60 protein-coding genes and 8 pseudogenes are annotated in these 57,049 nt (G+C 38.1%); 9 read left to right on the top strand and 59 right to left on the bottom strand.

From position 1 onward, the window contains the following. Window positions 1-473: 473 nt before the first annotated feature. The 8 genes from JCM19033_RS17825 to JCM19033_RS17790 all read right to left on the bottom strand — a co-directional run bounded on the left by JCM19033_RS17825 (window position 474) and on the right by JCM19033_RS17790 (window position 7,545). Entirely contained in the window at window positions 474-734 is a 261-nt protein-coding gene (locus JCM19033_RS17825) for a hypothetical protein (protein WP_198153562.1), read from the bottom strand. Between the two features lie 126 nt (window positions 735-860). Beyond that, window positions 861-1,637: a hypothetical protein gene (locus tag JCM19033_RS17820; RefSeq protein ID WP_054637320.1), complete on the bottom strand. Its 777-nt coding sequence runs from the start codon at window positions 1,635-1,637 to the stop codon at window positions 861-863. Continuing rightward, window positions 1,634-3,235 carry a hypothetical protein gene (locus tag JCM19033_RS17815; RefSeq protein WP_054637319.1) on the bottom strand — a complete coding sequence of 534 codons (1,602 nt, stop codon included), beginning with the start codon at window positions 3,233-3,235 and terminating at the stop codon, window positions 1,634-1,636. Before JCM19033_RS17815 ends, JCM19033_RS17820 begins: the two co-directional genes overlap by 4 nt. Beyond that, the gene (locus JCM19033_RS17810; RefSeq protein WP_054637318.1) at window positions 3,235-3,543 is read right to left on the bottom strand and encodes a hypothetical protein; all 309 of its coding nucleotides are present in this window, start codon (window positions 3,541-3,543) and stop codon (window positions 3,235-3,237) included. Before JCM19033_RS17810 ends, JCM19033_RS17815 begins: the two co-directional genes overlap by 1 nt. Window positions 3,544-3,620: 77 nt before the next feature. Continuing rightward, a complete protein-coding gene (locus tag JCM19033_RS23745) occupies window positions 3,621-3,776 on the bottom strand; it encodes a hypothetical protein (protein ID WP_157049958.1) in 156 nt (51 codons plus the stop codon). Window positions 3,777-4,468: 692 nt separating this feature from the next. Beyond that, on the bottom strand, window positions 4,469-4,933 hold the full coding sequence (locus tag JCM19033_RS17800; protein ID WP_054637316.1) for a hypothetical protein: 465 nt from the start codon (window positions 4,931-4,933) through the stop codon (window positions 4,469-4,471). An 852-nt stretch (window positions 4,934-5,785) separates the two neighbouring features. Beyond that, the gene (locus tag JCM19033_RS17795) at window positions 5,786-6,442 is read right to left on the bottom strand and encodes a DUF1643 domain-containing protein (protein ID WP_054637315.1); all 657 of its coding nucleotides are present in this window, start codon (window positions 6,440-6,442) and stop codon (window positions 5,786-5,788) included. A gap of 113 nt (window positions 6,443-6,555) precedes the next feature. Beyond that, window positions 6,556-7,545 (bottom strand): YafY family protein, encoded by a 990-nt coding sequence (locus JCM19033_RS17790; RefSeq protein WP_054637314.1) that lies wholly within the window; start codon window positions 7,543-7,545, stop codon window positions 6,556-6,558. A gap of 176 nt (window positions 7,546-7,721) precedes the next feature. Here JCM19033_RS17790 and JCM19033_RS23740 point away from each other — a divergent pair, with 176 nt between their 5' ends. Next, a complete protein-coding gene (locus tag JCM19033_RS23740; RefSeq protein ID WP_157049957.1) occupies window positions 7,722-7,871 on the top strand; it encodes a hypothetical protein in 150 nt (49 codons plus the stop codon). A 175-nt stretch (window positions 7,872-8,046) separates the two neighbouring features. Here JCM19033_RS23740 and JCM19033_RS17785 read toward each other — a convergent pair whose 3' ends face one another. The 17 genes and pseudogenes from JCM19033_RS17785 to JCM19033_RS17710 all read right to left on the bottom strand — a co-directional run bounded on the left by JCM19033_RS17785 (window position 8,047) and on the right by JCM19033_RS17710 (window position 19,890). Continuing rightward, entirely contained in the window at window positions 8,047-8,379 is a 333-nt protein-coding gene (locus tag JCM19033_RS17785; protein WP_054637313.1) for a helix-turn-helix domain-containing protein, read from the bottom strand. Between the two features lie 950 nt (window positions 8,380-9,329). Continuing rightward, complete coding sequence (locus JCM19033_RS17780) at window positions 9,330-10,007, bottom strand: glutamine amidotransferase (RefSeq protein WP_269758358.1); 678 nt, start codon at window positions 10,005-10,007, stop codon at window positions 9,330-9,332. 12 nt (window positions 10,008-10,019) lie between these two features. Then, window positions 10,020-11,132 carry a M28 family metallopeptidase gene (locus JCM19033_RS17775; protein ID WP_054637312.1) on the bottom strand — a complete coding sequence of 371 codons (1,113 nt, stop codon included), beginning with the start codon at window positions 11,130-11,132 and terminating at the stop codon, window positions 10,020-10,022. After that, window positions 11,132-12,099, bottom strand: a pseudogene (locus tag JCM19033_RS22655) (phosphotriesterase). The gene JCM19033_RS17775 and the pseudogene JCM19033_RS22655 overlap by 1 nt, the downstream one beginning before the upstream one ends. 73 nt (window positions 12,100-12,172) lie before the next feature. Then, window positions 12,173-12,718: an ABC transporter permease gene (locus JCM19033_RS24465; RefSeq protein WP_198153560.1), complete on the bottom strand. Its 546-nt coding sequence runs from the start codon at window positions 12,716-12,718 to the stop codon at window positions 12,173-12,175. A gap of 4 nt (window positions 12,719-12,722) precedes the next feature. Beyond that, window positions 12,723-13,181, bottom strand: a complete 459-nt coding sequence (locus JCM19033_RS24460; RefSeq protein ID WP_198153559.1) for an ABC transporter permease — start codon at window positions 13,179-13,181, stop codon at window positions 12,723-12,725. Next, entirely contained in the window at window positions 13,178-13,930 is a 753-nt protein-coding gene (locus JCM19033_RS17755) for an ATP-binding cassette domain-containing protein (protein WP_054637309.1), read from the bottom strand. The genes JCM19033_RS24460 and JCM19033_RS17755 overlap by 4 nt, the downstream gene beginning before the upstream one ends. 34 nt (window positions 13,931-13,964) lie before the next feature. Beyond that, the gene (locus tag JCM19033_RS17750; protein ID WP_054637308.1) at window positions 13,965-14,774 is read right to left on the bottom strand and encodes a substrate-binding domain-containing protein; all 810 of its coding nucleotides are present in this window, start codon (window positions 14,772-14,774) and stop codon (window positions 13,965-13,967) included. After that, window positions 14,768-14,974, bottom strand: a complete 207-nt coding sequence (locus JCM19033_RS17745; protein WP_054637307.1) for a hypothetical protein — start codon at window positions 14,972-14,974, stop codon at window positions 14,768-14,770. Before JCM19033_RS17745 ends, JCM19033_RS17750 begins: the two co-directional genes overlap by 7 nt. Window positions 14,975-14,985: 11 nt before the next feature. After that, entirely contained in the window at window positions 14,986-15,255 is a 270-nt protein-coding gene (locus tag JCM19033_RS17740; protein WP_304650821.1) for a PfkB family carbohydrate kinase, read from the bottom strand. 50 nt (window positions 15,256-15,305) lie between these two features. Then, window positions 15,306-15,932 carry a PfkB family carbohydrate kinase gene (locus tag JCM19033_RS17735; RefSeq protein ID WP_054637305.1) on the bottom strand — a complete coding sequence of 209 codons (627 nt, stop codon included), beginning with the start codon at window positions 15,930-15,932 and terminating at the stop codon, window positions 15,306-15,308. Beyond that, a complete protein-coding gene (locus JCM19033_RS17730; protein ID WP_054637304.1) occupies window positions 15,925-16,788 on the bottom strand; it encodes a BtpA/SgcQ family protein in 864 nt (287 codons plus the stop codon). Before JCM19033_RS17730 ends, JCM19033_RS17735 begins: the two co-directional genes overlap by 8 nt. A 55-nt stretch (window positions 16,789-16,843) precedes the next feature. Then, entirely contained in the window at window positions 16,844-17,110 is a 267-nt protein-coding gene (locus JCM19033_RS28415) for a M20/M25/M40 family metallo-hydrolase (protein ID WP_157049959.1), read from the bottom strand. Then, complete coding sequence (locus JCM19033_RS17725) at window positions 17,085-17,753, bottom strand: M20/M25/M40 family metallo-hydrolase (RefSeq protein WP_054637303.1); 669 nt, start codon at window positions 17,751-17,753, stop codon at window positions 17,085-17,087. Before JCM19033_RS17725 ends, JCM19033_RS28415 begins: the two co-directional genes overlap by 26 nt. Next, window positions 17,726-17,962 carry a hypothetical protein gene (locus JCM19033_RS17720; RefSeq protein ID WP_054637302.1) on the bottom strand — a complete coding sequence of 79 codons (237 nt, stop codon included), beginning with the start codon at window positions 17,960-17,962 and terminating at the stop codon, window positions 17,726-17,728. Before JCM19033_RS17720 ends, JCM19033_RS17725 begins: the two co-directional genes overlap by 28 nt. Before the next feature lie 42 nt (window positions 17,963-18,004). Further along, window positions 18,005-18,897 (bottom strand): annotated as a pseudogene (rbsK, locus tag JCM19033_RS17715) (ribokinase). Next, a pseudogene (locus tag JCM19033_RS17710) lies at window positions 18,884-19,890 on the bottom strand (LacI family DNA-binding transcriptional regulator). Before JCM19033_RS17710 ends, rbsK begins: the two co-directional pseudogenes overlap by 14 nt. Before the next feature lie 191 nt (window positions 19,891-20,081). Here JCM19033_RS17710 and JCM19033_RS17705 point away from each other — a divergent pair. Further along, on the top strand, window positions 20,082-20,291 hold the full coding sequence (locus tag JCM19033_RS17705) for a hypothetical protein (RefSeq protein ID WP_054637301.1): 210 nt from the start codon (window positions 20,082-20,084) through the stop codon (window positions 20,289-20,291). Between the two features lie 262 nt (window positions 20,292-20,553). Here JCM19033_RS17705 and JCM19033_RS17700 read toward each other — a convergent pair. The 18 genes and pseudogenes from JCM19033_RS17700 to JCM19033_RS17610 form a co-directional block, all read right to left on the bottom strand. Then, window positions 20,554-21,674, bottom strand: a pseudogene (locus JCM19033_RS17700) (cupin domain-containing protein). 11 nt (window positions 21,675-21,685) lie between these two features. Beyond that, window positions 21,686-22,525, bottom strand: coding sequence for a fumarylacetoacetate hydrolase family protein (locus JCM19033_RS17695; protein ID WP_054637300.1), 840 nt, complete (start codon window positions 22,523-22,525; stop codon window positions 21,686-21,688). Between the two features lie 168 nt (window positions 22,526-22,693). Beyond that, on the bottom strand, window positions 22,694-24,139 hold the full coding sequence (locus JCM19033_RS17690) for an aldehyde dehydrogenase family protein (protein WP_054637299.1): 1,446 nt from the start codon (window positions 24,137-24,139) through the stop codon (window positions 22,694-22,696). A gap of 86 nt (window positions 24,140-24,225) precedes the next feature. Beyond that, window positions 24,226-25,017 carry an NAD(P)/FAD-dependent oxidoreductase gene (locus JCM19033_RS17685; protein WP_083465562.1) on the bottom strand — a complete coding sequence of 264 codons (792 nt, stop codon included), beginning with the start codon at window positions 25,015-25,017 and terminating at the stop codon, window positions 24,226-24,228. Window positions 25,018-25,025: 8 nt separating this feature from the next. After that, on the bottom strand, window positions 25,026-25,451 hold the full coding sequence (locus JCM19033_RS17680; protein WP_054637297.1) for an NAD(P)/FAD-dependent oxidoreductase: 426 nt from the start codon (window positions 25,449-25,451) through the stop codon (window positions 25,026-25,028). Window positions 25,452-25,656: 205 nt separating this feature from the next. Continuing rightward, window positions 25,657-26,646 carry a 3,4-dihydroxy-2-butanone-4-phosphate synthase gene (locus JCM19033_RS17675; RefSeq protein ID WP_054637296.1) on the bottom strand — a complete coding sequence of 330 codons (990 nt, stop codon included), beginning with the start codon at window positions 26,644-26,646 and terminating at the stop codon, window positions 25,657-25,659. Between the two features lie 13 nt (window positions 26,647-26,659). Next, the gene (locus JCM19033_RS17670; protein ID WP_054637295.1) at window positions 26,660-27,010 is read right to left on the bottom strand and encodes a hypothetical protein; all 351 of its coding nucleotides are present in this window, start codon (window positions 27,008-27,010) and stop codon (window positions 26,660-26,662) included. Between the two features lie 23 nt (window positions 27,011-27,033). After that, window positions 27,034-27,576, bottom strand: coding sequence for an NADPH-dependent FMN reductase (locus JCM19033_RS17665; RefSeq protein WP_054637294.1), 543 nt, complete (start codon window positions 27,574-27,576; stop codon window positions 27,034-27,036). A gap of 25 nt (window positions 27,577-27,601) precedes the next feature. Beyond that, a complete protein-coding gene (locus JCM19033_RS17660; protein WP_054637293.1) occupies window positions 27,602-28,204 on the bottom strand; it encodes a cysteine hydrolase family protein in 603 nt (200 codons plus the stop codon). 69 nt (window positions 28,205-28,273) lie between these two features. Continuing rightward, complete coding sequence (locus tag JCM19033_RS17655; RefSeq protein WP_054637292.1) at window positions 28,274-29,443, bottom strand: LLM class flavin-dependent oxidoreductase; 1,170 nt, start codon at window positions 29,441-29,443, stop codon at window positions 28,274-28,276. Between the two features lie 17 nt (window positions 29,444-29,460). Beyond that, on the bottom strand, window positions 29,461-30,132 hold the full coding sequence (locus JCM19033_RS17650; RefSeq protein WP_083465560.1) for an alpha/beta fold hydrolase: 672 nt from the start codon (window positions 30,130-30,132) through the stop codon (window positions 29,461-29,463). 321 nt (window positions 30,133-30,453) lie between these two features. Continuing rightward, window positions 30,454-30,984: an SDR family NAD(P)-dependent oxidoreductase gene (locus JCM19033_RS17645; RefSeq protein ID WP_054637290.1), complete on the bottom strand. Its 531-nt coding sequence runs from the start codon at window positions 30,982-30,984 to the stop codon at window positions 30,454-30,456. A gap of 114 nt (window positions 30,985-31,098) precedes the next feature. Further along, a complete protein-coding gene (locus tag JCM19033_RS17640; RefSeq protein WP_054637289.1) occupies window positions 31,099-31,290 on the bottom strand; it encodes an SDR family NAD(P)-dependent oxidoreductase in 192 nt (63 codons plus the stop codon). Between the two features lie 25 nt (window positions 31,291-31,315). Continuing rightward, window positions 31,316-32,344 (bottom strand): zinc-binding dehydrogenase, encoded by a 1,029-nt coding sequence (locus JCM19033_RS17635; RefSeq protein ID WP_054637288.1) that lies wholly within the window; start codon window positions 32,342-32,344, stop codon window positions 31,316-31,318. A 174-nt stretch (window positions 32,345-32,518) separates the two neighbouring features. Continuing rightward, complete coding sequence (locus JCM19033_RS17630; protein WP_054637287.1) at window positions 32,519-33,166, bottom strand: IclR family transcriptional regulator; 648 nt, start codon at window positions 33,164-33,166, stop codon at window positions 32,519-32,521. Window positions 33,167-33,256: 90 nt separating this feature from the next. Beyond that, window positions 33,257-34,836, bottom strand: a pseudogene (locus JCM19033_RS26465) (TRAP transporter permease). A gap of 551 nt (window positions 34,837-35,387) precedes the next feature. Then, window positions 35,388-35,690, bottom strand: coding sequence for a TAXI family TRAP transporter solute-binding subunit (locus tag JCM19033_RS17615; RefSeq protein WP_054637284.1), 303 nt, complete (start codon window positions 35,688-35,690; stop codon window positions 35,388-35,390). A 79-nt stretch (window positions 35,691-35,769) separates the two neighbouring features. Continuing rightward, window positions 35,770-36,495: a TAXI family TRAP transporter solute-binding subunit gene (locus JCM19033_RS17610; protein WP_054637283.1), complete on the bottom strand. Its 726-nt coding sequence runs from the start codon at window positions 36,493-36,495 to the stop codon at window positions 35,770-35,772. A 487-nt stretch (window positions 36,496-36,982) separates the two neighbouring features. Between JCM19033_RS17610 and JCM19033_RS17605 the strand changes: the two genes are divergently transcribed. Beyond that, window positions 36,983-37,522: an IclR family transcriptional regulator gene (locus tag JCM19033_RS17605; RefSeq protein ID WP_054637282.1), complete on the top strand. Its 540-nt coding sequence runs from the start codon at window positions 36,983-36,985 to the stop codon at window positions 37,520-37,522. After that, entirely contained in the window at window positions 37,458-37,772 is a 315-nt protein-coding gene (locus JCM19033_RS22650) for an IclR family transcriptional regulator C-terminal domain-containing protein (RefSeq protein WP_083465554.1), read from the top strand. The genes JCM19033_RS17605 and JCM19033_RS22650 overlap by 65 nt, the downstream gene beginning before the upstream one ends. 314 nt (window positions 37,773-38,086) lie before the next feature. Here the strand turns inward: JCM19033_RS22650 and JCM19033_RS17600 are convergent, their stop codons facing one another. From JCM19033_RS17600 to JCM19033_RS26455, 6 genes and pseudogenes are all read right to left on the bottom strand, one after another. Further along, window positions 38,087-38,953 (bottom strand): oxaloacetate decarboxylase, encoded by an 867-nt coding sequence (locus JCM19033_RS17600; RefSeq protein WP_054637281.1) that lies wholly within the window; start codon window positions 38,951-38,953, stop codon window positions 38,087-38,089. Between the two features lie 62 nt (window positions 38,954-39,015). Further along, window positions 39,016-39,792, bottom strand: coding sequence for a class I SAM-dependent methyltransferase (locus JCM19033_RS17595; protein ID WP_374701264.1), 777 nt, complete (start codon window positions 39,790-39,792; stop codon window positions 39,016-39,018). Window positions 39,793-39,824: 32 nt separating this feature from the next. Continuing rightward, a complete protein-coding gene (locus JCM19033_RS17590; protein ID WP_054637280.1) occupies window positions 39,825-40,265 on the bottom strand; it encodes a tripartite tricarboxylate transporter TctB family protein in 441 nt (146 codons plus the stop codon). A 9-nt stretch (window positions 40,266-40,274) separates the two neighbouring features. Continuing rightward, a pseudogene (locus JCM19033_RS17585) lies at window positions 40,275-41,698 on the bottom strand (tripartite tricarboxylate transporter permease). Between the two features lie 131 nt (window positions 41,699-41,829). Next, window positions 41,830-42,306, bottom strand: a complete 477-nt coding sequence (locus JCM19033_RS26460; RefSeq protein WP_054637279.1) for a hypothetical protein — start codon at window positions 42,304-42,306, stop codon at window positions 41,830-41,832. Continuing rightward, a complete protein-coding gene (locus JCM19033_RS26455; protein WP_269758356.1) occupies window positions 42,267-42,800 on the bottom strand; it encodes a hypothetical protein in 534 nt (177 codons plus the stop codon). Before JCM19033_RS26455 ends, JCM19033_RS26460 begins: the two co-directional genes overlap by 40 nt. A 317-nt stretch (window positions 42,801-43,117) precedes the next feature. Here JCM19033_RS26455 and JCM19033_RS22640 point away from each other — a divergent pair, with 317 nt between their 5' ends. Genes JCM19033_RS22640 through JCM19033_RS17565 form a run of 3 tightly spaced genes read left to right on the top strand, consistent with a single transcriptional unit; the run spans window position 43,118 to window position 45,457 of the window. Then, the gene (locus JCM19033_RS22640) at window positions 43,118-43,714 is read left to right on the top strand and encodes a hypothetical protein (RefSeq protein WP_083465553.1); all 597 of its coding nucleotides are present in this window, start codon (window positions 43,118-43,120) and stop codon (window positions 43,712-43,714) included. Next, window positions 43,680-44,720, top strand: coding sequence for a sensor histidine kinase (locus tag JCM19033_RS17570; RefSeq protein WP_083465552.1), 1,041 nt, complete (start codon window positions 43,680-43,682; stop codon window positions 44,718-44,720). Before JCM19033_RS22640 ends, JCM19033_RS17570 begins: the two co-directional genes overlap by 35 nt. A gap of 35 nt (window positions 44,721-44,755) precedes the next feature. Next, window positions 44,756-45,457, top strand: a complete 702-nt coding sequence (locus JCM19033_RS17565; RefSeq protein WP_269758355.1) for a response regulator — start codon at window positions 44,756-44,758, stop codon at window positions 45,455-45,457. Between the two features lie 710 nt (window positions 45,458-46,167). On the opposite strand, the gene JCM19033_RS17550 is transcribed toward JCM19033_RS17565, so the two are convergent. Continuing rightward, window positions 46,168-46,899: a hypothetical protein gene (locus JCM19033_RS17550; RefSeq protein ID WP_054637275.1), complete on the bottom strand. Its 732-nt coding sequence runs from the start codon at window positions 46,897-46,899 to the stop codon at window positions 46,168-46,170. A 158-nt stretch (window positions 46,900-47,057) separates the two neighbouring features. Between JCM19033_RS17550 and JCM19033_RS17545 the strand changes: the two genes are divergently transcribed. Continuing rightward, entirely contained in the window at window positions 47,058-47,915 is an 858-nt protein-coding gene (locus JCM19033_RS17545) for a manganese catalase family protein (protein WP_054637274.1), read from the top strand. A 201-nt stretch (window positions 47,916-48,116) separates the two neighbouring features. Here JCM19033_RS17545 and JCM19033_RS17540 read toward each other — a convergent pair whose 3' ends face one another. From JCM19033_RS17540 to JCM19033_RS28410, 6 genes and pseudogenes are all read right to left on the bottom strand, one after another. Next, window positions 48,117-49,562, bottom strand: coding sequence for a PTS transporter subunit EIIC (locus JCM19033_RS17540; RefSeq protein ID WP_054637273.1), 1,446 nt, complete (start codon window positions 49,560-49,562; stop codon window positions 48,117-48,119). Continuing rightward, window positions 49,555-50,976 (bottom strand): alpha-amylase family glycosyl hydrolase, encoded by a 1,422-nt coding sequence (locus tag JCM19033_RS17535; protein WP_269758354.1) that lies wholly within the window; start codon window positions 50,974-50,976, stop codon window positions 49,555-49,557. The genes JCM19033_RS17540 and JCM19033_RS17535 overlap by 8 nt, the downstream gene beginning before the upstream one ends. Next, window positions 50,966-51,121, bottom strand: a complete 156-nt coding sequence (locus JCM19033_RS26450) for an alpha-amylase family glycosyl hydrolase (RefSeq protein ID WP_269758353.1) — start codon at window positions 51,119-51,121, stop codon at window positions 50,966-50,968. The genes JCM19033_RS17535 and JCM19033_RS26450 overlap by 11 nt, the downstream gene beginning before the upstream one ends. A gap of 494 nt (window positions 51,122-51,615) precedes the next feature. After that, window positions 51,616-52,607, bottom strand: a pseudogene (locus JCM19033_RS17530) (LacI family DNA-binding transcriptional regulator). A gap of 474 nt (window positions 52,608-53,081) precedes the next feature. After that, window positions 53,082-53,324 (bottom strand): hypothetical protein, encoded by a 243-nt coding sequence (locus tag JCM19033_RS17525; protein WP_157049954.1) that lies wholly within the window; start codon window positions 53,322-53,324, stop codon window positions 53,082-53,084. Window positions 53,325-53,592: 268 nt separating this feature from the next. Further along, a pseudogene (locus JCM19033_RS28410) lies at window positions 53,593-54,504 on the bottom strand (patatin-like phospholipase family protein). A gap of 369 nt (window positions 54,505-54,873) precedes the next feature. On the opposite strand from JCM19033_RS28410, the gene JCM19033_RS17515 reads away from it, so the two are divergent. After that, on the top strand, window positions 54,874-55,074 hold the full coding sequence (locus JCM19033_RS17515) for an aspartyl-phosphate phosphatase Spo0E family protein (protein WP_054637271.1): 201 nt from the start codon (window positions 54,874-54,876) through the stop codon (window positions 55,072-55,074). A gap of 264 nt (window positions 55,075-55,338) precedes the next feature. Here JCM19033_RS17515 and sda read toward each other — a convergent pair whose 3' ends face one another. The 3 genes from sda to JCM19033_RS24455 form a co-directional block, all read right to left on the bottom strand. Continuing rightward, window positions 55,339-55,488, bottom strand: coding sequence for a sporulation histidine kinase inhibitor Sda (sda, locus tag JCM19033_RS22635; protein WP_157049953.1), 150 nt, complete (start codon window positions 55,486-55,488; stop codon window positions 55,339-55,341). Between the two features lie 186 nt (window positions 55,489-55,674). Beyond that, window positions 55,675-56,310, bottom strand: coding sequence for a hypothetical protein (locus JCM19033_RS17510; protein WP_054637270.1), 636 nt, complete (start codon window positions 56,308-56,310; stop codon window positions 55,675-55,677). A gap of 513 nt (window positions 56,311-56,823) precedes the next feature. Further along, window positions 56,824-57,049: hypothetical protein (locus JCM19033_RS24455; protein WP_198153558.1), on the bottom strand; the 226-nt coding region annotated here is incomplete at its 5' end.

Genomic DNA, 57,049 nt, shown 5'->3' with positions numbered 1-57,049 from the left:
TTGACGGTTACAAAAGTTCGCAATTCTTCTCAATATTCTCCTTTTGAAGAGCTTTATAATATTGAGATCTCTCCTTTAAGATATCAAATACACTAGAAATCTTTACATCCTTTTCTTTTAAATATTTTAAATATAAAAGAGAAGTATTATTACTTTCATCTAGAAAGGAGTTTAAATCATTCTTGGTAAAATTCATTATCTTGATATACTGCTCTTGACTACCCTGTTTCCAATAATCAGCTGAATATTTAATGGTAGTTCATTCTGCTGTTTTGTAGTAGTGCTACTAGAACCACGTGGTACCGAACGAATATCAAAATCAAACAAGGGTGTAGTCTGGTGTATATTTTTCAGATAAATATCTAATAATCTCTGGGTTAACTCATTTACTTTGTCACCGTCGTAACTAATGCGGAAAGAAGCTCTTGTTAACTCATTATTTTCGATTTCTTCATCAAAAACATAGTCCTCGATTAAAGAAAAAATGAATAAATCAAACTTTCTGTAAGATTATCATATTCATCTGGTTTCTTTAGACGTTCTGATAACCGAACTAAGCGTCTTAGCGTTTGCTTATCTTCTGATAACTCTTCCTCAAACTCCTCTATAAATTCTTCTAATGGTTCTACGTCCTCGCTTTTAATTGCATCAAGACCAGCCTCAATTTTTTCTTCTTCTTCAATAGTTCTATTATCTGCATCTAAAATAACCTTCACTTTATCTATCAATGACACTTTTAACTTAAAATTGAAGACATTGTTTATTAAACGATATTCATAATTTAATAATTCACGGTCTTTACTATTTAAAAATTAAATGCTTGTTCTCTGAACTTTTCCGGGGTTACTGATTCCCACAATTCATTCATGTAATCGTTTTTTTCTTCTTTGATCTAAAAAATTGTATAACTTTTCCTCTAATTTTGAAACATCATGATCTTGGGTACTACTTTTTTGTAAATTAGCCAAAAAGTAGTTCTCTTTCATTTGAGTAATATTTTTATCTTTAAAAACTAGAGTAGAGTCTCTAAACATATTTAAGGCAGGTAGATGCTGTTGAATGCGATTTAACATTGCTAATTTACTATCATTTAATAAACCTGAGATAAACCTAACTACACTTCTTAGTTGTGGTGTCGTTACTTTTTTATACATCGCTAAAAAGTTATCTATTTCATCGATTTCCTCTTTTGCAAAGTGGTGAACTCTAGATAAATATTCAAATAGAATTCTCAACCCATTATCAGAAAGCAAATAAGATTCATCGATTGAAAACAAATTTTCCAAACTTTGTGCTTCGGGCGTTATATTATTTATAAGTAAAATTAATGCGTCTCCTGGTCTAGTATTGTTCCGTAGCCAGGTAGAAGTTTCATTATCAGTCAATTGATATTTCTCAAAACCTTCAATGGATGTAATTGTTCTAACAATTGGATTATAGTAATCGGAAAGTTGCCCTTTATTTATATCTAACTCAGCCAATACTCCACGTATATCAGGTTCTGTAAAGCCATCCACCTTTAATAAAAGTTTATCTGTATTTAATTTTTTATGTTCACTAAAATATTTATTAAATACTGATACAATCCATTGGGATAGCAGCGATTCTGTTGAAATTGGAACACTTAAATTGCTCATTGTTTCACCCCTTCAGTTTTTACATCTTTGAAAGGATTCTTGATCATAGCTGTTGCGTCTGAATACTCTATTAGTAAACCATTATTTTTTAGTTTCTCCCTAAGTGCACTTTCATTATTTTGGAAGTAACTAATGTTTAAATTAGCCTTATCGTATAATCCACTGTCTCTTGCCTGCTTTTGCCCTATTACAAAACCAAATTTCTTATAAAGAAGTTCTAAAAAATCACTAAACTCCATAGGAGTTTCTGGGGGAACGTGAATGCAAGTTAACATTTGTAAAAAACGGTCTGAGAAGAAATAGCGGTAGCTGGTACCAGAACGGTATCCACCTAAACCCCCATCTCGTGCTAAAATTCGAAGAATATTTAATTGGTGCTGTTGTAATTGACTTATAACTACTTCTTTAACAGACTCAAATAACTTGGTGTGAACTTCCTCATAAGAGTTAACACTTTTTAATGTTTTTAATATGATGTCTTTTCGTCCCTTTAACTTACTTAAGCCTAACAAAGAAAGAAATTCCTTTTGGCCAATTTCGGTCTTCCAGCTTTCTAAACTACTTTCTATGTACTCTTTATTATGAAACCGCTGGATATAGTTTTGTTTTAATTCATACTCAAACCTCTCTCGTACAAATCCTTCATTATTCTTAAATGTCCCTGATGATAATCTAAGAACCTCTTGCGAACGACCGTCTAAACAGTCTACAAAAAACAATGATTTGTCATCTTCATTTATCCTAGCCCTATCATACATATATCTGGTAAGTTGAAAAGATACTAAACTTGTTAACAATTGAAACATCTCATAAATATCCATATTTAAAGACAATAAATTGCTTAACTCTAAGGAAAATTCTTCAAAAAGCGGATGGTCGGTAATAGGCAAATAAGGAAATTCCTTTTCTTTTTGCTGTTTTACTAAAGGGTATTGATTACTAGATTCAGGCTCCACCTCTGAGAGAATACCCTCAATATTAGAAGCAATTTCACTGACTGACTTATTTCTTTTTAACACTTCATTTAAACGTTCTGTAATATTATTCCTTAATTCAGGGTTATTTTCTGTACCATATTTAATCATTAAGAAATATAGTTCTCCCCCTCTTGCATAGAAATTTCTTTCAAAGGAAATACTTTTGTTTTTGCCAGAACCCTTTACCCTTACTTCAAAGAAGAGAAGTGACTCATGTAAGGGATATAAAGATTTTGCATACCAGGAACGATCAGCAGGCTTTCCTTTATTATCATATAAAGGTACTTCTAAATTTTTGAAGAAATCTCTCACAGTCATTATCTTTTCTTTATCTGAAATTACATCGTACAACTTTTCCTTATATTCATCTTCCAACCTTGCAATTTGTTGCTTACTTCCTTCCTTGTCTCCCTCAAAAATAAACTTCCTAAAACCGATAGCCTTTCTTCTTTTGTATGTTTCAGCTTCAAAAGTGTAGTTGGTGCCCAAAAGCACATTAAGAAATTCTAATACATATTCTGGTCCTCTCTGACCACTAGTAAAGCGATGTCCCCATATCTTAGCTCCTATTTTTGAAGAAAAATCCTCAACACCTTCATGTATATTTTGGCTCACTTTCATCACCCCAATATAAAGTCATCTACATCGATTTCATCCTCAATATATAAACCTGAATCACGATCTAAACGCAAAATTACCAATAATTCTTCATTCGGCTCACTTATTTTAATTAAGTCATTTTTAAAGGTGTTAATCATAATTTCTGCTTCTTGATGCAATAAATTATTAGTACTTCCACCGTTACTTCTCATTAAGTATTCAAAAAGCAATAAATTAACAGGCATTTCCACATCATCATCTATTACCACCCATAGTTTCGATGGTACATGGTCGATATCCATCCGTTGCGTTTCACGTACAACTTTCACTTGTCTTTCCGTGAACGATTCATATATCATAAAATTTTCATTAGCAGCGTATAAGTCGGGCTTGTTTGGCTTTTCTACTAGTTTTTTGAAATAGCTCTATTTAACCCATGTATTAACTCACGTTTTGCTTTTTTAGATATAGGGCCCTCATTTTCCAAAACATTTTTATATTCTTCTATATATTTAAACGGCAAAAGGTACTTAATCTCAGGCAGAATTGTTTTTTCTGCCAATTCAAAAAATACCTTTCTACGTAGCCGTAGAATCCATTCATCAATAAACCCACTCTCTCTATAATTCCTATATGATTCTAAGCATCTACTAAAATACCCAAATTGCAAGTCTAAAGAATGGAGTAAAAATGTCTTTATGTAATTGCTCTAATGTCTCGTCACCACTAATATCGCCATTTATGATAAAATCGTCAACTTGGGAATGTGATAAAACGGCCAGGATCAAATGTTTTAAATATTTTTACTGAATTCATCCCTGGTGCATCTTCTCTAGGTATTCCATGTCCATAAAATTTTGATAGTAAACTCTTTTAGTTTGTTCCTCTAAGTCTTTATAATCACTTTCAATAATATCCTTACATGTGTATCCACCTGTTAAATATAACTAGTATGAATTAACATTTCTCTTAAAGTTATATGATTATTAGTATAATCTGCTATTTTATATTGATCTACAATATTATCTCTAACCTGGGAATCCGCTGTCTTCAGATGATTAAAATATATAATACAACTTTCTTTTTTTTCCGCATTCGCCACAACTTGCCCAATTTTCTTCGTCATTCCATTTTCTTAAGAGCCTATCCATATAAATAGAAGGCGTCACATCAAGGAGGTTAATAATCCTAAACTCGTTATCATTTTGTTCATAGGAACTAAAAACGACCAAAGATCATATCTTTTAAGTTTTACTAACTCTTTTTTTGGGTTAAAAATTTTGTGAGCTTCCCTTCATTAGCTGCTATAAGATAATAGTGATTATCCCTATGATTATTTTCTATATTTTCTTGGAGCTTTATTAAATGTTTTAATATTACCTCTTCTCTTAATTCTGACAAGTCTTTAACTATGGTTATTCTTCCATTTAAGAATGTTAAATTTACAATTCCATCTTCTGGCCATGAACTTAAAGGTTCTTCATTATAGTAGTCATAAACATTTCGGCATAATTTTGTTTTTCCATCACCAGCATTACCTGTCAAAATCATACTGTGAGGCTCTTCATTAAACTTTTTTATTAAGAAAGTCTCTACTAATGTATCTATATTAGAGTTAAAAGTCGTGTTTCCATTCTCATTGGTATATTCATCATATATTTTTGAATGATTTGGTGAAAATACATTAAATTGATCTAGAAAGTTAACAAATTGATTCATATCTCTTACTGCACCTCTCTTTGCAAAAGATATTGCGCCAGGTCTATAATAAGGATTTACCCCCTACTTAAGAATGTAAGTCTTAAGTATCGTTTTATCTTTTTTGATTCTAACATTTTCCTTAGTTAAAAATATAGAGGTATAGTTAATTAATTGGAACACATTGGGATTCTTTTAACCTTGAAGTTAGAAAACCCTTAATTTTTGTGGTGGTGCATGATCATCTTCAAAAATAAATATTTAACTTGAAGTCGCAACAGCGGCTCCTACTTTTTTAATGGAGATTCTCTAGTCCTTCCATTCTTATTTTCTTGTAATCCATATATTCGATCCGAGATAACCCCTTTCTAATTTTTTTGCATTTTGGGCATCTTTATGAGAGCCTTATTTTATCTTTTTCTCGCATTTGTTTTAAATTTTCAATTATAAAAAGATAGAAATCCTATAAAGGGAATGTTCAGGGAAAATTTCATTCCTCTATAGCTTCATTCATAAAAATAAAAAAATCACTCTCTTTTTCATTAGATTGCATTTAATCAGTTAATAATTAGTAATGCTCTGTTTGCACGGTCCCCCCTCTTCATATAAGTTATTATTCACCAAGCAAACCATGTAACATCAAACTTAACTGACGTCTGCATTCCACCGGCACTACTAACGATAAAGGGAACTAAACCTTCTATATATACTCCTTCAAGATCATAACAGTAGTCTAGATCAACCCTAAGACATACAAATTCTCGAAACAGCCACCATCTCCACTTATGTTGACATCAAATTGTTGCGGATAAACTTCAAAGTGCTCTTCCCCCACCTTTATATATTGAATAGAAAGGTCACTGCCTTAAATTATTATCTTTCAGCCAGCTGCAGACTTATTTCTTCTAACCAGGCAATTGATTTTTCTTTTAGCTGAGGGCGAGGATGTTTGTAGAAAGGGTGTGTATGATACTTTATTCCGAATAGCGGCCTGTCAATATGAAGCAAGGCGTTAAGAGCAAGCTCCCGGATCAGCTTGTTAGCACCCCACCCGGCAATGATTCTGGGAGTGTCTGATACCATTCGTTCCAGTTCCTCTTTTCTTTCCTTTGAAAAAATAGTGTGAGCTTCAAAATTATTTCTTTGAAATTCCATAAGCTTTTCCTTAAAAAGGTCTATTTTCCCTGCGCAAATATCAGATAAGTTAATCATATACACGCAGTTCCAGTTTTTTCTGTTCATCAGTCTCATGATTTGATATTGGGTAGGATCTGGTTTTGCTTTGACAAATGGGAGGGTTTGAAGATCTTTCATACTAGAAGGAATCTGGAAGGATGAATCTGCAGGAGTGCAGCTTCCAGGGTTAACAAGGATAAAAACAGCATCTTTTGTATAGGGGGCGTTGATACCTTTTCGAAGGATTCTAGCCTGGTTTCTGCATTGGTAGTCTTTGTTTTGTAAGGTAATGTTGTAAAAGCTTCCTTCCACTTCAAAGTCTTTTTTCAACGTATCCGCAGGGGTAAATTCCATTTCACAACCACCTTTCAAATATTTGGTACTTTTATTATATCCTCCCTTTCTGCTTACCCTTTCCCAAATTTGGTAATGGTTCAAGTCCTTCTAATAACTGGACTCACAGGGTACTAATGATAAACGTTATACAATTTCTTTGACTCTTCTTTCATTCTTTGAATAAGTGCTGGCGGAGACAGAACTTTGGCATCACTTCCCCATGTAAGCAGCCAGCGGACAAGACCGTCACTAATAACAGCGGTAACGGAAATACGAAAGGTGTGTGCATTATGCTGACGGATCTGGGTCTTTAAGCCAAAACGGTCAATCACCACATTAATCAGGTGATTGTCAAATTCAATTTCTATATTGCGCTTTTCTCCTGAGTACATATGAAACAACGTATTTGTGTAGGTCGTCATATCAAAGTCAGGGTCAGGAATAAACTTTCTATCCTCGGTTCTTATATTTATCATCCGGTCAATCCGGTAATGTCTCATATCCTTCGGCTCATATTCGCCTATTAAATAGTAATTGTCATGATTCCATATAACGGCATATGGCTTTACACAGTAATAATCTCCGTTTCTATTTAACTGGAACTCTTTTCCCAAATCATACTTTCCATACTGGAATTGAATAACGCTTCGTTCCCAAACTGCTTCATGCAGCCCGTGAATGATCCTTTTTACTCTCTTGTTTTCTGTTTTTGTGCCTTCAGAAAGCAAAATTCTATTTTCCAGCTGCCTTGCAAGATTCACACTCGTTAGCTCCTTTAGCTTCTTGATCAGCTTTTCTGTTTCAGCTACCGTAATAAACCTCGCAGCAGACACAGCATCTATTAGTACTCTCAGCTCATGAATCTCAAACAGCCTGGTTTGATGGCTGTAGGTTTTCTCCATGCCGTTTTTGGGCTGATATTCAATGACGTCAAATAAGCCAGAAGAGGCTAATTCCTTTATGTCATCTCGTACTGCTTTTATGGAAACGTCCTGTTCATACTCCTCCTGAAACAGGTCAACCAGCTCTCGTATCGTTACTTCATGAAACTCGTCTGTATGCTTTTTTAACAGGTTTCTTGTCTTCAGAAGTCTTTCCTTGGTGGAAAGGTTTGTTCTCATACCCTCACTTCCTTTACCCACTTAATGTAATGAAAAGGGTTCTGGAAAACATTAAAAAAACCCTCTGCTTCGAGTGATGAAATTTAAAATTCCCTGTAAATTCCAAAAAACAACAGTATAATTAGGCTATATCGAAATAGGAGTAAGGAGAGAAAACTTTATCCTATGGAGGAGGGATGGTGTGTGACAAAAACTTTTATACGTTTAAAGATGTAGCGGAGCTGTTGATCGGTGGAAAGAGGACCAGGAAAGCCTTTAAGGAAGGTGATTGGAATGTTTTTCGGGAAATTTCGCTTGCGAAGAAAACGGATGTGGAAGAAACCTAAGGCCAAGTTCGATGTAACAGATAAGAAAACATTTTACACGGAGGATGGAAAAAAGGTTCAATTTTTTCGAATGAAACCAAAAAAATAGCCAATACATGCAAAAAAGAGGACCAAAACGCCATGTTCTAGATAGGGCATACGTGCCCCCTCAAAGGCCGAATTGGTCTTTTTTTGTCTACCACTTTCTTTTCTGAACCTTTCGCATCTTCTCATACTCCCTGTAGATAGGATCTTCCTTCTCTGTTGGTGGATTATTTTTCAGGTATTCCTTTAAAGCAGCCATTACCTTGCTATCTCTACTCCGTACGATCTCATTCAAGTCATATTCTCTGCGCTCTTTAAACGTAGGGTCAATGGCATGCATTTTCCCCACAGAATCAAACTGTTCCTTAGGAAAGACGGTCACTGTTTCATCTTTAAGCCTGCCTTCTTTTGCCCATTTTTCAACAGTATCAATGGAGACATCAAAAAGCTCTGCAACGTCTTTTGCGGTGTAATACTCTTTCAATAAATGTACACCTCCAGTAAATAAATACCCTATAATCCCAAAGGCTACGTAACATGTATAGGTCTCATTCCTTTTCCAACCTCCTTCCCTCCTGTAACAGATGGGACATCTACGAACAATAAGAGAAAATCGATAAGAAGTGCGAAAGACACAGTAAATAAAGTGGGAGCCTTCTATAGACACCAAGAAAACCAGTCACCGTTCCTAGGACAAATTTACACCCTCTCAGAACATGTAGTCCTCTTTTTTGGGGATCTAAACAAGTTTATCCACACAGTAGAACTCCTCTATGGTAGTCCCGCAGCAATATCATTCTTTCTGTTTCTTTTTCATAAAAAGAAACGATATCGCCTTTCCTTCTTTGGTTCTGATCACCTTTTCTTCAGTGACTTCGTACTTCTCCCCTTCTTTTTTCATCCGTCTAATCTGAAACCAAGACAACTTTCGTGAAAAAAACATACCCATCACCTTCCTTTAGGGGATAAGAGAGCATTAAGCTAAACTTAGTTGGGCTTATTCTTGTTGACCTTCACCTTTTCTTTTATTATATCATTCATATGTATAATGTTGGAAAAATGATTTGGTTTATCGGGCAGCTATTGTAACTATTACACTGAAGTAAACAGTTACTGCTTGATTGATTTGAGACTTTTCCCATAGGCACTTCCGAAATACCCGTGGTAAAACGCGTTCGGTAACCAACTTTAAAAGGACAAAGGCACACTATCTTGCGTGCCTAATTTTAAAAAAGTATAGGATTGAGTTATAGTACAATTATTTTGAAGCCTACAAAAACACCGCTTTTATTAATTCGGCGGTGTTTTCGTGTTGTAATCTTTCTTAGACAAATTCTATTTATAAAAAGATCTTTTCTAAATTGCTAATCCCTATGACAAAGCCACTCTAAAACTTGCTTCCAAAAAGGATTGTAATACTCCCAATTTACAAATTCAGGTGGACCCAATGGGGAGCAAAATCACTGGTGAAGCTAACGTACGCCCTTTTCCAAATTCCCCTGTTACAAGAAATGGGTGGTTATTTGGTCCAATACTCATAATAAACTCAGCATCATCTTTTACTCTCATACGATTGTAGCCTAAAAACGCTGGCCATTCTGCAGAGATCCCCTTTAGAATTTCATGTTCCTTTTGAAGCAGAGGAATTTGACCTTCTGGAACCTCTTCTCGATCGTCTCCAGTTTCTAGCTGTACAGGAAGTATGTCTTCAATGGGCGTCCCTTTGAACTTTGCTTTTGCATCAATACCTTGGAAAGAAAGATAACCACCAATCATAGCAAAAGCCCCTCCATCAAGCACATAGTCTTTCACTAGCTGCAAACGATTGGGCATTTTTTGGGATTGATTAAAGGTTTGACTAGGTAACAAGAAAGAATTACTTCCTATATCACTAAAGAGAACCACATCGAATTGTTTAAGTGAATCTATTTCGTTTGGAAAGCGTTCATCAATTTCATGTGCCCTAATGTAAGTTAAGTCAATGTTAGATTCCTTCATTGCTCTCCGAAACCAGTGTGCTCCTTCTTCATATTCTGAAGTGGTAAAGGAATCAAACCCTTTAACATGTATAATATGTTTCATCCATGACTCTCCAACGAGTAATACTTTCATAAAAAACCTCCTTTATGTGTAATTTTCTAAAATATATTGAACATATGTTACTACTCTTTTCATATTGTTATAGATCTCTTCACTTGGTTCATCCTTAAAAGTGTGGATGATCTCTTGGTCATTGATTGTTAGCATAATGGAATCATACCCATTTATTACAAAGGGAGAATGGTCTGAACCTGGAGGAGGAGGAACAGTTACTAAGGAATGCGGGAATAATGTCTTTCTCTGCTCTTTTGCATATGCAAGTTTTTGTTCCGCCTCTATGGTCGACCATCTTTCTAGTATTTTCCCTCGTCCTACGCCGTCGATATTCAAAAATAGTGAAAGGGTATTTCTTTCCGTATTACTAATCGACTGAACATAAGCGTTACTTCCAGCAAGTAATAATTCCTCTGAACCAAAAAAGACTATTTTTACGTTAGCCTTTAAATCTAACGACTTTAATCGTCTAATAAGTTCTAGTAGGATGGCTACCCCAGAAGCATTATCATAGGCTCCCCTGGTGTTATACATGCTATCATAATGGGCACCAACAATAATTAAGTTATTTTCCTTCCTCCCGGGTAATGAGATACAAATATTTTCCCCATCTTGTTTTTCAACAGTCTTTGTTTGGAGAGAAAAAGATACATATATGTCTTCACCATTCTCTAGTGCCGCTTCCCACTTGAGAAACGTAGCCCTTCCAGTAATCAGATGAGGATACTTCCATTCTTCCAATAAGGTTTGACTCAATGCTTCACCATCTGGTCTTGAAGTAATATAAGCTATAACTGCCCCTTCAGTATTGAATACACCATACCTTGGCCATAGATACATATCCCATATATTGGTGTATCCAATACGCTCGACATAGCCTTTTATGTCTTGACCAGAGCTACTTCCTACAGCGGGGTAGGCTTTTATTTGTTCCTTAACTGGATGCTCCTGCATTAAGCCGGAAAAATGCATAAGTTCCCAACTTTCATAAGGGAAAAACTGTGAAACATAGGTACACTCTTCATTTAAAACAGCTTTCTTAATCAATTCTCTGACTTTTTGCTCATTCTTACTGCCGGCAGGTCTAGGGCTCACATTTACAATTGATAGCCATTGATCATACATCTTTTCATTATCATTCATTAGCTATCAGCTCTTTTAAAAACATTTTTAGGGTTTTCGATTAATAGATGATCAATCTCTTCCTCTGATAGACCCAATCGCTTTAACCTTGGTACAAAGTTGTTTAAGATGTGGGCAAATCCCCCTCCGCCGTAATGCTTTAATAAACTTTTTAAGAATATATCTTGAGAAAGTAGAATAGATGATTTGTATCCCTTATCTATAAGTGCAGCTATCGCTTCTGCACTTTCTTGGTCTGATGGTGACTGCCCCTCAGGAAACAAAAGTTCAATACCAATCATGTCATATTCTAGGAAGGCTCCCCGATCCGCTAAAGAAGTCTGATATTCTATATCCTTACAACTGGGATTCATGTGATCTAAAATCACTTGTTCCGGGTTTGCTCCTTCTTTTTCAATGATATCTAAAACAGCATGGCCGTAACGCTCCCACCCTGGGAGGTGGATTGTTAATATTTTTCCTGTTTGTTTTTGAGCCTGTGCAGCTCCTTTAAGTACCTTTATTTCTTGATCAGTCATATGAGGACTAACCCCAATTTCACCAATTATTCCTGCTTTTATATTGGTATCATCAATACCTTCGTATAAGTCTTGACAAATATATGCTGCAATTTGTTCAGGTGAGCTTGATTGAATAAAGGAGGGATGGGACTGTTCTAAATAATATCCACATCCCATAATGATATGTGATTGTGTCTTTAATGCTAACTCTTTTAAGGCTTTAGGGTTTCTTCCTATGCCACTGGTGTTACATCTACTATGGATTTGCCTCCAGACTTTTGAAAATGCTCTACTTCTTTTATAGCAAGGTCAGGGTCTACATAAAAATTGTTATCATAATTAGAATAAGGTTCATGTCTCAGCTCATTTAAAATCGACATTGAAACAGGTCTTAAAGCAAAATCCTCTGACACGTGGGGCGGTTTTTCCCACAGATGACGTCGATCTACGTAAAGGTGTTCATGCATTAATGTGATTCCTAAATCTTCAATGTCTACTTTGCCGAGAACCGTTTGAACTGTTTGCATAATGAAAGGCCCCTTACATTCTTTTTCTTCCGAAAATTCTAACATTAATAATTACAGCCATTAACAGTACTAATCCTTCGATAATTTGGATGATATAGGGTGATACTTGCATTAACGTAAGACCATTGTTAATCACGCCGATCATCGTGACACCAATTAAAGATCCTAGGATAGTCCCTGCTCCCCCAAATAATGCCGTCCCGCCTAACACTACTGCTGCAATGATGTCTAACTCAAACATGAGACCAATATTAGACGAGCCTGACCCTAGTCTAGATGCTAGAATGAGCCCAGCTAGCGCAGCTGCTCCCCCACTAAACGTGTAGGTGATTAATTTTACAAATCTCGTGTTTACCCCTGAACGTCTTACAGCCTCTTCGTTAGCACCTATACCGGTAACATATGTCCCATATCTACTGTTTCTTAGAGCAATAACACCTATAACCATAATAACTATCGCTAGTATGGCAGGAACGGGTACACCAAAGAAAGACCCAACTCCTATACTCGTCAACGCGGCGTCACTTGCAATGGAGATGGAATACCCTCCAGTAATCAAAAGGCTAACCCTCGAATGTATAACATCGCTGCCAAGTAACAATCAATGGAGGAATGCTATGATATGCCACAACGTAACCATTAATGGTCCCCATTATAACTCCCGCTACAATAACTAAAAGCAAGACGATAGGGCTTGCGAGTCCTGCCCCTAAAAGAACTGCGGTTAAGGCACTAGCTAACGCTAAAACAGATCCAACAGAAAGGTCAATTCCGCCCGTGGTTATAACAAAGGTCATAGCTACTGCGACAATTAAGTTAGGTGCTAGCTGCATCACCAAATTCATCATGTTGCTCTGGGTTAAAAAAGAATCACTGCTAATCGCAAAGAATGCACAAAGGGCCAGAAGTATCCCAAAAATACTAATGATTTGCTTATGTTCTTGTATCCATTGCTTCCAAGAATAATTTAACTCTAGATTACTTTTTATTTCTGTAGTCACATGTGCCTTCTCTTCACTCATATGGCCTTCACCTCTTGTGGGTTCCCCATAATTGATTGGATGATAGATTCTAAATCATATTGATCAATGGTGCGGTCATCAATGCACTTACCCTCGTGAAGAACCATTAAACGATCACATACTTCAAAAAGGTCTTGTAACCTATGAGTGATCAATATTACACTTACACCTTGTGCCTTGACCGTATTAATTAAATTTAATACCATGTTTACTTCTTTTACTCCTAAGGCCGCGGTAGGTTCATCCATTATCAAAACTTTTGGTTTAAATATCATAGCTCTAGCAATAGCGACAGCTTGCCGTTGTCCACCTGACATGTTTTGAACTCGTAGTTTTGTTGATGCGATATTGATACCTAATTTGTCTAACTCACTTCTAGCTTGCTGATGCATCTTTTTTTGATCTATTAACCTTCCTTTTACAGGCTCCCTGCCTAAAAACATGTTGCTAGCAACACTTAATGTGTCGCATAGGGATAAATCTTGAAAAATGGTTTCTATTTTTAGGTTTTTGGCTTCTCTTGGGCTTTTTATTTTTGTTTCTTCCCCTTCAACAAAAAACTTTCCTTTGTCAGGTATAATAACACCACTTAAAATTTTCATTAAAGTAGATTTTCCAGCTCCATTATCCCCTAATAAACCCAAACACTCTCCTTTATTTAATTTTAAGTCCACTCCCTGAAGAGGCTTAACAGGCCCAAAAGCTTTTTCTATACCACGCATTTCTATTTGATACTCGTGATTATCCACTTAAACAACCCCTTATAAAAAATGAACTATTTATTTACTCAAAGAGATAACGAAAATCATCAACATTTTCTTCTGTTACAATACTAGCCGGAATATCGATTTCCGCTTCTACCTCTTCACCATTAAGAAGTGCGTGAGCTGATTCTATAGCACTGGCTCCGTATTCATCAGGGTGTTGCTGTAAAACGGCTTCTACGTACCCCTCATCTATGCCCTCAATGACTTGTTCACTTAGATCCCAACCAAACAGTTTAAGATCGTCTTGCCTTTGTTGAGAACGGACTCCAGATGTCATTCCAATAAAAGCTGGTTCCCCAGTTGCAAACGCTGCTTGTAAATCTGGATTTGCCGTTAATAGATCTTCAGAAGCTGATAGGGCTCGCTCTTGAACGTTTTCTCCATCAACTGTATTAACAAGCTCTATATTTTCATTTTCTAGAATGGTATCCATAAAACCATCCTGCCGATTGATTTGAATTGGGGAATTTAACGCAGAAACTGCTCCTATCTTTATGTCTTCATCTCCCCATGTTTCTTCTGCGTATTCATTAAAATAATGACCTAATTCTACACTCGAATCATAGTTGTCCACCCCAATTTGAACATCTACTGCGTCATGTTCGATAATCGAATCTATAGATATGACAGGGATTCCCTCTTCTTCAGCTCTCTCTACAATTGGCTTCATTGCTTCTACATCTATCGCATTGATAACTAAGGCATCAACACCTGAACTGATATAATCTTCAGCCCCATTATATTGAGCTACTGAATCGTTATTAGCATTAAAAACGGTTAAGTTAACATCCAATTCTTCAGCTGCGTTCTCTGCCCCTTTTACCATCTCTGTAAAAACCAAGCTTCTTGATTGATCACAGTAAATCCAATAGTAGGCGCATCTTCACCAGCTTCTACTGCTGCATCAACTTCGCCTTCCTCCGTTTCCATTTCTCCTCCGCCAGTTTCTTCTACCTCTCCACAAGCTGACATTATAAGTAATGTAGAACCGAACAATCCTAGTGAGTATTTCCATTTTCGCTTCATAACATTTCCCCCTAATTTTTAGTAATAATTGTTTTGCTCTGATGTCTTCCTTGTGAAACATCTATTTCTTCTTCGAAAGGCAGAGAATCTTTAGCTCCATACCTAGTCACAGATAACGAAGCCGCATGAATCGCAGTCTGAACTGCCTTTAATATATCTTTATGCTTTAACCAGTGTGTGACTAATACTCCGCAAAAGCAATCTCCAGCTGCTGTAGAATCGAGTGCTTTCACTTGAGGAGCTCTGTAATAATAAAACTCATTTTTATGGTAGACTAGCACTCCTTTTGCACCCAAAGTAACAATGATTTTCTGGTTGATATGCTTTTTAATCAGAAAAGCGGATTGTTCAGCCGTTTTTTATCGTGGACATGAATACCTGACAATTGAGAAGCTTCTACCTCATTAAGGATAAGTACGTCAATTAAACTCTGTGTTTCTAATGAAATAGGTATTACGGGAGCTAGGTTCACAAATATAGGAATTTGTCTCTTTTTCAAGGTGGCGATGATTGTTGAAATCATTTCTGAACTCATTTCTAATTGCAGGAGAGCAGCCTCTACATTTTCCAACGCTAAAAGTGAATGCTCTACTTCGTTAATAGATAAGTCTGTGTTTGCTTGTAAATTGGTGATGATCATATTTTCACCATCTTCATTTACAACGATTAAGGAAGTCCCAGTAGATTTTTTGTCGGATTGCATTAAATATTCTACATTGATACCCTCCTCTATTAACTGTTTGTATGCCTCTCTGCCAAAGGAATCACCTCCTACTTTTCCTATAAAGGAAACTTCAGCCCCTGAGCGTTTTGCAGCAATTGCCTGATTAGCGGCCTTCCCTCCTAAACTTTCTACATAATAGTTGGAAGCAATCGTTTCACCAGGTCTGGGAAACCCAGGAACTTTGGCTACAAGATCCATGTTAATGGTTCCTATAACTAACAAGTGATTAGTCATCTACAATTTCCTCTCCCTGTCTAGCTTTTTCCACCTCTTCCATAAATAGCTTTACTCTATCCGAAGATACTGGATTCCACCACTTGCTTTCTTCTTTTAACGAACTTCCTACTATACAACCGTCTGAAATAGCCAATATAGAATGTGCATTTCCTTGGTCCATTCCACTTCCTACGATGACTGGGAGTTCTGTATTATTTTTAATTCCTAAAATTTCTTCAGCTTTCGTTGCATTCCCCGTTCTTGTTCCTGTGGCAATCAGTACATCGCTGTCAAAAAATATAGCGTCATGCGTTTGATCAGCTAAGGTTCTATCGGCTATGATAGAATGGCTCCCATGTTTGACATGAACATCCGTAAATAGTTTAATGGATTCACCTTTAATGAAAGACCTGTAACGTAATGCTTTGGCGGCAGCGCCTTCGACAAATCCTTCGTTTGCTACATAGGCATTTACCCATTGGTTCACACGAACAAAAGGAAGATCTACTGCCTTTGCAACTGCTAGTCCTTGGATTGCTCCATTAGCCAAACAATTTATACCAATAGGCAGATGTGTATGCTCTTTTAACTTTTCTGCTATCAATGTCATAGAGGACACTGTTTCAAACCCGATATCATCTGGTTTAGAAAAAGGTAAGTCCCATGCATTTTCAATAATAAATCCATCAACGCCACCTGATTGTAACGTCTCTGCATCTTTTACCGCCCACTCATAAACTTCACTTAATCCATGGCCCTTGTAATGGGGTGAGCCAGGTAAAGGCCTCAAATGTATCATCCCAATAACCGGCTTTACTTGTTTGAAAATTCGGAAAATATAATCTGGTTTTTCAGGAAAAATTTTGTCACTCAACGATTACCCTCCTTTTAGGAAAACTGATAAACTTCTTTTAAACTTGGTGTGTTCATTAATAGCTTGTTCGTAATGTATGACGTATAATTTTCTTATAGTGTTCGATAGCATCTAAGTAAGATTTGATATACACAAACTCATTTGGTTGGTGGGCCATTTCCGCTAATCCTGGGCCTAATAAAATCATTGGGATGGTGGATTCTTTGTTAAATATGGATCCATCGGTAAAGTAGGGTACCGTTCTAAACTGAGAAATGCCTGTACAACTTTCTACTTCTTTTACAAAAACACTGTCCTTAGAAGTAAAAAACCGAAGGTCTATCCAATAGGAGTTCTATTTGAATATCACTGCTTTTTTCTATTTGATTTTTTAATCTATGAATTATCTCTTCATGGTTTTGGGGTGGCACAGTTCTAATATCAATAATTGCCTCACAGTAGTCAGGTACCACATTGGGTTGGTTTCCCCCAATAATTTGATTAAGTGAATAGGTACTTGATCCCAAACTTTCGTGGCTGCATTTATGCTCCTCCAACCATTTATAAACATGAGGCAAAGTTTTGTTCATAAGGTCTATTGCATTAACACCTGATTCAGCTATGGCACCATGGGCCGCTTTGCCAAAAGTTTTGACCTTTGCCCATAACGCCCCTTTATGTCCAATTCCAATTTGGTTATCCGTAGGCTCTCCGATGACAATGCTTTTGACACCCGACCAATCTATGCTTTTAAGAAGTTGCTTTGCCCCTATACAATCCACTTCTTCACCAGAAGTTAATGCAAGCACAATTTTCTTGTTAGTATGTTCTATCTCATCTGACATTTGTAATAAAGCTAAGAACATTGCGACTAAGCCGCTTTTCATATCAGAAGCCCCTCTACCGTATACTTTCTTTTGGCTCACTTTCCCGACAAACGGATCGACATCCCACCTTTCTAAAGAGCCTGTTTGAACGGTATCCATATGGCTGAGAACAATAAATCTATGCCTTCTCCTTCCCCCCACTCTACGAGTAGATTCGATCTATTCTCCTGGATTGAAGTTCTGTTTAAGAAGAGATTACTATTCTTTGCCTTCTGTTCTATAAAATCACAAACCAAATTTTCATTTCCCGGAGGATTCGTTGTATTTAATTCAATTATTTCTTTTAACATTTTTACCTCCTCATTCATTGTCTCACCTCCTTACCCTGTAGTTGGAACGCTCAGTTCCTATTATTTTTTACTGTGATTTGATATGAAATCCAGCACTTCATCCCTATCAGGCATTCCTGACTGAGCGCCTAATTTTTGAATAGAAAGAGCAGCTGCTGCATTAGCAATGGAAACTGCTTCGTTTATTGGTTTGGCCTCAGAAATAGCAACCGCTAAAGCTCCGTTAAAAGTATCACCAGCACCAGTGGTATCCACGACCGGCACCTCAAAGCCATTTACCTTTTTCTTCATATGATTTTCTGTATACACGGCTCCTTCCTTTCCCATGGTGATAATACATTGTTCGTTCTTTACTTTGTTTCTTTGGGTTGAAGAGATAAGTTGTTTAAATTCTTGTTGATTTGGAGTTACGAGGTCTGTATTTTCTAGAAGCAATTCTGGTAGGTATTGAATAGGGGCTGGATTTAGTATGACTTTTGTATTGTACTGTTTCGCAATTTCAGCAGCCTTTACTACGCTTTGAAGAGGAATTTCTAGCTGTAATAATAATACATCAGAAAGGGCAATTTCCTTTTTATAAGTTTCAACAACTTCTGGAGTTACGGCTTTATTGGCCCCTGGCACAACTATAATTCGATTATCTTGATCAGAAAGTAAGACATTTGCTACTCCTGTAGGATAATGTGTAACCGGTTCCAGATGGTCCACGGAAACCCTTTGTCTTTTCATATGTTCGATTAATTTATTTCCAAAAAATCATCACCCACCCTTCCAATAAATGTAACGTCCCCACCCAACTTAGCTGCAGCTACTGCTTGATTAGCCCCTTTTCCTCCAGGTGTCATTTTAAATCCATTGCCTAGGATTGTCTCTCCTTGAATGGGAATTTGAGTAGTTTCTGTAATTAAATCCATGTTGATACTTCCTATAACTGTGACCTTAGGTACCATCATGCTCTCTCCTTCTAACATTCAATGTTGAAGATCGAATTTTTAAAGATCCCTTAAAGGGTTTGGGATACTCTAGTGGTAAGGTCCCCTCTATTATTGTAAGTAAGAGTTCTGAAGATTTTCTCCCCATTTCTTCTATTGGCTGACTTATTGTTGTAAGTGAAGGAGTTAGCATTTCACTTAAGCAGATGCCATCAAAACCAACTACCTGAAGGTTATGCGGAATCTTTCTCCCTACTTTCTCAGCTGCTTTCATCACACCAAAAGCCATCACATCATTCCCCGCGAAAATACCATCTATATATGGATGTTTTTGAGTAATGCGGTAGTCACTTTCTCTGAGGTTTCCCATTGGTATTCCCCTGACACAACCAATTCTTCTCGAAAGGCCCCGTGCTTTTGTATTTCTTGTTTATAACCTTCGTATCGTTGCTGAGCATTAGTAATAGTCTTTGGTCCTCGAATATGTGCAATATGTTGACAATCAAGCTCTTGTAAATGAGAAACAGCCAATTTGGCACCATGAAAATTATCTGTATACACAGAAGGGATATGTCCTTCTAGAGGGCGATCTAGCCCGACAAGCGGTAAATCCCATGATTCTATATGCTTTTGTTTCAAAGTATTCGTTACCATAATGGCTCCATCAATATACTTACTTTTTAGCACATCGAGATAATGAGCTTCCTTTTCAGGGTTTGCATCACTATTACAAAGAATGACTGTATATCCATGTTGGTGCATCACATCTTCTACCACGCGGGCTAGTTCTGGAAAAAAGGGATTCATAATGTCGGGAATGATTAAACCAATTGTTTTTGATTGTTTTTTAAATAAACTTCTAGCAACAGAGTTTGGTTTATAATTCAATGCATCGATAGCCTTCAATACTTTTTTTCTCGTATCTTCGTTAACATAGCCATTGTTATTTAAAACACGAGAAACGGTGGCTACAGAAACATCTGCCTGTTTGGCTACATCTTTAATCGTTGTCATTCATAAACCTCTTCCTCGTTCTTATAAAAACCAATGTGTAACCCGTTACACCCTGGTTTCATTTTATAATATCTGTGAAAGAAAATAATGTCAACATAAATGTCAGAAAATTTAGCAAAGTCTTTACGTAACTCTTAATTCCTTAAGAGTGATAATTACAATTCAGCCAGTAACACATAATCAATGGCAGGATGGGTGCCCAGGTTAATGTTGCCGTTCCGCTGAAAGGAGAGATGGGGTTTGATGAGACGATCAAGAACCTTCCCACTACAACAAAAGTGATTAACTTGTTGAAAAAGGAAAAGGCGAGAAGAAAAAGTGAAAACGAGAAACTTCTAAGTATTGTCCAGATTGTTATTCTAAATATATTTGCTCGCAGGCCTAATCGCCTACCTCTTTAATATGACGAAACAAATTTTGATATCTAGAACTTACTTTGGCATACGCAAAAATCATCTTCCTCCCCCACTATTCGTTTGAACATGTTAATATCCTGATTATGGTGAATTCCACATTGTTCATCCAGCGTGTACATTGAGTGAACATATATATATAATCACCTCCAAGAAAATCTCATTCTTTACAGCTTGGTGTGATCCATATTCCGTGAAAGAAAATAAGACGACAGAAGCTTTGAGTAGCTTTTGTCGTCTTAATAACACCTTATAATTTTACACCAGTTTTGATAGGTTCAAATATCTTTTCCACTTTTTGATGCCCGTCATTTTCCTCGTACTCTTCTACTCTTTCAAAGTTAAACGCTTCCATGATTGGTAAATCATTCGTAGAGAAAAGGTAAGCCTCTTTTGTATCTGAGGTATTTACATGTTCATGCCAGCACCAGGTAGGAACCACCAAAAAGTCTCCCTTAGACCAATCAAATCGTTCTCCTTCTACGATTGAGTAACCTTCACCTTCAAAAACATGGTAAATTGTGCTATGGACATGTCTATGAGCTTTCCCTTTAAATTTCGGATCTAGCCTTTGCATGCGTGCTCCAATTCGATCTACTGCATCTCCACCGGTAGTTGGGTTTATATATTCCACTGCATACCCGTCATAAGGATCTGCCTCTAATTTAGAAAGACCTTCGATCCCTGCTTTTGTTTTTTCCCATGTATAACGTCCTAGTGGAGCTATTTTTTCTTTACGGTCACTGATTGGACGAGTCATCCCACCGTTATACCTCTTTATACTATAATCATCTTCTACAAGCAGGTCTTGTTGTTTTTTTTCATGAAATTCGGTAAAACACGTAGATAGAAACTTGGTAAAGGGAACATCAAGCAGTCCATCCATAGTACCTCTTCATCATCAATGTTTGTATGATCATGCCAGGTCCAGGTTGGTGTAATTAAGAAGTCTCCCGGTTCAAAATTGATTCTCTCACCATTTACTCGTCCTTGGCCTCCATGTCCGTCAATAATAAAGCGCAACGCAGTGGTTGTATGCCGGTGAGCTGGAGCTATTTCTCCTGGCTTGACTGCTTGAACTGCAGCATATAATGTTTGAGTGGCACCGCCCCAACCAACAGGTTCTAAATCTTTCATCCCAGGGTTAATTAAAAAGACTGCTCGGCGGTCTGCCCCATCACCCACCGTTAAAAGTTCTTCAGCTTCTTTTAGCCGTTTTTTTATAAGGTCGCTTTTCCAAAGGTAGGGAATGGGTTTGGATTTAGGTTCAATGGTATTTAACTCGTGTATGGATGACCAAAGTGGACCTAGATTCTCTTCTTCTAATTTCTCATGTAGCTTCTCAAGCTCTTGATTAGAACCAGAATTCATCTTTACCCCTCCTATTTATAATCAACAGAGACCTTAAACTCTCCAACTCTTTCAATTTGCAGGGTTACTTTATCTCCAGCTGTAATGGGACCAACTCCTTGAGGGGTGCCGGTTGTCAAGATATCCCCCGGTTCTAGTGTCATAACAGCGGAGGCTGCTTCTAAAAATTTATAACAATCATAGATTAAGTCTCTCGTATTTGCTTCTTGACGCTTTTCTTCATTTACCCACAGATTCAAGTCTACTTCATTGGGAGTATCTAGTTCATCCGCTGTGACAATCCACGGACCGATCGGAGTAAAGGTGTCAAACGATTTTCTCCAAGGACGATCTTCTTTTCCCCGTACGGTTATGTCTAGTAATCCAAAGTAACCAAATATATATTTATGGGCCTCGGAGGCGGGAACATCTTTCGCTTGTTTATCTACGATGAAAGCCAGCTCTGCTTCATGGTCTGTTCTACGATCTTTGAAAGGAAGTTTTATCGTATCCTCCGGACCAATGATTGAAGAAGGCGCTTTCAAGAAGAACCCTAATTTTTCAATCGTATACTCGGCATTGTTAAACTGTTCATTCATTTCATCTTGGTGCAGATAATAGTTTACCGGGGCCGCTACAATTTTCCCAGGATTTGGAACTGGTGCATTTAGTTTTACCTCGGAAAGATTTTGGGCCAAGTTTTCCGTAAGCTTTTCCTCGATTAATTCCTTGTTGGTTTTGTAGCTTTTCATAAAAGTAAGTAACGAATCTTGTGGGTGATCTGCATCCCAAGAAACTATATCTGTCACATCATAAATTTTGTCGTCCTTTACAACTCCAACCTTTGTTTCGTTATATAAAGCAATTTTCATGTGTGAAACACCCCTTAACTCATTATGTGAGATTGCCAACTCATTTACTAACTTAAGCATAGCAAAAGAGAACTTAAATAGTCAAGAATATTTAGTTTATTTTTACTTGTCTGTCATCTATATTTTGCTTTTGCTTTTCCGTAAGATCATTTCATGCGGTTCGGCTCTTTACTTCCGCTCTTTATGAAAGTGAATGGCGTGGTGGTCTATATACTCCTCAAATACAAGCTCAGAGTTTTCCCTTCCCATACCGCTCTGTTTGACTCCACCAAAAGGCATGTGCTTATATCCTAGCCGGGACTGTGCGATACCATTGATAAAAGTAAAACCAGCTTGTAATTGTTTAGCGACACCTTTCCCAAGCTCTTCGTTATTGGTCCAAACGGAAGAACCCAGACCAAATTCTGTACTGTTAGCCATTTCAATAGCTTCTTCAAGGTCGTTGTAAGGAACAATAGGTAAAATGGGTCCAAATTGTTCTTCTTTTACCAGCCTATGATCAAAAGAAATGTCCTTTACGGCTGTCGGTAACAGGTAATATCCATGTTCCCACAACTCAGGCTGAAGCTTCTTTCCTTCCGTAATGACTTCTGCTCCTTGTGCCTTGGCTTCTTGTATGAGGGTCTTAACATGTTCGAATTGTTGTTTGTTGTTCATGGGCCCAAAGGTTGCACTTTCATTCAATTGATGGCCAACCTCAACCTCTTTTAAGTGGTTAACGATTTCATGAAAGAAAGAATCATAAATGGAATGTGGAACGTATACTCTTTTGGTAGCAAAGCAATACTGCCCTGCTTTTCTAAAACTGCTTTGAATGACGGCAGCGGCCGTTTCTTGGATATCAGCATCTTCCAAAAGGATAGCTGCATCATTGCCCCCAAGCTCGAAGTGAAGATCCTTAAGAGAATCAGCCGCTCCCCGCATAATGTGTTTGGCAGTTTCTCCTCCACCGGTAAAGGAAACCATCCGAACATGAGGATGAGAAGTTAAGGCTGAGCCTACCTTACCGTCACCATGAATAATGTTTATTACTCCCGGAGGCAGAGGGGCTGCCATTCGTTTAATAACTTCGTACGTACCCAGAGAAGCAAAAGGCGAAGGCTTAAATACGATGGTATTTCCGCTTAAAACAGCTGGTACAAGCTTTTGCATCGTCAATACAATAGGAGCATTCCAAGGAACGATTCCTGCAATAACCCCCTTCGGATCTTTTTCAACTTTCACCCAGCTTTCTTCATCTTCAATTAATGGAGTAGTAAAGTAGTCCCTGGCCAATTCTATGAGATTCTGAATACCATTTAAAGCTAGTAATAGTTCTGCTTTTGTTGTAGAGATTTGCATACCGTTTTCCGAAGAAACAAGTTCTGCAAGTTCATCTAGATCCTTCGTTAAAGAAGAAGCCCCTTTTTGTAAAAAAGAAATTCTTTGATCCAACGAGACGCCTTTCCATGTCTTAAACGCATCATGAGCTGATTCCACACAATCTTCTACATCAGATACTTCTCCTACCGCTACTTGTCCCACAGTTCTGCGAAAATCTCCCGGATCCGTGACTGACTGATAATTATCCTTTTTTCGTTCTTCATTATTAATCCAGATATGTGCTTGTTTCATGTAACTATCTCCTTTTCTTTAAAATGACAGCTAGAAGAAACAGCAAGAGTCATCTACACTCTTGCTGTTTCTTCTTTACTATTTATTCACTTTGTGGGATTAACTTCAGGAGGTTTCCCAATGCCTTGATCTTGGACACTGGCAATTAACGAAGAATTAATCAACCACTCCCTAGCTTTTTCAGGGTCGTTAGCCACTTCACTCAGTTCTTTTTGCAGGCGTTTTCTTTCCTGTTCATCTTGTTCTTTCATTAACTTGGTATTCTTTTCGCTTATAGCTTTTACGTAATTTTTCGCCACACGTTGACGGACTTCACTGTACTTTCTTAATTCGGCTTCTCGATTAGATCCTTCTTTAAAGATACGTACTAACCTGCGGCTGAGATCTACCGCATCGTGTATGCCACTATTAAGACCCAGACCGCCCATTGGGCTATTTAAATGAGCAGCATCCCCTACTAAAACGACTCTTCCGTTATAAAACTTATCAGCTACTCTTTGATGTATCCGATAAATGGTATTTTCTACAATTGGGAAATGGTCAGTCGTATTAAGGGCTTTTTGAATTGTCTTTTGAATATTGTGTGGATCCAGGGCTTCCTTTTCAGGTGTATCCGGTTTCACAGGGTATAGAAACCTCCACGCTTCTGGCACTCGTAAAATAAACAAAAATTCGTTAGGATCTGATATATAGTTAACATAGGCTAAATCAGGAATATAATCATGAAAATCGGTAGGAGTGCCGACCAATAACCATCGTTCTTCATGAGTATAGCCATCAAACTGCACACCTGTTAATTTCCGGACCTTGCTTCTTCCCCCGTCCGCTCCAAGCAAATAAGGAGTTTTGAGGACTCTTTCTCCTTCCGGCGTCCCTATCGTAACACTTACTTCATCTTCATTCTGGTATAATCAACAACCTCAGAATTAAAAATAACTTCGACATTTGAACGGTCCTTTAACCGTTCAAAGACTAGTTGAACATAAGTAGCCTGAGAGCACTGTAAGCGAAACGGATAATTGGTTATGTCAGAAATTTGGCTAAAATCAAACTCTGCATATAGCCCATCATTTCGATCTCTGTAGTGGACTTTGTATGCTTTAAAACCTTTCTCCAACATACGATCAACTACACCTGTTTCTTGTTCTAATAATTCCATGGTTCCAGCGTGAAAAGTTGATGCCCGCCACTCTTTATTTGGTTCAGCTTCTTTTTCCACAAGCAACACAGGAATATCATTTAAACTAAGTATTTCAGCAAGCGTTACACCAACGGGTCCTGCACCAGCAATAACAACGGGTTGATTAGACATAATCATGCCTCCAAATATTTAAGTCTTCTTGTTAATACTTTGATTTCTAAAATAGAATTACACTCCCTTTGTGTAACTCACTAAATGAGTTGGCAATCTCATTTTATAAGTAGACTTTATCAATTTTTTAGACAATTGTCAATATTTTGTGCTTTAATCACTCAACTAAAAAATAAAAAAACCCTCACTATTGGACAGTGAGAGGTTATACATATACCTTAGAATGAGCTGGGGAAACTATTCTTTCTTTTATAAGACGTTCAATCTCCCTCATAACTGCTTGCTGGACGCACCCCTGCTTTGTTTTAGAAACGTTCCTTTCTGGTGTAAATCCAAAAACAATCGTGCGTATCAAACCATTCTCTAATTGCTCATAATAGTCTTTAAAATGCAACAAACATGAACAGGCAGTTGAGTTTAATAAATCACCAATATGGCATGGTTGATAATAAATCGTCTCCATTTTCATATTGCCTAAAGAGTTAAAATAAACCTTGTATCTTTCATCTAGATAGTCATTTTTCAATTCTAAAACACTAACACCTTTGGCAGGATCGATGACTTCTTCATTTTCAACTTTTAGCCAAGTCGTTTCAAGTGCTTGTATTTTAAGAAGCGAACTAAAATTAAAAATCTCCATGTTATGATATGTCGCCAATTGTTTAACCTCTTCGAATGATGCAATATCCCCTTGTTTATTTAATATCTCACAAACGGTTGCGATCTTCCCTAACCCCTTCTCTTTCACTGCCACCAAAGCAGCTTCCGCAATTCCCTCCCGTTCAAGAAGCTTGTTAGGTTTACTGATTAAAGGGAAAACATGTCCAGGTCGTTGAAAATCTTTTGGTTCAGTCATTTTGTTATCAAACGAAGCTATTGTTTGATAACGTTCAAAAGCAGAAATTCCTGTTGTACTATCTATATGATCTACTGAAACGGTGAACTCTTTGTAATGATCTTCTCCTTCTTTCTTCAAGCTATTTAGGTTGAAGCGTTTTGCCATGTCCTTTTCAATACAGACGTATACTAGTCCCTTCCCTTCTGTAATCATAAAGTTGACCATCTGTTCATTTAAATGCTTATCTCCACCTAAAAGATAAGCTACTTTTGAATGTAAATCATCATACAGTACGATAGGTTTGGGGAATTGGCTTTTATGAGGATAGTTTTTTTCGTTTTCATTTCTTGTAGACATGACCTGCTCCTCCTCAGCTTTGAGCTATTTCTCCTTGATTGGAGAGTGTATGAGCTCGAGATAAAAAGACATTGATTCTAGTAACTAAACCATGACTTCCAAATTTCACTCTTCCGTTTGACTTGATTCCTTTTTCTTTATCCAAATAAAGGAGAAACTCTATGATTAGTTTTCGCCGATCAAGAATCTGAGTCGCTCCTTTTTGATAAAAGATATTCTCTATAGTGTTATACATCCCTCGGTTGATAAAAAACTCTTTTTCACAATACTTGACAAACAATAAATCGGGGAGGTGAAGAAGTTCTTTCTGCTTTTTAGAAGAGGTCGTAAATGCTGCTTTTGGTTTCTTTTTATACTTGCTCATAAGATTCTCCCTTTCCCTCCCCTTCATTGTTTCGTGTGCATTGCACCAAAGAAGCTAACAGAGTCATTTATAAATCTATGCAGCCTTTCCACCATTTCCTTATCAACCACCTCGTTATGTTCATCGAAGTGATCTCGGTGAATATAAACATAGGATGGCAAGGTGTATGCTTTAAAGTATGATAGGATAGGTTTTAACTGGTTCTCCATTACAAGGTAATGATTATATGAGCCACTAGTGGCAAGAACAGAGACACCCTTATTTTTCATTGCCTCCACGGGAAGTAAATCAAATAAGTTTTTTAACGTTCCAGGTATGGAAGCTTGAAAGATGGGTGTTGCTATAATGTAACAATCAGCATTAGTAATTTTGTCGATGATTTTTCGGGTATCACCTGTGTAAGCTGAGGGATCACGACCATCACAAAATTCAACGTCAAAATCTTTTAAATTAATAGTCTCCACCTCTACCTCCGAGTACTGCTCTTTAATTTTGGAGGCTACGCTGTTTAACACTGCTCCTGTTTTACTTCCTACGATTGTTCCTGATATGGCAAGTAGCTTCACATCTCTCTCCTTTCCGGGAAAACTTTTAATTATTACCTGATAAAAGTTCCCTTTCCTTAAAATAATTGTTGATGGTCCTTACCTTGCCGAAGTATTGTTTTAAATTAAAGAGAGCATTTTCATGTTCATTCTGTGAATAGGCTGCTGTAGCATCTTCAAGTGTGATGGTTTCATAGTTAAGCATAAACCCATGCCGAACCGTGCTTTCTACGCAGACATTGGTTGTGCACCCGGCAAACAGCACCCTATTTACACCTTGGGACCTTAAAATAAGATCTAGATTTGTTCCTAAAAAAGCATCATATCTATTTTTTTCTATAACCAAATCATTTTTCTCTGGTCTTATGCCATAAAAATCCTTCCCCCATAGCGTACTACATAGTTGTCGAACGCCTTCACTTCGACTCTCCCAGACCGGTGCATTTGAAAGTGAATGGTGATGTGTTTGAATGTAAATAATCAAACATTCATTTCTTTTTGCATGCTCCACAGCTCTTTGAACATTAGGCACAATCGATTGAACTGACGAGACATCGATCCCTCTCTTGGCCATCATTCCATCGGAAGAACAAAAATCATTTTGCATATCAATGATCACTAATGCTTCCTTAACTGGATTTTTTGCCAACCTCCCTGCTCCTTTCTCTCTTTTATTACTGACAAGGGAGGAAAGTGTTCCTCTCCTCCCCCCTTTTGGCTATCCTTGTACTGTTTTAGGCTGGTCTTCAAGTTCATGAAGCATAGGGATCACATGTTTTCCAAGTAGTCTAATATTATTCATCGTTCTCTCGTGCGTCATATTTCCAAATTGTATATTCATGTTAACTACACCAAACCCAAGCTCAGAATGATACTCTTTAAGCTTTTGTTTAATTGTTTCTGGGGATCCTACAAGAATATATCCATTGTTTACTAGATCTTCAAACTTTAATGCACCGGGTGTACCTAACCCGGCCTTGGTTTTCAAAATTTGTTGCATTGCTTCTGGTGGGATATAACCAGGTGGAAAGAAAAAGTCTCTTGGCATGACCATTAGTTTGTCAAAAAAGTACCTTGCATGTTCTTCTGCTTCGCGATAAGCTTGTTCGTCTGTTTCAGCACAGTAGATAAGCACGGACCATCCTAACTGGCTTGCTTGTGCTGTGTACCCTTCTTCTTCTGCTGCTTCCCGGTATGCATCAAAAGATTTCTTTACACTTTTAATAGAGCTAAACGTCTGCAAATAGGTATAACGCTTCTGGGCAGCAAACTTAATTGTATCCTTACTCCCCTGTGAAGGACACCAAATTGGCGGATGAGGTTTTTGGTAAGTCTTCGGCCAGGAGTTAATATTAAACGCATCATAGTGTTCACCATGGTAGGAAGTTGGTCCATCTTCAGTCCAGGCTTTTAAAATAATATCGTGTGCTTCAAAAAATCGGTCTTTTGATTTCGTAGGATCTAAACGGAAAGAATAAGATTCTGCTCCGATTCCTCTCACAAAACCAGAAATGATTCTACCTTTCGTGATGACATCCAGCATGGCAACTTCCTCTGCTACACGCTGTGGATGCTCATGAAGGGAAATAGCATTTCCCAAGATTGCAATCTTTGCGCGGCTTGTTCGTCTTGCTAACGTACCAGCCATTACATTAGGAGAGGGCATTAATCCATAAGCAGTTTGATGATGCTCATTGACTCCAATCCCGTCAAAACCCACTTCTTCGCAATATTCCAACTCATCTAGGTAAGAATTATAAAGCTCATTTGCTAATTCATGATCAAAATGAGAATTGGAGAAGTTTACCCATGCGCTCTCATACTTATCATTAAAATCCTCAGGCATATTTTTGTAAGGCATTAAATGGAATCCAAACGCTTGAACCATTATGATCCACTCCTTCTTTATATAAATTTTGAAATTTCTTTTAGTAGTTCTTCTCGCTTTTCGATGTAAGGTAAGTGTCCAGTTTCCTCAAATACAACAAGTTTTGAATTTGGCAATGCAGCATCTAGCTTTTCTCCGTTTTCGACTGGGATAAGTTCATCATTTTCTCCCCATATAATCAAGGTTGGGACGTGAAGACCTTCCGCTCTGGATAATAATTTAGGATCATATCCCTTCTCCCACATGAGTCTTGCATGCATGGATCTATTTTTTAACATTTCGATTGGCATGCTATCTAGAGGCGGCATTTGAGGAGCTTTAGATTTATCATAAAAAAGGCGTTGAGAAAGGTCATGAATAGTCATGCTAAACGGATCAATGGATTCCACGCCAGGAATGTTTATACCTGCTACATTCGAAACCACCAGTTTTTTGACTCTGTGTTGGTGAGTCAGTGCAAATTGAAGTCCAATCCATGCACCGAGGGAACTCGCACAAATGGAAACGCTTTCTATTTCCAGCAAATCGAGAAAATCACGATAATGGAAAGCCATGTCTTCGACGCTGTCCATGTGTTTGCAAACATCTGAGTCGTTGAAACCAGGGTGATCGGGCGCTATTACTTCAAAATGCTGGATAACTCCTCTAAGAAAGGATTCCATCCGCCACCATTTGCTCCGTGGAGCCAAAGTACCTGTTCTCCTTCTCCTTTCCGTAAGACTCTTACATTACACCCCTTCACATTAAGGGTTTCTTCTTTATAACTAACTACTGTGCTCATCATAACTCCCCTTTCGTTTCACTAGATGAGATGACCATCTCATTTTTGTTATAATAAAAGTAGCACGAGTTTTATGCTACTGTCAATGAATTATAAAAAATATTCAGATATTTATAAAAACCGTTTACTCTTTCTGTATGTTGGAATATAAAAACCCTTACACAGCACAAAATGCCATAAGGGTTTGTTTACAGGTTTCACATCCTTATCAAAAGGTTCCCCTAATCAATCAACTAAAGTACATGCCACCGTTCACGTTAACTGTTTGTCCTGTTACATACTGAAACTGGGTGGTGCAAAGACCGAGTACAACACTAGCTACCTCTTCAGGGTCACCAAACCTTCCTTTAGGTATTGATTGCAACAGTGCTTCTTTATGCTCTTCCGGTAAGCTCTCTAATGCTTGTCCACGCGCTGATTTCACAAAACCTGGAGAAACAGCATTTACATTGATTCCATACTCTGCTGTTTCTAGTGCAAGTTGACGTGTCATGCCTATGATGGCTGCTTTGGCTACGGCATACGGGCCTGAGGTGAAAGATTCAATTTTGTTTACACCTCGCTGGCCAGCTATGGAAGCAAAATTAACAATGCGGCCATACTCCTGCTTTTTCATATAAGGAAGAACTGCTTGAGAGCAAAAAAAGGCACTATTTAAGTTAACATTAATAATTTTTTCCCATTGTTCGACGGTAGCATTTGAAATACCAAGGAGAGGCGTACTGCTTGATGTAGCAGTAGAGTCAGAGCCACCAGCCACACTTTCTCTATCTGTCTTGCTGGTGCCCCTACATTGTTTACTAATATATCAACCCGTCCTTCTTTTTTAATCACAGTGTCTACCGTTTTTTAATTTCTTCTAGATTACTAACATCTACATCGTAACTAGAAGCAGATATGCCTTCGCCTCTAAATCGTGTACAGCGCTTTCCAAGTATGTCTGATCAATGTCACCTATCACAATCTTGGCACCGTGGCTGCCCAGATGATTCGCAATGGATCGTCCAATACCTAGAGGGTGTGCTGCTCCTGTTATCAAAGCGACTTGTCCTTTTAAACTATACATACTAGATACCTCCCCTTATACATTGTTAGAATCTAAAAACAGGCTTAACAACTTTTTTGCAAATAGCATCTTCAAATGCTTTTTCCGCCTCATGTATGGAATAGAGTGTGATAAGATCACTTAACTCTAGTTTTTTAGTTGCTAATAAATTAATCGCTTGTCGAAAGTTATTCCATTTATAAGCGCAACTTGAACGAATACTTATCTCACTTCTCACTAGGTGGGTTAAGTCTATTTGGGCAGGGCGCGAATAGAGGCCTACAAGGGTGACCACACCACCTTTTTGTAACACCTGTAAACTCGACTGAAGCGCAAGGGGAGATCCTGAGCATTCAATTACCACCCCTACTTTATCTGTTTTAAAGTGATGTTGAAGATAAGTAGTCATTTGTTCCTTTTCTACATTCACTGCGTGGAAGCCATTCTTTCGCAACAACGGGGACCTCGCTTTTTCATCATCTGACAGTCCAGTTATAACCGGGATCGCTCCCATTGACCGAACGACGTGGGCTGTAAGTATACCAACGGGGCCAGGTCCTGAAATTAGAACCAGCTCGCCGGGGGTTACGTCACAATTGTCTACAACCGCATGAATTGCTACTGCTAAAGGCTCAACCAGGCAAGCTTGTTCAAAAGACAACTCTGAAGGAACTTTGTGTAGGTATTTTGGTTTCGTCACGATTTGCTCCGTAAAAACACCATCCATCTTCATTCCTCTTACCTCAAACTCGTTGCATAAATGAGTGTTTCCTTGCATGCAAGAAGAACACTTTCCACAATACAAAATGGCCTCCACTACAACAGGATCACCTGGAACAAAATCTTCTACGTTTGATCCAACCTCTATAACCTCTCCTGCACATTCATGCCCCATCGTAATCGGGGTGTTTATATAGTGATGAGTTGGCGAAAAGGTGTATGCGTGAATATCAGACCCGCACACAGACGCTGTTTTGATTCGTACGGTCACCTCATTTTCAGTACAGGTAGGCAGTGGAACTTCCTCTACCCCGATGCTTCCATATTTTCTCTCTTGCTTTCTTATCGCTTTCACTAGGACCTATCCTCCCTGCTTAAAAGTAAAGAATCTTTCTTCTCTTTGAAATACTTACCTTTGTAACCCATACGGACGGATATCTCTTGTGTTGCTTTCAAAAGGAGATTTTCGGCCTTTGCAAGTTCTGGTCCTTTTAGCTGAACAGAGGGACCTACAATCCCGACGGCTGCTTCAGGTTGCCCTTTTGATTAAAATCGGCGCTCCCACTCCTGTAACCCCTATTGTGGTTTCATCCTTTTCTGTAAACAGACCTTTTGAACGAATATCTTCAAGCCTACGCATTACTTTCTCTTTCTCTGTTACTGTATATTTCGTTCGTTTAGGAATATCTTTATCCAAGATCCGCTCTACCTTATCTGTTTCTTCAAAGGCGAGTAAGGTATATCCCAAGACCCCATATACGTAAGGACGGCGTTGGCCAACGACTGATGAAAACTTTAACCCTTCACTGTTTTCTTTAATAAAAACATATATGATGTCCTCTTCATCCCCTAGCGCCATTACAATCGATTGTTTCGTATCTGCCTGCAGGCGTAGGAGAATATCTTCCGCTTCTTGATACACATCAAGGGAATAGGAGAGAAACACTCCCATTTCAATCAGCTTAAGCCCTGGTTTATAGTTTTGTTCTTTTTCATCGAACTCTACCATTCTTCGACTCTCAAGCGTACATAAAATCCTATAAACCGTAGACCTGGGGATTCCTGTGTATTCAACGACCTCTTCTAAAGTGAGCTTTTCATTAACCGTAGTAAATGCTTGTAAGACATCTATGCTTCGTTCGATCGATCGTATGGGATTAAATTTAATTTCTCTCACGTTTACCATTCCTCTAATCATTTTTCCAGGTAACGAAAAACGCGGCTTCTAAAAAACTCAGGAAGAAACCGCGTCTTTTTTACATTACGTTTAATCATTTTGAAGTTTATAATTCTCTTTGGTAGTTAAAGGTTGAAAATCTTTTTTTTTCAATTTCCATTCATTTAAAATGAAAAGAATACCGAGAACAAGACCTGAATAGTTTAAAATCCAGCTATACTCCCACATGGTATAAGGCATAAACAGAAATGCGGCTATAACTGTGACTATGATTCTTTTTCCGTAATGTAAACGATCAAAGAGATATCCCTCTACTCCCATGGCCAAGAGGTAACACGCAAAGACAGCTGTAGCTAAAGAAATCCCAGTTGCTACCCATGCTTGACTACCATCAAGGTTTATTAATAGTTCCGGTGCATAAACGAATAAAAATGGGACAATGTATGCAACAATGCCTAGTTGCATGGCCCGGAAACCTATTTTATGTGGACTGCCCTGAGCAATAGGTGCAGCAGCAAAGCACGCAACAGCAATTGGCGGAGTAAAATTAGAGACGATGGCAAAATAAAAGACAAATAAGTGGGCAGCTAATGGTTCAACTCCCAATTGTATAAGAGTGGGAGCAACGAGTACGGCAACAACCGCGTACGCTGCTACAGAAGGCATACCCATGCCTAGAACAATACAGACCAGGGCACTTACGATCAAAAGTGTCAGCAATCCATAATCCGCAATCCCTTGTAAAAGCATACCAATATTAAAACCTAAGCCTGTAATTCCAGTTACACCCATGACGATACCCGCGGCTGCAAGTACTATCGTGATTTCTAGCATGAGTTTTCCCGTGCCAAAAAGAAGATCATACAACTTTGTAAATAGTTTTTTTCGAACCGATTTTTGCAGCAATCCTAACGTTAAAAAGGCGATAATAGAAGCATACATCCCTGATAAAGAGGGAGTATATCCAACAACAAATAAGAAATATACCAAAGATCCAAAGGCTGGGATGATTAACCAACCTGTCTTTACAACTGCTTTAAAAGAAGGCAGCATATGTGATTTTAATCCAGTAGCACCTTGTCTAGCTGAAATAAAGTCCACTTGTAAAAATAAACATAAGTAATAAAGAAAGGCTGGATGATAGCTGCTACTGCAACTTCCACATACGGCACTCCTAATGTCTCAGCAATAATAAAGGCCGCAATACCCATAACCGGTGGGATAATCTGTCCTCCCGTTGAAGCTACTGACTCAACAGCTCCTGCTTGAGTAGAGTTAAAACCATTTCTCTTCATCAGGGGGATTGTCACATTTCCAGTGAGCAAGACATTGGAAACTGGGTTCCCAGTAACTGACCCAATGAATGTTGACCCCAGTATGGACCCTTTAGCTGGTCCGCCTCGAAACCGACCGAATGAAAATAAGGCGATATCATTTAAAATATCTCCACCACGCATAAAAATTAATATCTGTCCAAACAGGATAAACACTAAACCAATGGTAGCAGCTAGATTTAACATGCTCATCATTGCGCTTGGATCCAGATATAAGTAATTAAAGAGTTGATCAGGGGCGGTAGCGCTTCCGCTTAGTACGCCTGGCATATACGGAGCCAAGAAACCATAAGAAATAAAACTGACCACAATGAGCAATAAAACGAGTCCAAGCATACGGCGTATGGCTTCTAACACTAATAAAACAGCAAGAGCACTAATAATAAATCGTTCGGTTGTTACTTGTCCGATCATTAACATAATACTTGGGTAAAAAAACAAGAGATACCCACCCACAGTTAAGCCAGTAACGGCAAGAATCCAATCATACCAAGGAACTTTGTTTTTAGGCGAGTTCTTCGTAGCCGGGATAACAAGAAAAACCCCAAATAGAATAAGCGCAAAAAACAAACCAAAATACTGTTCATTAAAAAGAGTAAGACCCATTTGTTGGTGGACATTTAAAACAAACAAAATCCCAACTACAGGAATCATTATTAAAGAAGCACTGACTAATAAATTCATAAATTTATTCTCAAATTTACGGTATCTTTGCTGCTGGGCTTCTTTCGGAGGTCTTTGATTGGTTGTTTGCACTTTTTTATCTGACATAGTACTTTCCTCCTGCATAAACTTTATTGAGAAAGATAAGGAGAAGAAAGACAATACATCATTAAGGGATCCTTATCGTTGTATTGTCTTAAGAAAAGCTCCTATTTCAAATAGATTTAATCTCCAGTTAGTTCATCTTGGGCTTCCTGTGCTTCTTCAGTCCAAATCCCCTGGTCTTCAAAAAATTCGATTGCTCCTTCGTGGTATGGGATCTCAGGGTTTTCATCAAACATTTGCTCTGGCTCCCATGTACTTAGCCAAGGATGAATATCATGTAATTGCTCGTGATTTTCCCACAGTGTTTCCAGGACTTCATAAACCGTGTCATTATCCATGTGTGTAGAAGAAATAAAGTAGTTTGGATATTGAATCCCTGTTGTCTCCTCTGCTAGATATCCTTCCGGGTCCACGGTCGTCATTTCAACTCCAGGAACCCTTTTTCTATTTCTTCAAAGACCTCATCTGAAACGCTTTCAATTTCATCTGGTCCATAATCATCTAAAAATCAAAGCCAGCAAGCCCGGTCGCATTATGAGCTTCCTGCATTAGAGGCGTTGATGGCACAAGCGCAAAAGTAGCATCCACTTGGTTGTTTTGAAGGGCTTCTACTCCCCTGTCAATGGAGGGAACAGGTACATTATTTACATCATCCCAGGTCAATCCATTAGCATATAATGTTGCTTCCGAGATAAGCCTTGCTATAGTGGCTCCAGAAAAATCTGACGCTACACGCTTGCCCTCCAGGTCTGCCACACTCTCGATACCAGAGTCTTCTCTGACTGCCAGTCCAGTTGCTTTGATAAAATTACCTCGTACTAGTAGTCTCAGTTCATCCATCGACTCCTCGTACCCTACTTCCTCGTTTCCTTGATAAGCAAAAACCATGTCTGGTGCACTATCTACACCAAATCCTATGTTTCCATCATTTAATTGAGATAGCCATGCGTTAATCCCTGCATAAGGTTGAATGGAAGTTGACACATCGGAGTTTTGATTGATCATACTAGCTAAGCCATTTCCTACAGCGTTAACGGATGTCCCCTGAGGAGAAGTAGCAAAACTATAGGATCCACCATTTCCATTTTCAGCTTGTTCCACTTCTGGTTGTCCCTCATCCGTTCCCGTTTGCTCGGAGCCAGCAGATGAGTCGTTTCCCTCACCACATGCAGTTAAGAGCAAAACGGTTCCCCCTGTAATTAACATACCTTTGTAAAATTTTCTCATATCTTCACCCTCTTAAATAAGATTATTGTTTCAACATCAAGAGAACTGATTTCCAAAATAAACCAAAAAGATAACGCTTTCAAAATTACCTAAAGGAACTAATATCTAGTAAAATAGTATTACAGTCTACAAGGGACCTCCTCACTTAGCATATTCATCTTTACTCACTATGTGAGTTCATTAACTCATTATTTGATAAAAGTATAGCAAGTATTGTGAGACTAGTCAATGTTATTTAAATTTTTATAATTGTTTGAATTTAATTTTCTTTTGAGTATTATTAAGTCGTCACAGTAAGAGTGGAAGATAGAGTTTAAGACTATGTGAAAAAAGGTTATTGTACTTTATATTAGGTGTTTGGTCCTTTCCTATTTATTTAGATTGGTTAATATTTCTCTTCTTTTAGAATTTTGATATACTTACCATACAAAAATGAAATCTTTTTCTCGAGGTATGAGTTAAGATGTTCCTATTAGGGGGGAGCCTATTGCGTAATGTTAAAATGAATCCAATACGTTCTGTCGACCGCGCAATCGATATATTATTAGCTTTTTCCGCAGATACACCTGAACTAAGTATTGAGGAACTAGCAAAGAAAACAGAAATACCTAATTCCACTGTTTATCGTCTCTTGTGCACGTTAGAAAAAAGGAGTCTCGTTCATTTCAATGAAAAAACAATGAAATACAAACCAGGTGTTCAACTCTTTGCCCTAGGATCTCTTACTCCCTATGTTCTAGACGTTCGGGAAGAAGCACAGCCGATCTTAGAAAATATCTTTGAGAAAACAGGACAAACCATTATTATGTCAGTGCCTGATGGGGATGAGATCATTTATGTATTTAAAAAAGAAAAAAATCATGGGCTAAAATTCTCTTCTTCTATTGGACAGAGAAGACCTTATATTTATGGGGTACTCGGCCCAAGCATATTAGCTTTTTTCCGGAAAAGAAAGGGATCGAATTTTAAAAATTCCAAGACCAACGTACACTACAAAGACGATAACCGATCAAACTGTTATAAATGAACGCCTAGAGAACATAAGACAAACAAAATTATATACAGAAACTGACGAAACTACACTAGGGGTAACCGGGGTTGGAGCCCCTATTTTTAACATGAACGGAGATGTCATTGCAGCTATAGGGGCTGTTGGACCAACGGTTTATATAGAAGATCAATTGGATTTGGTTCAAGAACTTATTCGAGAAGGGGCCATAGAAATTTCTAAAAAAATGGGGTACACAGAAGATAGTATGGGAATCAAAGCTCCGTAAGACTACTGAGAAACAAAACTACCACTAACCTATCTAAAAACATCCCCTCTTTAGTATGTAAGAAGGGGTTTTAAAGTATTAATAAATCTTGGACGGTTAAAGTTTTTGCGGAAGGAGTAAATGACTCGAGGGTTTAATCTTATAGGGGGAAGTATACAGCCAGTTTTCATTAGGTGTTTACTATTAGATACAACAAACCATTCTCTCTTTTTCATACTTTTAATGTAAAAAAGCCTTCATTATTTTCAAGACCCCATTTATCAAAATGGGGTCTTGAAAAAACAGCTTTCATACATTATATCTGTTTCATTAATTTATAAGTATTTATCCTCTAAATGTTTGATTTTTGTTAAGTGTGTTAGTCGGTTTCTTTCTTTCATCGAAATAATCTCGTCGAGCATGTGTTGAGTAGTTTGATCTTCCCTAAGGGAAAGTAAGGCATCCTGCATTGCTTTTATCGCTCTTCTATTAAGAAAGTTGGCATAAAGGACAATCTTATATCCGAGCGTTTCTAGTTCTTCATTTGTCTTTAAAGGGGTTAACCCATGTTCAACCATGTTGGCAATTTGTGGAGCATGAGGCAGTGATTTTGTGATTGTCTTCATTTCATCCTCTGTTTGAGGTGCTTCAACAAATAAAATGTCTGCACCGGCTTCGCTATACCTCTGAGCTCTTTCAATTGCTGAATCAATCCCCTCAGTTGCTCGGGCATCCGTTCTTGCTATAATTTTAAAGTTAGGATCTTTTCTTGTGTCTACTGCTGCTTTTATTTTGTTTGTCATCTCTTCAACGGAAACTATTTGTTTTCCGTCAAAGTGTCCGCATTTTTTTGGAGTACTTTGGTCTTCCAGTTGAATTGCTGAAACACCGGCATGTTCAAATTCAGTCACGGTCCTTACCAAATTAATCGCATTCCCAAACCCGGTATCACCGTCAGCAATAACTGGTATGTTTACGGCATCACAAATGTACTTCACTTGATCCAACACTTCTTTAAAAGAAAGCAGCCCAACATCTGCCATTCCTAACATGTTATTTGATAAGCCGGCTCCAGTAACGTATACAGCAGGAAACCCTGCTTCTTCAATCAGCCGAGCTGTTAAGGCATTTGCAGCTCCTGGAGCGACAATGATACCCTCTTCCTTTGTTAGTAGATTGTGAAACTTTACATTTTTATCCATACCAATCTCCTTTGAAGAAAGCTAGTCCCCAAACCGTAATTAAGGATTTACATATCACAAATCTATGATGATTTAGTAGCTTTTAACACGATGGCCTCTCCATTAAAACTGACCACTCTGTCTTCTTCAGCTTTTATTTTAAATTTTGCCTTTATCTCCTCATCTGCGTTATTGATGAAAGAGCTTAAGTCTTGTTTTTCGGTTTCTGTCATTTTCATTCGATCACACCAATCATCAAAGTGAAAGGTTTTTTCATAACGATGGCATACACTGAGTTCCAACCCATGCTCCTCAAGCATAGCCAGCCACTCAGACTTTTTCCATGCTCTTACATGGCTGTGGTCCCGCTCTTTTTCAATTGTGTTATAGAACGTATCAAAACTGTCTAGTTCCGGGGCAGTATTGTCTATAAGTAGAAATTCTCCACCAACCTTTAAGACTCGCTGTACTTCCTTCATAAACTTATGCAGGTCTGGAAAGTGGTGGGCAGCAATCCGGCAGGTAACTATGTCAAAGGAATCATCCTGGAAAGGCATTTCTTCTGCATCACCATGAACAAATGAGACATTTTCGTGTTGATTTTTCTGAATCAAGGAACGAGCTTCTGTTAACATTTCTTTTGTAAGGTCAAAGGCAACCGCTTCAGCTACATAGGGAGCAAAGGCATTGACTGTATGCCCGGCCCCTGTAGCTACATCCAATAACTGTTCGCTGCCTTTTTTCTCTGATAGTTCTACTAACAATGAAAGATCCTTTCCTTTCGCATGAAGCTCGCTTACTGTGTATCCGTAGGCATTCTTGCCAAACTGCTGCATCACATCTTCTTTTTGGTTAGTCAACCAAACCACCTCATTCTATTAGTTATTCCACCTTACATGTAAAAGAGTATTCCTCCTGGCCACTTTAACTCTACAAACTCTCCTAGTACAAAGAGGAAAGCTAATGTTCCCCCTACACTAACTGCAATTTGGAGTAATTTCATACGAGTGACAAAGTATAAAAACGCAATTAAATAAATTACCGTAGAAGGAATGAAACCTATAATATTTATTAACAGGATATAACCGATTAACCATCCAGCATACTTTAGTACTTCTCCAAATTGCTGATGAAAGAGCGTTTCTTCCTTTGTTTTCACATGATGTATTAAGGTTTGTATAAAGACAATCAAGGAAATGATTGCCCCTATTGATGCTACAGTCATGGGGAAATATCTAGCTGTATCTTGAAAAGAAAAAGATTCAATGATGAACCAAATACATCCTATAAAGATAAAACCAATAAATATAAGAGACACGGTTGTTTTCCGCATGATTAATACTCACCCTTTATTTTTAGCCCCTCTTAGAGCACTTAATTTAATTATCCAATAACTGCTGGCAAATATTAAAATGATGATACCTGCTATAATTAAAACTCCCGGTCGGTACACCCATTCCCAATCAAAACGGGAGACGGAAATCCAAAGGTATCTTTCGGCTGCCAAAGCCAATACAAATCCTATTAATATTGGGGCCCTTGGCCAGTCAAGCTGAACCATAATCCAACCAATAATACCCAACAACACAAACAACAATAGATCTCCCCAGTGCTGACTTGTTTGATAGGCTCCTATAATTAAAATGATGGCAAGGAATGGAACTAGCTTCGCAGGTTCAATTAAACTAAAGCGTGAAATGGGTTTGGTTAGGAACAGACAAGCCGCAGCCCTATAATATTTGCTATTACAAGTGTCCATATGATTGACATCGTCAAGGAGAGTTCATCAGTTACCATTCTAGGCCCCGCTTCTACACCCATTAAAAGCAGTCCACCAAGGAGGATGGCAGTGGTTCCGCTTCCAGGTATTCCAAACATTAACGTTGGAATTAAAGAGCCTCCTTCTTTTGCATTGTTAGAGCTTTCAGGTGCAATAACACCCCGAATGTCACCCTTTCCAAAGGATTCATTGTTTTTACTCGTTTGTTTAGCCGTGCCATAGCTTAACCAATCCACAACACTTCCACCTAATCCAGGGATAAAGCCAGCTACTGCCCCCAAAATAGAACTTCGTAAGACTAACCAACGGTTCTTTACTGCATCTTTAACTCCCTCAAACCAACTTCCAGAAAGAGACGAGCTTTCTGATATACTGCGTCTGCCAACTAGTAAGTCAATCAGCACAGGAAAAGCAAAAAGGCCAAGTGCCACTAGTGGCAGCGGAATGCCATTATACAAGTACAACCAGTCAAAGGTATAGCGGTATTCAGGTACAGATGGAGCACTCCCTATTACTCCAAGCATCATTCCAAATAAACCTGCTAAAATTCCAATAAAAGGGTTTTTTCCAGCGAGAATACCTACCATACTTAACCCTAATAGAGCGAGCATAAAGAGTTCTGGCGATCCAAAGGTGAGTATTACCGGCCGAACAATTGGAATAATAGAAAAGAGGATAATCCCGCCTATCACACCTCCAACCATAGAGGAAAAAAATGCAGCTCCTAATGCCCGTGCAGCCTGCCCTTTTTTAGCTAGTGGATAGCCGTCCATTATCGTTGCCTGAGACCCAGAAGATCCCGGTATCCCCAAGAGCACAGAAGGGAACGTGTCTCCTGTATGGACAACCGCTACCATCCCTATTAATAGAGCCATACCTGCATATGGATCCATCCCATAAACAAAGGGAAGAAGGATTGACATACCTACCGTACCGCTTAACCCAGGCAGCAAGCCAATCGTTAACCCGATAAATATACCTAGCATCATGTATAGTAACCGCGACCCATCTAAAACGATCGTTAATGTCTCAACAAGAGTCTCCAGCATCTTTGTGTTCTCCTCCTTTCCTTTGCTTTGCTTTAAATTTTGAACTTACTTGCATGTACCAAAGAAATTTATTGGTCCAGTCCATAGGTTTCATCTAAAAATCCTTTCACCCATTCCTCTGTACCTTCAGGAAGATCAAGAAGTCTTGGCATCATTTCCTGTATTTCGTCTCCTACAAACGGTTCATAGCCCATTACTTCCTCTCCTTCAACTTGATATTGCTCGTCTTCGACCATCCCTTCGGCCCCTTCTACTAATTCATTAAATGCTTCTTCAGGGACATCATCATGCACCCAAAGAACCTTTTGGACAGTAAACACAGCACCTACAAAGGCCTTGTAAGACTCCCACGCCTCTCCGGATGGCTCTTCACCGTAAATATCTATGTAGACTTCTTCTACTGTCGGTAAATCAGGAAACTGTGGATCTCTGACAAGGTTTCCATCCTCATCAAGCTGTCCTATTGAGTACATTGGTACAGCTTGTCCATCTTCTACCATAGGTTCTACGTTTGATAAATAACTAGAAGTAGTCTGAAAATCCATGTTCGTTTCACCTTGTTCAAAAGCAACTCTAGCTGGTCCACTGCTTCATAGCCAAAAATCCCATCTACATCTAACCCCAAAACCTCAAAGGATAGAAGAATGGTTAGTGGTAGTCCTGTGACACTGGTGCCCCCATAAACCAACTCCTCCTCGGCTTCTAAAATTTCATTTGGTTCGCTAATTCCAGTAGAATCAGAAACATAAACTACCCCTCCATCAGGATATCCAATGACTGGCTTGAAATTTTCGTAGTCATATTCTACTCCCTGTTCATCTAGTAAGTAAGCCGTGGTTGTAGATATACTAGCCCACAAAGAACTTTCACCGTCTGGCTCTCTCATTAGGGCAAATTCATTGGAACCTGTAATTGTTCCCCCGCCAGCTATGTTTACAACTTGTACATCAGGAGAACCCGGTATATGTTCACTTAAGTATGGTGCCATAAATCTTGCCTGTATGTCTGAGCCACCCCCCGGACTAGTAGGTACAATCATTTCTAAATCATTGTTTTCGTAAAAAGTTTCTCCGTTCTCTGAGCTTGCCTCCTGAGCGGAATCCCCCCACAAGCTGTAAGCGCTAATAGTGATAGACAGCCAACCCCTAAAATTTCATTTCTTCTTTTCATTTTCCTAACAACTCCTTTAAACACTTGTTATAATTAAATAGTTAAATTCGCAACGCCTTGAAAGCGTTAACAATTTCGTAGCGTAAGTGTAACAGTGCAATTGAGAAATTATAATATTTTTAAAATTTACATTATTTAATTCATTGATAAAATTAATTTCATAATTTTCAAATTGGAAATTATTGGATGATGGGAGTTGTAGTTGTGAAGTTCTCTTTGTTACAAAAAATGATGGCCTTAATTATTGTGGTGGTTTTTCTTAGTCTTGGAACGGCTGTTCTTTTACTATCATTTAGCTTTAATGGTATAATGCACAATCACTTTGGGGAGCGTGCCATGGATGTAGCTAAGATGACTGCTAATAACGAACGTATCATAGCAGGTTTTCAAGATGAAAATCCTTCCACAATTATTAACCCCCTGGCAGAAGAAATTCGTTTACAAACAGGGGCAAGCTATGTAGTGGTGGGAAATTTGGAAGATATAAGATACTCCCATCACGATCCTGCACAAATTGGAGAACCAATGGGCTCTTCTAATACCCCGGTGTTTGAAAATGAGGAGTCGATTGTTTACATAGACAAAGGCGTATCCGGAAAAGCAGCCAAAGCCAAAACCCCTATATATAATCAAGATGGAGAATTAATTGGCGTATCTTCCGTTGGGTTTTTAAGAACGGATATCAATGAAACGATTATTCAACACCTCATCAGTATTTCTACGTGGTTTTTAATTCCCTTATTGCTTGATGGTGGGAGCATTTGCAGTTTCAAAAAACGTTAAAAAATCTATATTTAATCTCGAACCAGAAGAAATATCGTACGCTTTTAAGGAAAAAGAAGCAATTCTGGAGTCCATTCATGATGCAACGCTAGCAGTAGGTACAAAAGGTGAGGTCGTCTCAATAAATAAAAAAGCAAGAGAAATTCCTTACTTAAAAAATCAAATAATAGGAGAGAAAATACAGCATGAACAGTTGCTCCTCGTGTTAACTTCTATGGTAAATGAGAGATTGTCGCACAAAAGCTTCAGAGTCTTACTAAGTGAAAAAGTTTACCTTGTTAATGCATCGGCTATTATGGACCAGGAAGTAAAGGGTATTGTGTTCACTTTTCGTTCCTTAAAAGAAGTAGAATCCTATGCTAAAGAATTTTCAAAAATAAAAGAACATAAAGAAAATATGCGTGTTACCAACCATGAGTATCTAAACAAATTAAATACAATCTATGGATTATTAAAATTAAATAAGGTAGAGGAAGCTACACTCCTTATTTCACAAGAAGTGGAAAAGCAACAAGACCTCATCTCATTTTTAATGGAATCTGTGTCTTCTCCACTCATTGCTGCGTGCTTGCTTGGAAAGACAAACCGTGCATCGGAACTAAAAGTTTCATTAACTATTGATAAAGATAGTTGCTTATCTTCTCTTCCTTCACATATATCAGATGAGAAAATAGTAACTATAGTGGGCAACATCATTGATAATGCAGTCGAGTCGGTTAGAGCTAAACCAAATAAAGACGGAAAGGTTCTCGTTTCATTTACCGATATAGGGAATGATATTGTATTTGACATTGAAGATAACGGATCGGGGATCCCTAGGGACATGATTGATAGAATTTTTATGGAAGGGGTTACAAGTAAAAGCGGAGATGACCACGGGCTTGGACTTGCGATTGTCACCAGGAATTTAAAGCACCTTAATGGTGAAGTCATAGTGGAAACCAGTCAATGGGATGGAGCACGATTTACAGTGATTATTCCAAAATCTCTAAGTAGGACAGCCTAAGATGATTTATATCTACTTTTTAGGGAGTGAGTATTGTGAAAACAATCGAAGTAGTAATTATAGAAGATGACGAAACAGCGGCTGCTATATATGCTGAGTTTATTAGTAAGTCCCAGGGGTTTACGGTATCTTTTATAGCAAACTCTGCTGAACAAGCCTTAGAAATGTTAAAAATAAAAAAGCCAGATCTTATATTATTAGATGTATTTTTGCCCGATATGAATGGAATAGAATGCATGTGGGAAATAAGAAAAAATTATAGTGGAATTGATTTCATTTTAATTACTGCCTCCAATGAAACAGAAACGGTGAAAGAAGCTATACGCGGAGGTGCCTTTAGTTATATTATAAAACCGGTAATGATGAACCGTTTTTTACAAACTCTGGAACAGTATAGACGTACTTTTTCCCGTCTTTCAAAAGAGATTGAAATAGAGCAAAATGATATTGACAATATGTTTAAATATGAAGCAAAACAAACAGAATCACAATCTTCTAACACAAAAAAAGCTTCTTTACCAAAAGGAGTTGACAGTTTAACACTGGACCGAATATTAAAAGCCACACAAGAGTTTGATGATAGTTTCAATGCTGATCAATTAGCTAAATCTGCAGGAGTTAGTCACTCCACAGCGAGACGTTATCTTGAATACTTAATTTCATCGAAAAAAGTAGAGGTTTTTATGCATTACGGACAAGTTGGCCGTCCCGAAAGGAAGTACAAAAAAACGAGATAAATGATTCTTTTTACTCTCTTTTCTGTTTTTGTGCCTTCAAAATGATTTAAATCAAATACCTCGCAAAAAAGGGCGAGGTGATGCCTGCTTTAAAAGAATATCTAAAAAGCAATCCACCAACAGAGACGGATCCAATCTACGAACAATATGAGAAAATCGGAAAGATGGTGCGAAAGGCACAGAAAAGAAAGTGGCAGCCTTCTATAGTCACCAAGAGGACCAGTCACCGTTCCTGGGCCAAATGTATGCCCTATCTAGAACAATGGCGATTGGTCCTCATTTTTTGGTCTAAACATGTTTACCACACAGTTGTGTCCCCTCTATGGTAGTCCTGCAGCAATATCATTCTTTCTGTTTCTTTTTCATAAAAAGAAAGGATATCTCCTTTCCTTCTTTTGTTCTGATCACCTTGTCTTCACTGGACAAAAACTGAGCCCTAAAAGAACTCTGTATACAGGTCTTCACGATCAAACAACTCAGGGTATTGCTCTTCGTTATAGAACCTACTAGAAACTGTAACAAATTTAACTAATCTCCTGATTCCAGTGGTTCAAAACGGATAATGAAAAAGGTGAAAATTGATATGTAAAGATAGTATAGTAAAATTCCCCTCTATTGTCTTTAAAGGAACTTATTTTCTCTCTACTTAAGCTGTTTGTTAGACTTCTGGATTGCATCATACATGTTTTCCATGTTTTGAACCCCTCTTCTCAAATGATCATACGCTTCTTCGTACTCTTCTTGTCCATTTTCCAGGACCGGTGAAAGTGTGCCCTTGTCTCTTCAATCCAGGAAAGGAGGGGTTCGTATCCCTCAAGTTTTTCAATATAAGGTTCAAGTTCTGATAAATATTTGTCTCCGCTTGTGGCATATGCTTTCATAGCCAGCCACCCTTTTCCACGTGCTGGCTCCCCTGCTTCCATTATTAAAAGTTCTTCTTTATCTTCAATTTGCAATATGTCATGATCTTCTTTGGTCAGCTCTTCAAGCGACGTCACCATTTCACCTTGCGGGTTTGAATAGCTGTAAGCGAGCTTATCAACCACTGCCATGAAAAGACCCAAGGATTGTGTTCCGTACGGCTCGGAGCGTTCACCGGAACCTATATCATCATATTGGTGCCAGTAAATCCTTTTTGATTGTTTGTTTTCGTCAAAGATAAACCAATTTTCATATGCCACATCTGTTTCCTTTATTTCAATACCTCCTGGGAAATGATCAAGCGCTTCTTTGTGGGATAATCGTCCTTCTTCAGGAAGTTCAAAGTTTGAAAGTATATCAGAATACAGTTCATATTGACTGGATAAGTGAATGGAATCCTCATCACTTACCGGAATTGTCTGTTCGTTTTTTTCTTCAGCTTCTGTTAATTCTTCTCCATCCTCGCATGCTGTAAGTAAAATTGCTAAGAATAGTGTTGGACCAATGATGTACTTTTTCATTTTACTCCCCTTCTTTTTCTCTCTTTTGGAAATGCTTGCTAATTGTAACAAGGATATGAATGACCTGTAAACTGGACTGTTATTACCCTCCTTCATGGAATATTTATCATATCTTTTTGGCAATCTATATGAGAATTCAATTGAAAGGTGGGGGTATTATGTATTTTTATAGAGAAGATTTAATTAATATGATTGTGCCTGATAAACCAGATCCTCATGCTGCAAAAGTTCTCCAAGAGGCACTTGGGGGTCAATTTGGCGAAATGAGAACTTTGATGCAATTCTCATTTCAAAGTGCAAATTTCAGGGGGAAAGCGAAACAATATCGTGATCTAATAAGAGGGGTCTTTCTTGAAGAGCTTAGTCACGTGGAACTCGTTCAAACAACGATTAACCAACTGTTAAACGAATCTGGCGGAGAAATGCCAGGAAATCAGGCATCTGATGGTGCTCCATTAGATGATGTTATACAAGCCGGCGCAAACCCTCACCATTATATTATGGGTGCTAAATCTTCCCTTCCGGTTGACGCAGGCGGCAATCCATGGAACGGTTCATGGGTATATGACCATGGAAACCTTGTAGCAAACCTTCTTAATAATATTGTCCTTGAATCCACGGGTGTTCTACAGAAGTCAAGAATTTACGAGATGAGCAACAATAAAACGCTGCGGGAAACAATCGCTTTCTTAATTGTTCGGGATAATGCCCATCAAAATGCATTTGCCAAAGCCTTAGAAACCCTGGATGTTGATTGGGGGAAACTTTATCCGATTCCAAATTATGATTTAAACAAATATCCAGAATGCCGTAAATATGTCGAGATGGGCTTCCATAATGCACAATTTAATTTTCGTCTGGACGATACCCGAATCGCTGAAATTTTTCAGGGTACAACCCCAAGCAGAAATGGCGGGGAGTTATCAGTGGTTGATCCACCAAAAGGATATCCCGTTCCTGAAATGCCTGAAATGCCAAATGAGCACGCCCCAGGCCTCTCTGATCTCAATAATTAATTGAAAATCCTTTCATTTTATCACTGCGCCCTTACCTGTAAGGGCGTTATTAGTTTTCAAACGTTTCTTACTGTAATACACTCACACTGAATTGGCGCTTAGAGGTCTTTCAATAAAGAAAAAAACATACATAATAAGTTTCTTGTAAAAAAGAAAAGTGAGTCGCATTGGCAACTCACTTTTTCAAATGTTTTCTAATAGTTAACCCACGTTCCTGGCTTTTCCTTTTTCATCTTCGATCATAACTTCTTTTGGTACTGCAAAAAGATAAGTAATGAGCAGCCCAGCAATAAAAGTGATCACGGATACCACCAGGTATGCAAGAAGCTGATTGAAATCGTAGATGTACATTAAAGGAGAAAGTACAACTGCTAACCCATATGAATTTGCTTGCACATTCAATAAAGAAAGAACCGCACCCCCGGCAGCTGAACAAGCAATCATCACATAAAGCGGTTTCGTACTGTACCTCATTACGACCCCAAACAAGGCAGGTTCACTTACACCAAGTAATTGGGTAGCTGTGGCACTCGCTCCGGTAACCTTTACTGTACTTTTTTTCGCTTTCATTGTAATCCCTAGACAAACACCAGCATTTGCAAACCCGTACATTGCACATAAGGTAATTAACGGATTAAAACCCGTGCTAGCCAGCAGCGTTGTTTCAATCATAATAAATAAATGATGCATTCCGGTCATCACCGCTAACGGGTAAATAAAGCCAATCAATAGTCCCCCAATACCAAGTGGAATGTCCATAAGTTGCGTGACTACTGTTACTAATCCGGATTCTACAAAGTGCAATAGGGGACCTAAAATGAGCAAACCGGTTATCATCATAGATAGTAAAACAAAAAACGGGGTAAAGATTAAATCTAACGCATTAGGCATGACAGCCCGTAACTTTTTCTCTAATTTTGCCCCAAGAAACCCAACAACAAGGGCGGTTAGAACACTGCCTTGATACCCAACAACCGGGATGAAGCCAAAAGCAATAATAGGCTGGACATCACTATTAACGTCGGCTACTTCATATGCATTGGGTAGCGCTGGAGACACAAGCATTAACCCGAGTACAAAACCAATAATCGGCATCCCGCCAAATTTCCTAAATGCTGACCAACAGATTAATGCTGGTAAAAAGGCGAACGCTGTATCTGTTAAAACGGATGTTAGAGTTAAAAGGTATTCAGGAATATCATCAATACTCATGCCTATTAAACCTAAGAAGGCATCACTAGTTAGAACGCCCCTCAACCCGAGGAATAAACCGGTTGCTGCTATAATGGGGATAATCGGAATAAAAATATCAGCTAACGTTCGTACCGCCCTCTTGATTCCCTTCTCCTTACGATGAGAGGAGGAATCCTTTTTTTCTTGGTCCTCCTCCTCATCATCTCGACTTCCTCTTAGAGCAGAATAAACTTTATTGACCGTACCCGTACCTAAAATAACTTGATATTGTCCCGCGTTATAAAATACTCCTTTTACCTCATCAATTTTTTCAACAGCCTCATCATCAATCTTGCTTCGATCTTTCACAGAAAATCGCAGTCTTGTGGCACAATGAACGTACGATTCTATATTATCTTCACCGATGACTTCAATAATTTCTTTCCCTATACGTTCGTATGTATTGTTACTCATTATAACCCACTTCTTTCTTGAAGAGTATAAGTGCTTGATATGGTTTTAATGTACATACTAGTTGAGAACATGTATCTTTCTTTTCATTATAATTGTCCAATAGAATCTCATACCCGTCATACTCCAGATCCACTTTTTCGATAGTGTCTGAAAAATTAAAGCAGCAAACAGTTTCTTCTCTTCCTAGCTTTCGTTTATAGGCAACGATCGTTGGATGCTCTTCCAATATAGGTTCAATTTCCCCATAAATTAAGCATTCACTTGCGACGCTCGACTGCCTTACCTGTATCATCTTTCTATAAAAATTCAGGATAGAATCAGGATTATGCTCTTGTTGTTCTACGTTAATCGTTTTAAAATTGTCATTCATTCCTAACCAAGGCTCCACCTTTGAAAACCCGCCAAATTCCTTACTACTCCAGTGAAATGGAGTTCTGGAATTGTCACGGCTTCGTAAATTGATGAAATGGAGGGATTCTTCTTCACTAAAGCCTTCTTCTATAGCACGATAATATTGGTCAATGCTAGAAATATCATCAAATTCTTCAATACTTGTACGTTCAAAGTTCGTCATGCCAATTTCTTGACCTTGGTAAATAAATGGTGTGCCGCGTAAATAGAAGAATAAGGCCCCTAGCATGGATGCTGAAAAGAAGTTTCTATTTTCTTTCTCTTTTATATACTTGCTTATCGACCTGTTTTGATCATGGTTCTCTAAAAAGTTAGCTCCCCAACCCGCTTTTTGGATCTCTTTTTGGCTAGTAAAAATTAGCTTTTTTAATTCTAGTACATCCCAATGAGTTCTTCTAAACCACTCGCTACCAGAAGCTACGTCAAGATCAGCATACCTAAAATCAAAAATCATTGAAAAGTAGCCATTTTCCCCGATGAAGTCTCCGTATTGCTCATAAGGAACTCCAGGGGCTTCACCAATCGTTACACAATTATATTTGGAGAATGTTTCTTCATTTAGTTCATGCAAAAAATCTTCTATGCCTGGCTGGTTACGGGCCTTCTTTGTACATTTTCCTAGGCCATCGACTCCATCAGCAGGAAGATTTTCATAGTTTTGATCTTTTTTAATAAACGTTATTGCATCTACTCTAAATCCAGCAATACCTTTATCAAGCCAGTAATTCACCATTTTATACAGCTCGTTTCTGACTTCTTTGTTTTCCCAATTTAAATCAGGTTGCTTCACACCAAATGAGTGAAAATAATATTCGTCTGTATTTTGCAAAGGCTCCCATACACTCCCACCAAAAACAGAACGCCAATTTGTCGGAGGTTGACCATTTTCTCCTTGCTTTAATATATAGTACTCTCTATACTTACTTGTTTTTGGATTTTTCAATAAATCCTGGAACCATGGGTGTTCATCAGAGGTATGATTAATAACAAGGTCAAGGACCACTTTTATTTCCTTTTTCTTTTGCTTTGTTGATCAATTCATCTAAATCTCTCATGTCTCCAAATTCTGGATTTAATTGATAATAATCAGAGATATCATATCCATTATCAGCCATAGGTGATTTGTAAATAGGACAAATCCACACCATTGTTATTCCTAAAGACTGTAAATAATTGAGTTTTGAGTTAATGCTTAATGTCTCCTATTCCATCACCATTTGAGTCATAGAAACTTTTTTGGATAAATTTGATAGATTACTTCTTTCTGCCACCACTTTTTTTCCATGTTGTTTCCTCCTGTGAACATTAAATATGGTATCGGTTTCACGTTAATATAAAAAAATAGGACAATTTATAACTATTATGTAAAGGTCCGATAAATACATGAATATGGTATCGGTTTCATGTTGATGTAAAAAATACGCTTACTTCTAGTAAACTACAAAACTTAACTCTTTCATTTGTTTTTGTGGAACCGTTACCAAGTGTTTTCATTATACTTTTAGTTTTTAATTTATGTCAACGCTTTCAACTAAAATTAATTTAAATGCAATTTTACCATCATTCCTGACTGCACTAAAAAATACAAAATGAAACTATAGGTCATTTTCATTTTGTATTTTTGTTGTTCATTATATGCGCCTTATGTGGATTGCCTTACAATTAATTCTATCGGCAGCTCATCATTCATGATATCCACTTCTGCATTCTCCAGCATTTTAATCATTACTTCTATTGACTTCTCTCCCATTAGATCAACAGGTTGGCGAATTGTCGTTAATTTTGGATCTAGTGTTTTCGCAACCGGTTGATCATCAAATCCAATAACAGCAAGATCGTCAGGAATGGTTAAACCCCGCTCTTTTGCTTCAAGGATTATTCCACCTGCTACTTCATCGCTCCCAGTAAATATAGCAGTTGGGCGGTCTTTCATCTCTAAAATTTGCCTAAGAACTTGTTTACCATCATCCAATGTATGTTGGTCAATGAAAATCCATTTTGGTTGATCTTAATTCCAGCCTCATTTAATGCTTTTTGAAACCCTTGATTACGGTCTTTCCCTTTTCCCTGCTCATCAAACAGGCCACCTGTACAGTACGCAATTTTATGGTGTCCACGTTCTATTAAATGCTTCACACCAATATACGCACCCTTTGACTGATCTAATCGTATCATAGGAGAAGTCCCTTGATTAACATAATCATTACATAACATAATTGGCCCATATTCATTATACGGTTCAATTATTTTCCAATCATTTTCCGTCGAAGTCATAATAATTCCGTCAACTTGCTTAGTTTTTAATAAATTTAAAAACGCTAATTCTTTTTCTTTATCTTCATAACTTTGGCCAATTAACACTTGATATCCCTTTGTATATGCAGCTTGTTCAATGGAGTTTACTAAATGAGCAAAAAATGGGTTGACGATTCTTGGTACGATGACCCCTATAGTTGTGGTTAATTGCCCCCTTAACCTCCTTGCAGAAGGATTTGGTATGTAACCAAGCTCCTTCATTGCCTTTAATACCTTCTCTCTCTTTTCGTCTGAAACGTATGGATGATTATTTATCACACGAGAAACCGTGGTTTTTGACAATCCTGATAATTTTGCAACATCTAATATAGTAGCCACTTGTTAATCACTCCGCTGTTAAGAACATGAAATCATTTTCATATAATTATTCTACTTTAGTATTGAGAGATATTGCAATATATATATGCTCTAAGGTGTTCGTAAAAGAGCACCTGTGGAAATAACACTTGATCTTTTCCATTATGGTACAAAGCATAACAAAGCCAACTAAAGCTGATTCTATATAGACGCTCCGGGAGATAGCAAACATCATGCCAAAATAACCCCGCATGAGTAGTTAGTATCAGGTCCACCTTGATCCCGCTTTTCAAACAATAAATACTTTTTTATGCTCATGTTCTTTGTTTTTAATAGTCTGTTTACGCCACTAAGTATTTTACTCAAGAATAAGACGACGGGAGAACCCATCCCTATTTATATCCACAAAAATAGCATACGGATTGTTTGACGAATTCGTATGCTAAGCAACTTATTTTTCATATTTTAAATACTTACAAAGACGTGGAAGTCTTTTTACGACTTATTTTCTCGCAAGCGAAGAAACTGAGGAAGATCTTTCAGGAAAAAAACGAGAAAAATGCCTGATAAAAACAAGCCGATTCCTATGTAAAACAAGGTGGTTTCGCTTGATAATCCGATGAGCGCTGCCCCGAGAGAAGCAAAAGGATACCCAACCATCCCGACGGTTTCTTTTTTGTAAAATGAATAAATGGAAATGAGCGCATACGCTCCTGCGATAAACAGAAAAACTCCCATAAGTCTCCTCCTTGAATCAATTACTTTGTTGATTGTACCAAAGTTTACGATTTTTTTCAGTAACTGATCTGGGTTGGACCCAAAAGCAGGTGATGCCATCACCTGCTAATTACGTCTGAAATGGTCTCTCCTAAAAAGGATCTCTCGTTACTGAGGAATCCGATTCCTCCTGTAAGGATGCCCCACAGGATGAAGGGCACGTTACAGCAAGAGATGTCTTTCTTCTGATTCCTACTCCCAGCACAGGAGATATTTTTTTACGCTTATCCTATTTAAAAGTGTGGGATCTACCTGCCTTATGAACCGCAAAATCCCATGTATCTAAGAATGATCTAGATGAAGAGTACCCAGAATGTAACAGGTAGTCGATTTCTTTATCTGTTAAATCAAAGTCTGTCGCTGTTATATCACCCGTTGGAATAAGAATGGTTCGGTCTTTGATTTCCTCGCTTATATAGCGTAAATCATGTGCTTGAAGCATGGTTCTAAAAATGTTTTTAAAAAGGTGGAGAGGTGTAGGAATGACAGATTGCACGTTCACTTCCTCTTTTACAAACCGGAACCAAATGTGGGGAAACGAGGATTAGGGACATCAAAAATCCAGACAGGGAAGTTACTTAATAACCAGCCATCTAAGATATAAGCTTTTTTTTGGTTTTTCGTTTTCCATATGACAGGACGGAAGAAAAACGGGATGGTAGCACTCATCGTTACGGCCGTTGAAACTTTTAGATCACCAGCTTCCATGTTATACTTTTGTAAATCATCAGGTAAAATGAGCATCCGGCCATTAGATATATCAGAGGCAATGATTTTTAGGCGCCCCTCTGGTAAATCCGCGAAAGTTACGATCCCTTTTGCAGCAAGAAGAGTATCCAGCCAAAATTCTAGAAAATCGTTTTTATATATCCCCAAATGGATTAGGAGTTGGATCCAGTTCCCTATAAAGGAACCCGATTAAGTAGTGACCTTCCTTGAAGCTGTGTATAATCCAGCTCTGCCATTTGTTCTTTCATTTCCCAGCTTTTATATCCACTTGCCAAGAGAGCTGCAATGACCGCTCCAGCGGATGTACCTGCTAGACGCTGCCACTTTATACCCTCTTCTTCCATCGCTTCCACTGCACCAACCATGCAATAGCCCGAACTCCCCCACCTTCAAAGACGGCATCCGCTTTCATATGACTTTCCTCCTCTCCTGCATTGCCTGAATCCTTTTCATTTCCGTTTCCCTTTCTCCATGTAAATTATCCTACAGAAAACTTCTATACGAAGGATGGGGTAAGAAAGCTATTCTATTACTGATCATCCATACTTGTTGTCGTATAGATAAAATAGAAGTTGCATTATTGTACTTATAGAAACCACAGGAACAAAACCGTTTTTTTATTAGACTGCTAGCAACATAATAAGTAATAAACCGAAATAAAACTTGGACATCAAAACAAAATTCAACACACTTCATCTACCACCATCTGGTAAGATAAGGGTCATGATTTTTACTAATTTTGGAATAAAAGAATACTGATAAAAGGGAGGAACGCATTATAATGGAAGGGTTTCATGATAAAAATTTAGCACACCAAATACAAAATAAAAGAAAAGAAATGTATACAAATGCCAATCAATTTGGTATTAGTGATGCAAGGACTCTCTTAGTTAGCCAGGAATTAGATGTTCTTCTTAATGAGTATCAGTATTCTCAACAAAGTCAGAATATATCTGTGAGATACCAGGGACAAGATATTTAACAAAGAACATAAAAACCCATAAGTGCACGAAACTATGTAGGTCTCATAACTTGAAAAGAGGTTATTATTTCGAACCCTCACTTCTTCCTTGTTCCTCTCACTTATTTATAGAATTTACCCACTTAAAATACCCACATTTTACCCACTCATTGAACTGTATTCCCATAAAAGGTACAGTCTATATTTATTAGTTCCCTAGTTGATAAATCGGTAGAGAAATAAGTCAAAAAAAAGAGAATGCATTTTATGCACTCTCTTCGAGGGTTAATTGCCAGCTAGAGAGCCTGGAACTGGGAGATTCCTTTTCCTTATTTCTTTCCTTAACAATTCTACAAATTGTTCTTCCAGATTTTCTTCTTGCGCCAAGCGATAAGCTTCAAGCAGCTTTTTGTCTGATAATTCTTCTAACGACACTACCTCTCCCCCAGTGATGCTCCCTATTTATTGTATCCATTACCGTGTAGGAAAGGTTTCTAAAACACTTTTTGATTTCTTGATGTCCAAGCCTTTTGGTAATCAAGAGAGAAATCGGCCTAAGGGGTGGATTAGAGGCAAACCAACTGTTTATCGCGGCATGTAAAACACTGGTATCTGAAGAACTTATTCACCAACTCTTTCTGCTTTTTCAACTAACGTCTGTACTCGGTTATATCTTTCCCCTGATTGCACGCCTGCATATATCGTTGCACCGTATTGCTCTTCATCGTACCCATTATAGGCAACATCGAGATCATGAATGATTCGATGAGAATAGACTAGAGCATCCTGGTTGTTTTCTTCAACTGCCAAGCGTGTAATCTTGATAAAGTTTTCTAAATCACCTTTGATATCTGAACTGGCTAGACCAATCAAATCTTCAATTAAGTCAGCTTTATGTAAAAGAGAGCCTTCCACGTTGTCAAACGCTTCATCACTTTGGAAGTCCTCAATTCCTCCGTGTCCCGTGAATTGATTTAATAGTTTATGAGATTCGTCTATGGCATCAGCAAGTTCCCATTCATGTTCAGCATGTTCATCACCTACTATGGGCTTGGCTTCTTCTTCGAATTCATGGTCCTGTTCCTCCGCAGATTTTTCGGTCTCTATTATTTGATCTTCCTCTGCTGCAGCTTCAATTTCTTCAGTTTCTTTCGTTTCCACAGTTTCATCTGTCATGGTACCAGTAACATAAATTATGCCAAGGACAGACACCGTAATACCTGTAAGTATAGAAGCAATTCTGGTTGTTTTCTTCATTTAAATACCAATCCTTTTCTATGTTGTATCTCATTGAAGTATAGGTTTTATTTTGTTCTTTTCCCGGTAAGAGTTCATTTTAACCTGCCCTTCCTTTTTTTCAGAACAAGGAACAAGATTATGATTCCAACGATGATCGTAATTATTGGTAAAAACATTACTATGGAATAAATAAGGTCGCCATTGTTTATTACAGCAGCTGGTATGACATCCAAATTAAAGTCACTCCTCTCAGTTGGATTCACGGAACAATATTTCTAGAGTAACACATGGGTCCTCACTTGGTTATCAATTCCCTTATTAACCTCTTGTTCCGTCATTTTCACATTTCTAGCGGAAAACATTCATGTTGTGTGGGTCCCCGGCTCCTTCTTTCGTTTACTAAAATGTTAACGTATTTCAATTGACGAATCATTAATACTTACAGAGACATTTTCAATATAGTGAATAAAAAGAAGAAAGCTCCTTATTTTGAGCTTCCTTCTTCTTGTCTAACATGCTATTACCTTGCTTTTATTCAGTACCTTCAACGTCTGCATCTGCAGAAGCTTGATAGTTAACGGTCACTTCGTCCGTGTCATTGATTTGCACAGCTTGCTCTGCTTCAATGTCAGTCTCTGTCTCTAGATTATCCTCTTCTTCTACTCCTTCTTCATTCTCTTCTACTGCGTCCTCATCTTCTTCTATTGCATCTTCATCTTCTTCTATTGCATCTTCATCTTCTTCTATTGCATCTTCA

The sequence above is a fragment of the Thalassobacillus sp. C254 genome, assembly GCF_001310615.1.
This window is presented reverse-complemented; position numbering and strand designations above follow the sequence as displayed.

Bases quoted from the DNA above. Each gene is read 5' to 3' on its own strand.
- JCM19033_RS17820 (WP_054637320.1), bottom strand. From the start codon at position 1,637: ATGAGCAATTTAAGTGTTCCAATTTCAACAGAATCGCTGCTATCCCAA.
- JCM19033_RS17815 (WP_054637319.1), bottom strand. From the start codon at position 3,235: ATGAAAGTGAGCCAAAATATACATGAAGGTGTTGAGGATTTTTCTTCA.
- JCM19033_RS17800 (WP_054637316.1), bottom strand. From the start codon at position 4,933: ATGAATCAATTTGTTAACTTTCTAGATCAATTTAATGTATTTTCACCA.
- JCM19033_RS17795 (WP_054637315.1), bottom strand. From the start codon at position 6,442: ATGGAATTTACCCCTGCGGATACGTTGAAAAAAGACTTTGAAGTGGAA.
- JCM19033_RS17790 (WP_054637314.1), bottom strand. From the start codon at position 7,545: ATGAGAACAAACCTTTCCACCAAGGAAAGACTTCTGAAGACAAGAAAC.
- JCM19033_RS23740 (WP_157049957.1), top strand. From the start codon at position 7,722: ATGGTGTGTGACAAAAACTTTTATACGTTTAAAGATGTAGCGGAGCTG.
- JCM19033_RS17780 (WP_269758358.1), bottom strand. From the start codon at position 10,007: ATGAAAGTATTACTCGTTGGAGAGTCATGGATGAAACATATTATACAT.
- JCM19033_RS17775 (WP_054637312.1), bottom strand. From the start codon at position 11,132: ATGAATGATAATGAAAAGATGTATGATCAATGGCTATCAATTGTAAAT.
- JCM19033_RS24460 (WP_198153559.1), bottom strand. From the start codon at position 13,181: ATGAGTGAAGAGAAGGCACATGTGACTACAGAAATAAAAAGTAATCTA.
- JCM19033_RS17750 (WP_054637308.1), bottom strand. From the start codon at position 14,774: ATGGTAAAAGGGGCAGAGAACGCAGCTGAAGAATTGGATGTTAACTTA.
- JCM19033_RS17745 (WP_054637307.1), bottom strand. From the start codon at position 14,974: ATGAAGCGAAAATGGAAATACTCACTAGGATTGTTCGGTTCTACATTA.
- JCM19033_RS17735 (WP_054637305.1), bottom strand. From the start codon at position 15,932: ATGACTAATCACTTGTTAGTTATAGGAACCATTAACATGGATCTTGTA.
- JCM19033_RS17725 (WP_054637303.1), bottom strand. From the start codon at position 17,753: ATGGATACCGTTCAAACAGGCTCTTTAGAAAGGTGGGATGTCGATCCG.
- JCM19033_RS17720 (WP_054637302.1), bottom strand. From the start codon at position 17,962: ATGAATGAGGAGGTAAAAATGTTAAAAGAAATAATTGAATTAAATACA.
- JCM19033_RS17705 (WP_054637301.1), top strand. From the start codon at position 20,082: ATGGGTGCCCAGGTTAATGTTGCCGTTCCGCTGAAAGGAGAGATGGGG.
- JCM19033_RS17695 (WP_054637300.1), bottom strand. From the start codon at position 22,525: ATGAAAATTGCTTTATATAACGAAACAAAGGTTGGAGTTGTAAAGGAC.
- JCM19033_RS17690 (WP_054637299.1), bottom strand. From the start codon at position 24,139: ATGAAACAAGCACATATCTGGATTAATAATGAAGAACGAAAAAAGGAT.
- JCM19033_RS17680 (WP_054637297.1), bottom strand. From the start codon at position 25,451: ATGTCTAATCAACCCGTTGTTATTGCTGGTGCAGGACCCGTTGGTGTA.
- JCM19033_RS17675 (WP_054637296.1), bottom strand. From the start codon at position 26,646: ATGTCTACAAGAAATGAAAACGAAAAAAACTATCCTCATAAAAGCCAA.
- JCM19033_RS17670 (WP_054637295.1), bottom strand. From the start codon at position 27,010: ATGAGCAAGTATAAAAAGAAACCAAAAGCAGCATTTACGACCTCTTCT.
- JCM19033_RS17655 (WP_054637292.1), bottom strand. From the start codon at position 29,443: ATGGTTCAAGCGTTTGGATTCCATTTAATGCCTTACAAAAATATGCCT.
- JCM19033_RS17640 (WP_054637289.1), bottom strand. From the start codon at position 31,290: ATGTATAGTTTAAAAGGACAAGTCGCTTTGATAACAGGAGCAGCACAC.
- JCM19033_RS17615 (WP_054637284.1), bottom strand. From the start codon at position 35,690: ATGACGACCGTGGACCCGGAAGGATATCTAGCAGAGGAGACAACAGGG.
- JCM19033_RS17610 (WP_054637283.1), bottom strand. From the start codon at position 36,495: ATGAGAAAATTTTACAAAGGTATGTTAATTACAGGGGGAACCGTTTTG.
- JCM19033_RS17600 (WP_054637281.1), bottom strand. From the start codon at position 38,953: ATGGATAAAAATGTAAAGTTTCACAATCTACTAACAAAGGAAGAGGGT.
- JCM19033_RS17590 (WP_054637280.1), bottom strand. From the start codon at position 40,265: ATGCGGAAAACAACCGTGTCTCTTATATTTATTGGTTTTATCTTTATA.
- JCM19033_RS26460 (WP_054637279.1), bottom strand. From the start codon at position 42,306: ATGGATTTTCAGACTACTTCTAGTTATTTATCAAACGTAGAACCTATG.
- JCM19033_RS26455 (WP_269758356.1), bottom strand. From the start codon at position 42,800: ATGATTGTACCTACTAGTCCGGGGGGTGGCTCAGACATACAGGCAAGA.
- JCM19033_RS22640 (WP_083465553.1), top strand. From the start codon at position 43,118: ATGATGGGAGTTGTAGTTGTGAAGTTCTCTTTGTTACAAAAAATGATG.
- JCM19033_RS17570 (WP_083465552.1), top strand. From the start codon at position 43,680: ATGGTGGGAGCATTTGCAGTTTCAAAAAACGTTAAAAAATCTATATTT.
- JCM19033_RS17550 (WP_054637275.1), bottom strand. From the start codon at position 46,899: ATGAAAAAGTACATCATTGGTCCAACACTATTCTTAGCAATTTTACTT.
- JCM19033_RS17545 (WP_054637274.1), top strand. From the start codon at position 47,058: ATGTATTTTTATAGAGAAGATTTAATTAATATGATTGTGCCTGATAAA.
- JCM19033_RS17540 (WP_054637273.1), bottom strand. From the start codon at position 49,562: ATGAGTAACAATACATACGAACGTATAGGGAAAGAAATTATTGAAGTC.
- JCM19033_RS26450 (WP_269758353.1), bottom strand. From the start codon at position 51,121: ATGGTGTGGATTTGTCCTATTTACAAATCACCTATGGCTGATAATGGA.
- JCM19033_RS17525 (WP_157049954.1), bottom strand. From the start codon at position 53,324: ATGGGAGTTTTTCTGTTTATCGCAGGAGCGTATGCGCTCATTTCCATT.
- JCM19033_RS17515 (WP_054637271.1), top strand. From the start codon at position 54,874: ATGGAAGGGTTTCATGATAAAAATTTAGCACACCAAATACAAAATAAA.
- JCM19033_RS17510 (WP_054637270.1), bottom strand. From the start codon at position 56,310: ATGAAGAAAACAACCAGAATTGCTTCTATACTTACAGGTATTACGGTG.